At 73.7% G+C, this 57,671-nt stretch carries 48 protein-coding genes (1 of these 48 running past the window's edge); 31 read left to right on the plus strand and 17 right to left on the minus strand.

All coding sequences use genetic code 11. The annotated features are described in order from the left end of the window. The 4 genes from I003_RS0108990 to I003_RS0109010 all read right to left on the minus strand — a co-directional run. Positions 1-172: transposase (locus I003_RS0108990; protein WP_078563843.1), on the minus strand; the 172-nt coding region annotated here is incomplete at its 3' end. A 3,238-nt stretch (positions 173-3,410) separates the two neighbouring features. Beyond that, positions 3,411-4,154, minus strand: a complete 744-nt coding sequence (locus tag I003_RS0109000) for a succinate dehydrogenase/fumarate reductase iron-sulfur subunit (protein ID WP_027771227.1) — start codon at positions 4,152-4,154, stop codon at positions 3,411-3,413. Then, positions 4,151-6,100: a fumarate reductase/succinate dehydrogenase flavoprotein subunit gene (locus I003_RS0109005; RefSeq protein WP_027771228.1), complete on the minus strand. Its 1,950-nt coding sequence runs from the start codon at positions 6,098-6,100 to the stop codon at positions 4,151-4,153. Before I003_RS0109005 ends, I003_RS0109000 begins: the two co-directional genes overlap by 4 nt. Positions 6,101-6,102: 2 nt before the next feature. Beyond that, positions 6,103-6,858: a succinate dehydrogenase gene (locus I003_RS0109010; RefSeq protein WP_027771229.1), complete on the minus strand. Its 756-nt coding sequence runs from the start codon at positions 6,856-6,858 to the stop codon at positions 6,103-6,105. 93 nt (positions 6,859-6,951) lie between these two features. On the opposite strand from I003_RS0109010, the gene I003_RS0109015 reads away from it, so the two are divergent. Beyond that, positions 6,952-7,905 (plus strand): LysR substrate-binding domain-containing protein, encoded by a 954-nt coding sequence (locus tag I003_RS0109015; protein WP_027771230.1) that lies wholly within the window; start codon positions 6,952-6,954, stop codon positions 7,903-7,905. Positions 7,906-8,091: 186 nt separating this feature from the next. On the opposite strand, the gene I003_RS0109020 is transcribed toward I003_RS0109015, so the two are convergent. From I003_RS0109020 to I003_RS0109030, 3 genes are all read right to left on the minus strand, one after another. Continuing rightward, positions 8,092-9,942 carry a glycoside hydrolase family 3 protein gene (locus tag I003_RS0109020; RefSeq protein WP_027771231.1) on the minus strand — a complete coding sequence of 617 codons (1,851 nt, stop codon included), beginning with the start codon at positions 9,940-9,942 and terminating at the stop codon, positions 8,092-8,094. 253 nt (positions 9,943-10,195) lie between these two features. Further along, positions 10,196-11,149, minus strand: coding sequence for an endonuclease/exonuclease/phosphatase family protein (locus tag I003_RS0109025; protein WP_027771232.1), 954 nt, complete (start codon positions 11,147-11,149; stop codon positions 10,196-10,198). A gap of 113 nt (positions 11,150-11,262) precedes the next feature. Then, on the minus strand, positions 11,263-11,910 hold the full coding sequence (locus tag I003_RS0109030) for a M15 family metallopeptidase (RefSeq protein WP_027771233.1): 648 nt from the start codon (positions 11,908-11,910) through the stop codon (positions 11,263-11,265). 128 nt (positions 11,911-12,038) lie between these two features. Between I003_RS0109030 and I003_RS0109035 the strand changes: the two genes are divergently transcribed. The 3 genes from I003_RS0109035 to I003_RS0109045 all read left to right on the plus strand — a co-directional run bounded on the left by I003_RS0109035 (position 12,039) and on the right by I003_RS0109045 (position 14,946). After that, positions 12,039-12,743, plus strand: coding sequence for a response regulator transcription factor (locus I003_RS0109035; protein ID WP_027771234.1), 705 nt, complete (start codon positions 12,039-12,041; stop codon positions 12,741-12,743). A 233-nt stretch (positions 12,744-12,976) separates the two neighbouring features. Then, positions 12,977-13,579: a winged helix-turn-helix domain-containing protein gene (locus I003_RS0109040; RefSeq protein WP_027771235.1), complete on the plus strand. Its 603-nt coding sequence runs from the start codon at positions 12,977-12,979 to the stop codon at positions 13,577-13,579. Positions 13,580-13,596: 17 nt separating this feature from the next. Next, positions 13,597-14,946: an MFS transporter gene (locus tag I003_RS0109045; RefSeq protein WP_027771236.1), complete on the plus strand. Its 1,350-nt coding sequence runs from the start codon at positions 13,597-13,599 to the stop codon at positions 14,944-14,946. 127 nt (positions 14,947-15,073) lie between these two features. Here I003_RS0109045 and I003_RS0109050 read toward each other — a convergent pair whose 3' ends face one another. Together I003_RS0109050 and I003_RS0109055 are read right to left on the minus strand one after the other, a co-directional pair. Continuing rightward, the gene (locus I003_RS0109050) at positions 15,074-15,706 is read right to left on the minus strand and encodes a TIGR03085 family metal-binding protein (RefSeq protein WP_027771237.1); all 633 of its coding nucleotides are present in this window, start codon (positions 15,704-15,706) and stop codon (positions 15,074-15,076) included. Positions 15,707-15,779: 73 nt separating this feature from the next. Continuing rightward, the gene (locus I003_RS0109055) at positions 15,780-16,424 is read right to left on the minus strand and encodes a hypothetical protein (RefSeq protein ID WP_027771238.1); all 645 of its coding nucleotides are present in this window, start codon (positions 16,422-16,424) and stop codon (positions 15,780-15,782) included. 114 nt (positions 16,425-16,538) lie between these two features. Here I003_RS0109055 and hisI point away from each other — a divergent pair, with 114 nt between their 5' ends. The 19 genes from hisI (at position 16,539) to I003_RS0109145 (ending at position 38,318) form a co-directional block, all read left to right on the plus strand. Further along, positions 16,539-16,916, plus strand: a complete 378-nt coding sequence (hisI, locus tag I003_RS0109060) for a phosphoribosyl-AMP cyclohydrolase (protein WP_027771239.1) — start codon at positions 16,539-16,541, stop codon at positions 16,914-16,916. Then, positions 16,913-18,481, plus strand: coding sequence for an anthranilate synthase component I (locus tag I003_RS0109065; protein WP_027771240.1), 1,569 nt, complete (start codon positions 16,913-16,915; stop codon positions 18,479-18,481). The genes hisI and I003_RS0109065 overlap by 4 nt, the downstream gene beginning before the upstream one ends. A 132-nt stretch (positions 18,482-18,613) precedes the next feature. After that, complete coding sequence (locus I003_RS0109070) at positions 18,614-19,228, plus strand: TIGR02234 family membrane protein (RefSeq protein ID WP_027771241.1); 615 nt, start codon at positions 18,614-18,616, stop codon at positions 19,226-19,228. A gap of 86 nt (positions 19,229-19,314) precedes the next feature. Next, on the plus strand, positions 19,315-19,536 hold the full coding sequence (locus I003_RS0109075) for an HGxxPAAW family protein (protein WP_027771242.1): 222 nt from the start codon (positions 19,315-19,317) through the stop codon (positions 19,534-19,536). A 112-nt stretch (positions 19,537-19,648) separates the two neighbouring features. Continuing rightward, a complete protein-coding gene (locus I003_RS0109080; RefSeq protein WP_027771243.1) occupies positions 19,649-20,101 on the plus strand; it encodes a DUF2752 domain-containing protein in 453 nt (150 codons plus the stop codon). A gap of 151 nt (positions 20,102-20,252) precedes the next feature. After that, positions 20,253-21,062 carry an indole-3-glycerol phosphate synthase TrpC gene (trpC, locus tag I003_RS0109085; protein ID WP_027771244.1) on the plus strand — a complete coding sequence of 270 codons (810 nt, stop codon included), beginning with the start codon at positions 20,253-20,255 and terminating at the stop codon, positions 21,060-21,062. A 112-nt stretch (positions 21,063-21,174) separates the two neighbouring features. Beyond that, complete coding sequence (gene trpM / locus I003_RS36785) at positions 21,175-21,408, plus strand: tryptophan biosynthesis modulator TrpM (protein WP_078563849.1); 234 nt, start codon at positions 21,175-21,177, stop codon at positions 21,406-21,408. Then, entirely contained in the window at positions 21,383-22,624 is a 1,242-nt protein-coding gene (gene trpB / locus I003_RS0109090) for a tryptophan synthase subunit beta (RefSeq protein ID WP_027771245.1), read from the plus strand. Before trpM ends, trpB begins: the two co-directional genes overlap by 26 nt. Then, a complete protein-coding gene (gene trpA / locus I003_RS0109095; protein ID WP_027771246.1) occupies positions 22,621-23,454 on the plus strand; it encodes a tryptophan synthase subunit alpha in 834 nt (277 codons plus the stop codon). The genes trpB and trpA overlap by 4 nt, the downstream gene beginning before the upstream one ends. Before the next feature lie 93 nt (positions 23,455-23,547). Then, positions 23,548-23,871 (plus strand): hypothetical protein, encoded by a 324-nt coding sequence (locus I003_RS0109100; protein WP_027771247.1) that lies wholly within the window; start codon positions 23,548-23,550, stop codon positions 23,869-23,871. A 38-nt stretch (positions 23,872-23,909) separates the two neighbouring features. Then, a complete protein-coding gene (locus I003_RS0109105) occupies positions 23,910-24,686 on the plus strand; it encodes a thioredoxin domain-containing protein (protein ID WP_027771248.1) in 777 nt (258 codons plus the stop codon). A gap of 100 nt (positions 24,687-24,786) precedes the next feature. Next, positions 24,787-25,770 carry a prolipoprotein diacylglyceryl transferase gene (gene lgt, locus I003_RS0109110; protein ID WP_027771249.1) on the plus strand — a complete coding sequence of 328 codons (984 nt, stop codon included), beginning with the start codon at positions 24,787-24,789 and terminating at the stop codon, positions 25,768-25,770. A gap of 234 nt (positions 25,771-26,004) precedes the next feature. Then, on the plus strand, positions 26,005-26,733 hold the full coding sequence (locus I003_RS0109115) for a VIT1/CCC1 transporter family protein (protein ID WP_027771250.1): 729 nt from the start codon (positions 26,005-26,007) through the stop codon (positions 26,731-26,733). 321 nt (positions 26,734-27,054) lie between these two features. Further along, positions 27,055-31,641, plus strand: a complete 4,587-nt coding sequence (gltB, locus tag I003_RS0109120; protein WP_027771251.1) for a glutamate synthase large subunit — start codon at positions 27,055-27,057, stop codon at positions 31,639-31,641. Then, positions 31,634-33,094, plus strand: a complete 1,461-nt coding sequence (locus I003_RS0109125; RefSeq protein ID WP_027771252.1) for a glutamate synthase subunit beta — start codon at positions 31,634-31,636, stop codon at positions 33,092-33,094. The genes gltB and I003_RS0109125 overlap by 8 nt, the downstream gene beginning before the upstream one ends. Positions 33,095-33,351: 257 nt before the next feature. Then, positions 33,352-34,899: a PQQ-dependent sugar dehydrogenase gene (locus tag I003_RS0109130; protein ID WP_027771253.1), complete on the plus strand. Its 1,548-nt coding sequence runs from the start codon at positions 33,352-33,354 to the stop codon at positions 34,897-34,899. 263 nt (positions 34,900-35,162) lie between these two features. Continuing rightward, complete coding sequence (locus tag I003_RS0109135; protein ID WP_027771254.1) at positions 35,163-36,464, plus strand: sugar ABC transporter substrate-binding protein; 1,302 nt, start codon at positions 35,163-35,165, stop codon at positions 36,462-36,464. Positions 36,465-36,498: 34 nt separating this feature from the next. After that, the gene (locus tag I003_RS0109140) at positions 36,499-37,494 is read left to right on the plus strand and encodes a carbohydrate ABC transporter permease (RefSeq protein ID WP_027771255.1); all 996 of its coding nucleotides are present in this window, start codon (positions 36,499-36,501) and stop codon (positions 37,492-37,494) included. Then, complete coding sequence (locus I003_RS0109145) at positions 37,491-38,318, plus strand: carbohydrate ABC transporter permease (protein ID WP_027771256.1); 828 nt, start codon at positions 37,491-37,493, stop codon at positions 38,316-38,318. Before I003_RS0109140 ends, I003_RS0109145 begins: the two co-directional genes overlap by 4 nt. Before the next feature lie 30 nt (positions 38,319-38,348). Here the strand turns inward: I003_RS0109145 and I003_RS0109150 are convergent, their stop codons facing one another. Next, the gene (locus tag I003_RS0109150; RefSeq protein WP_027771257.1) at positions 38,349-39,266 is read right to left on the minus strand and encodes a hypothetical protein; all 918 of its coding nucleotides are present in this window, start codon (positions 39,264-39,266) and stop codon (positions 38,349-38,351) included. Between the two features lie 78 nt (positions 39,267-39,344). Between I003_RS0109150 and I003_RS0109155 the strand changes: the two genes are divergently transcribed. Together I003_RS0109155 and I003_RS0109160 are read left to right on the plus strand one after the other, a co-directional pair. Next, the gene (locus I003_RS0109155; protein ID WP_027771258.1) at positions 39,345-39,815 is read left to right on the plus strand and encodes a PPOX class F420-dependent oxidoreductase; all 471 of its coding nucleotides are present in this window, start codon (positions 39,345-39,347) and stop codon (positions 39,813-39,815) included. 286 nt (positions 39,816-40,101) lie between these two features. Next, positions 40,102-41,013: a helix-turn-helix domain-containing protein gene (locus I003_RS0109160; protein WP_027771259.1), complete on the plus strand. Its 912-nt coding sequence runs from the start codon at positions 40,102-40,104 to the stop codon at positions 41,011-41,013. A gap of 72 nt (positions 41,014-41,085) precedes the next feature. Here I003_RS0109160 and I003_RS0109165 read toward each other — a convergent pair whose 3' ends face one another. From I003_RS0109165 to I003_RS0109185, 5 genes are all read right to left on the minus strand, one after another. Then, positions 41,086-41,748 carry a response regulator transcription factor gene (locus tag I003_RS0109165; protein WP_027771260.1) on the minus strand — a complete coding sequence of 221 codons (663 nt, stop codon included), beginning with the start codon at positions 41,746-41,748 and terminating at the stop codon, positions 41,086-41,088. Beyond that, positions 41,745-43,322 carry a sensor histidine kinase gene (locus tag I003_RS31745; protein WP_486584144.1) on the minus strand — a complete coding sequence of 526 codons (1,578 nt, stop codon included), beginning with the start codon at positions 43,320-43,322 and terminating at the stop codon, positions 41,745-41,747. Before I003_RS31745 ends, I003_RS0109165 begins: the two co-directional genes overlap by 4 nt. 224 nt (positions 43,323-43,546) lie before the next feature. Beyond that, positions 43,547-44,377, minus strand: coding sequence for an ABC transporter permease (locus I003_RS0109175; RefSeq protein WP_027771261.1), 831 nt, complete (start codon positions 44,375-44,377; stop codon positions 43,547-43,549). Beyond that, positions 44,374-45,309 carry an ATP-binding cassette domain-containing protein gene (locus I003_RS0109180; protein ID WP_027771262.1) on the minus strand — a complete coding sequence of 312 codons (936 nt, stop codon included), beginning with the start codon at positions 45,307-45,309 and terminating at the stop codon, positions 44,374-44,376. Before I003_RS0109180 ends, I003_RS0109175 begins: the two co-directional genes overlap by 4 nt. A gap of 140 nt (positions 45,310-45,449) precedes the next feature. Then, positions 45,450-46,385 (minus strand): DMT family transporter, encoded by a 936-nt coding sequence (locus I003_RS0109185; protein ID WP_027771263.1) that lies wholly within the window; start codon positions 46,383-46,385, stop codon positions 45,450-45,452. Positions 46,386-46,478: 93 nt separating this feature from the next. Between I003_RS0109185 and I003_RS0109190 the strand changes: the two genes are divergently transcribed. Then, a complete protein-coding gene (locus tag I003_RS0109190) occupies positions 46,479-46,838 on the plus strand; it encodes a chorismate mutase (RefSeq protein WP_027771264.1) in 360 nt (119 codons plus the stop codon). A 61-nt stretch (positions 46,839-46,899) separates the two neighbouring features. Here the strand turns inward: I003_RS0109190 and I003_RS0109195 are convergent, their stop codons facing one another. Beyond that, positions 46,900-47,730, minus strand: a complete 831-nt coding sequence (locus tag I003_RS0109195; RefSeq protein WP_027771265.1) for a hypothetical protein — start codon at positions 47,728-47,730, stop codon at positions 46,900-46,902. 115 nt (positions 47,731-47,845) lie between these two features. Between I003_RS0109195 and pepN the strand changes: the two genes are divergently transcribed. The 5 genes from pepN to pyk all read left to right on the plus strand — a co-directional run bounded on the left by pepN (position 47,846) and on the right by pyk (position 55,774). Continuing rightward, entirely contained in the window at positions 47,846-50,407 is a 2,562-nt protein-coding gene (pepN, locus tag I003_RS0109200) for an aminopeptidase N (protein ID WP_027771266.1), read from the plus strand. Between the two features lie 235 nt (positions 50,408-50,642). Beyond that, complete coding sequence (locus I003_RS0109205; RefSeq protein WP_027771267.1) at positions 50,643-52,100, plus strand: aminotransferase class V-fold PLP-dependent enzyme; 1,458 nt, start codon at positions 50,643-50,645, stop codon at positions 52,098-52,100. Continuing rightward, complete coding sequence (locus I003_RS0109210; RefSeq protein ID WP_027771268.1) at positions 52,090-53,508, plus strand: SidA/IucD/PvdA family monooxygenase; 1,419 nt, start codon at positions 52,090-52,092, stop codon at positions 53,506-53,508. Before I003_RS0109205 ends, I003_RS0109210 begins: the two co-directional genes overlap by 11 nt. Beyond that, a complete protein-coding gene (locus I003_RS0109215) occupies positions 53,505-54,206 on the plus strand; it encodes an SIMPL domain-containing protein (RefSeq protein ID WP_027771269.1) in 702 nt (233 codons plus the stop codon). The genes I003_RS0109210 and I003_RS0109215 overlap by 4 nt, the downstream gene beginning before the upstream one ends. A 134-nt stretch (positions 54,207-54,340) precedes the next feature. After that, a complete protein-coding gene (gene pyk / locus I003_RS0109220) occupies positions 54,341-55,774 on the plus strand; it encodes a pyruvate kinase (RefSeq protein ID WP_027771270.1) in 1,434 nt (477 codons plus the stop codon). Between the two features lie 76 nt (positions 55,775-55,850). Here pyk and polA read toward each other — a convergent pair whose 3' ends face one another. Further along, positions 55,851-57,671, minus strand: partial view of a DNA polymerase I gene (polA, locus tag I003_RS0109225; RefSeq protein ID WP_027771271.1) — the 3' portion only. It continues 855 nt past the right edge of the window; 1,821 of the gene's 2,676 nt are visible here — the last part of the coding sequence; its start codon lies beyond the right edge, outside the window; its stop codon occupies positions 55,851-55,853.

Here is a 57,671-nt window from a genome sequence, read left to right on the forward strand (position 1 = left end):
TGACCCGCTCGTCGCTGACCTGCCCGTATTCGGCGTTGCAGAGGGCGTCGGCCTCCGCGGACATGAGCGCGTCGGCGAAGGTTTTCACCATCACGCGCAGCAGGTCGGGACTCGCCGCGGCGAGGTTGTCTTCGGTCAGGGCGTGCAGGGGCACACTGTCAGGTGCGGTCATCGTGCTGATCTCCTTCGAGCCTTCGACATCTCGAAGATCAGCCGGTGGCCGTTCGTCTATGCGGGACTCATCCCGACGCCGGAACAAACCCCCGGAACAGGTCGAACCCGTACACCACTACCGAGGACGCAACCACGGGGGCCGCGGGCCGGAGCCGGGCGTGCCCTGATCCCAGGCACCCTCGGCGGACGGGGGCGGAGACCGGAGTCGGGTCTGCCCTGGTAGCGGGGCTGCCCCGGCGGACGGGGGGTGGGGCACCGGTGCCGGGTCCGCTCGGGTCGGCGGTGTCCTGGGTGGGCGGGGGCCGGAGCCCTGAAGTTGGGTCTTCCCGGCCGCGGACGGACCGGTGGACGGGGGCCGGAGGCCGGTGCGGGGTCTGCTCTGGTCGCGGACGCACCGTGGACCGGGGGCCGGGCACCGGAGTTGGGTCCGTTCCGGGCTGAGGGCGGACCGGTGGACAGGGCCGGAGCATCGGAGCCGGGCCCGCTCCCATCGCGGAAGCTCCTGTGGACGGGGAATCGGAGGCCGGAGTCGGGTCTGCCCTGGTCGGGGGCGCGCCAGCGGTCGGGGGCGGAGCCCCCGGAGTTGGGGCTTCCCCGGGCACAGGCGGGCCGGTGGACCGGGGGTTCGGGTGCCGGTGCAGGGATTCCTCCGGTCGCGGCCGCGCCCGGCGGTCGGGAGAGCCCGGGGTTGGGCGTGTCCTGGTCGCGGGGGACTGGTGGGCGGGGGTCGGGGCGTCGGTGCAGGGATTCCTCCGGTCGCGGAGGCTCTGGCCGACGAGGGTCGGGGTCCCGGCGTTGAGTCTTTCCTGATCGCCGGTGCGCGCGCCGGACGGGGGTGGCAGCCCGGTGCTGGGCAGGGGTTTCGTGGTGGACGTCGGGTCTGCGGGTCGCGGGTGAACGTGGATGGGCGAAAGTCCGGCCGCGTGGGCGTTTTGAGTCGCTTTGGTGAGCTGGTTACCGCGAGTTCGTCTCGGTGGCGTGCGCTCAGGCTGCTTCCGGCTGCGGATCCGGGGTCGCGGGCGGGTTCGCGCGTGTGGCTGGGTGAAACTCCAGCCCGATGGGGGATTTAGCCCGGTTTGGCGAGCGTGGGGTGGCGAGTTTGCACCGGTAGCCCGCATTCCGGGCCGCCTGGGCGGTGATGCGCACCGTCCGGGCGAGTTGGTGCGTGTGATGGGGCAATACTCGGGCACTGAGGGGTATTTGTCCTGGTTTGGTGGGCTGGTTGGGGTGGCTTCGCACCGGAAGCGCTCCCTCTGGGCCGCCTGGGTGGCTGCAGGTAAGGGGTGAGGCCCCTTGGCGCGCCTGGTGGGGCGGAGTATGACCTTCCAGGCCGGAATCGGCCCGGATCCGGGGGTGCGGAGGGTTTTGTGCGTGTCGCGGGACGAAACTCCACCCCCACGGGTGATTTAGCCCAGTTTGGCGCGCCTAGGGCGGTGAGTTTGTGCCGGTAGCCCCCATTCCGGGCCGCCTGGGCGGTGACGCGCACCGTCCGGGCGGCCCGGCGCGTGCCACGGAGCAAAACTCGGACACCGAGGGGCGTTTGCCCTGGTTTAGCGGGCTGGTTGGGGTGACTTCGCACCGGAAGCGCTCCCTCCGGGCCGCCCAGGCGGCTGCGGGAAAGAGGTGAGCCCCTTGGCGCGCCTGGCGGGGCGGAATATGGCCTTCAAGGCCCGGATCGGCCCGGATCAGGCCGGATCCGGGGGGGTTACCGCGAGTTACGACCAGATTCCTCCGCCCAAGGGCTCCCACGCGGGCTCCCCCTGGCCGCCCGCGCCATCGCTCGCCACGAGTCGACCGCGTGCGAACCGACCCGATCAACGCCGCCCTTCCCTCCAGCCCACCGAAGCCACCCGCGACCGCGCGGCACCGGAACAGAGACAGCCCGCACCCCGCATCGCCCCGCTCCGTTCGCCGCCGGAACGGAGACCGCCCGCGCGCGGGGCGCGCCGGCTCCGGCGGGCCGGCCCCCGTCCGCCGGGCACCGACCCGTACGACAACTCAAGGGGTGCCGCTCCCCCTGGGCCACCCTTAGCTGCCGGTCGTTCACGGGCCGGAGTCGGTCAAGGGTGGGGCGAAGCCCCATCGCGCAGCGACGCCCCCGCAGCGAAGCGGAGGGGGCGCCCTTGACGCCGGACGCAGGCCCGCACACTCAGGAGATGGGTGGCCCGGGGGAGCCCCAACGACACCGCCCCACCCCGACACCGGCACCCCCGGGCCCGCGCATCCCTCAGGGACGACCGCCGACCCCGACACGGACCCCACCGGCGCCACCTCCGTCACGGACGGGCGCCCACCCCGACGCGGGACCCCCGCTCACCGGCCCGCCCCACGCACCGGCCCCCGCCCCGGCACGTACCGCCGCACACCGGCCCACTCGGCGAATCGCCGTCCACCCCGGCGCGTACCGTCGCACCCGCTCCATGCACATCGCCGGCCAGCCGCCGACGCCGCTGACCCGGGTTCACTGTCAGAGCGGGCGCATACCCTTGGGCGGGCGTGAGGGGTGCTGGGTCGTGCCGGGTCGTGCCGGGACATGCCGGGACGTGCCGGGTCGTGCCGGGACGTGCCGGGACGTGCCGGGACGTGCCGGGACGCGCCGAAACGTGCGGCGCATGCCCGGACATGCGACACATGCCGGGTCGTACGGGACGTGTGGTTCTGAGCGGACGCCGGCGCCCACGACACCCCCCGTACCCCGCCCCCGCACCCACCGACCGGCACGGCAACCTCCTCGCGGCCCTGCTGACGGCCGCTGACCGCACCACGGCCGCTGACCGCACCACGGCCGCTGACCGCACCACGGCCGCTGACCGCACCACGGCCGCCGACCGCACCACGACCGCCCACCGCACCCCAGTCCGCGACCACATCAACGCGACCCGGTGACTCCTTCTGGCCGGCGTTCGAATGAGTAGCCCAGGCGCAGTTCATCGTCGCCCGGCCGATTCCGTCCTGCGGCGAGCGCCGCCGGGATCCTGCTCCTGGATCCGGGCCGGTCGAAGCATGCGATGCGGCCGGCGAGCGAGTCGACGACCACGTCGAGTTCGCCGTCCGGGCCGTGCGATCCACCAGCCGTACCGCTCGGCCAGTTCGCCCGGGTAGTCATCGCTGCACAGGCCACCTCCTGCGCCCGGACCGGCGCCGTCGCGGGGCGGCTGCGGCCGAGCGGCGGGTGCCGCCGGTCCCGGGCTCGCCGCCGCGGTGTTCTCCACCCCGCCGGCCCGGAGGGAGCGGGGCTACGCCGACTTGCGGGCCGCGCGGAGGAATTCCCGGTTCAGGGACGAGATCGCCTGCAGGGGGATGCCCTTCGGGCAGGCCACCGCGCATTCGCCGGTGTTCGTGCAGCCGCCGAAGCCCTCGTCGTCCATGCGGCCGATCATGTCCAGCACCCGCGATTCGCGCTCCGGCGCGCCCTGGGGGAGGGCGTTCAGGTGGACGACCTTCGCGGCGGTGAACAGCATCGCCGAGCCGTTGGGGCAGGCGGCGACGCAGGCGCCGCAGCCGATGCACTCCGCGTGTTCGAAGGCCGTTTCCGCCGCCGCCTTGGGGACCGGGGTGGCGTGGGCGTCGGGGGCGCTGCCGGTGGGGGCGGTGATGTAGCCGCCGGCGCCGATGATGCGGTCGAAGGACGAGCGGTCGACGACCAGGTCCTTCACCACCGGGAACGCCGCCGCCCGCCACGGCTCGACGTCGATGACGTCGCCGTCCGCGAAGGACCGCATGTGGAGCTGGCAGGCCGTCGTCCGTTCGGGCCCGTGCGCCTGTCCGTTGATGACGACCCCGCACGCGCCGCAGATGCCCTCGCGGCAGTCGTGGTCGAAGGCGACGGGCTCGTCGCCGGCGAGGATCAGCCGCTCGTTGAGGGTGTCCAGCACCTCCAGGAACGACATCTCCGGCGTGACGTCCTCGACCTCGTACGAGACCATCTCGCCGGCCGCGTCGGGGCCGGGCTGCCGCCAGACCCGCAAAGTCACCTTCACTGATAGCTCCGTTGCGTGGGAATGACGTATTCGAACTCCAGGTCCTCGCGGTGCAGGACCGGGGCGGTGCCGGTGGCGGTGAACTCCCAGGCCGCGGCGTACGAGAAGTGCTCGTCGTCGCGGGCCGCCTCGCCGTCCGGGGTCTGGCTCTCCTCGCGGAAGTGACCGCCGCAGGACTCGGCGCGGTGCAGCGCGTCGAGGCACATCAGCTCGGCCAGCTCCAGGTAGTCCGCGATGCGGTTGGCCTTCTCCAGCGACTGATTGAGCTCCGTGCCGGTGCCCGGCACCTTGATCCTGCGCCAGAACTCCTCCCGCAGCGCCGGGATCCGCTCCAGCGCCTTGCGCAGTCCCGGCTCCGTACGGGCCATGCCGCACTCGTCCCACAGCAGTTCGCCCAGTTCGCGGTGGAAGGAGTCGGGGGTGCGGTCGCCGTCGACGGCGAGCAGCAGGTGCAGGCGGTCCTCGGTGTCCGCCACGGCCTCGGCGACCGCCGGGTGGTCGGGGGAGACCTGCTCGGGGCGGTGGCGGGCGAGGAAGTCGCCGATGGTGGCGGGGAGGATGAAGTAGCCGTCGGCCAGGCCCTGCATGAGCGCGGAGGCGCCGAGGCGGTTGGCCCCGTGGTCGGAGAAGTTCGCCTCGCCGATGGCGAAGAGGCCGGGGACGGTGGTCTGGAGGTCGTAGTCGACCCACAGGCCGCCCATCGTGTAATGGATCGCCGGGTAGATGCGCATGGGCACCTGGTAGGGATCCTCCGCCGTGATCCGCTCGTACATCTCGAAGAGGTTGCCGTACCGCTCCTCGACCGCCGCGCGCCCCAGCCGCCGGATGGCGTCGGCGAAGTCGAGATACACGCCCTGCCCGCCGGGGCCGACGCCGCGGCCCTCGTCGCAGACGTTCTTCGCCGCGCGCGAGGCGATGTCCCTGGGGACGAGGTTGCCGAAGGAGGGGTAGAGGCGCTCCAGGTAGTAGTCGCGCTCGTCCTCGGGGATGGCGTTCGGCGGGCGGGTGTCCCCGTGGGCCTTGGGTACCCAGATGCGGCCGTCGTTGCGCAGCGACTCGCTCATCAGCGTGAGCTTCGACTGGTGGTCGCCGGAGCGCGGGATGCAGGTGGGGTGGATCTGGGTGAAGCAGGGGTTGGCGAAGTACGCGCCGCGGCGGTGGGCCCGCCAGATGGCGGTGGCGTTGGAGTTCTTGGCGTTGGTGGAGAGGTAGAAGACGTTGCCGTAGCCGCCGGTGGCCAGCACGACGGCGTCGGCGAGGTGGGTTTCGATGCGGCCGGTGACCAGGTCGCGGGCGACGATGCCGCGGGCCCGGCCGTCGACGACGATCAGGTCGAGCATCTCGGTGCGCGGGTGCATCTCGACGTTGCCGGCCTCGATCTGCCGGGAGAGGGCCTGGTACGCGCCGAGGAGGAGCTGCTGTCCGGTCTGCCCGCGGGCGTAGAACGTGCGCGAGACCTGGACGCCGCCGAAGGAGCGGGTGTCGAGCAGGCCGCCGTACTCGCGGGCGAAGGGCACGCCCTGCGCGACGCACTGGTCGATGATCTCGACGGAGACCTGGGCGAGGCGGCGCACGTTGGACTCGCGGGCGCGGAAGTCGCCGCCCTTGACGGTGTCGTAGAAGAGGCGGTGTACGGAGTCGCCGTCGTTGCGGTAGTTCTTGGCCGCGTTGATGCCGCCCTGGGCGGCGATGGAGTGGGCGCGGCGCGGGGAGTCCTGGTAGCAGAACTGGACGACCTGGTAGCCCTGTTCGGCGAGCGTGGCGCCGGCCGCGCCGCCGGCGAGGCCCGTACCGACGACGATGATCTTGTAGCGGCGGCGGTTGGCGGGGTTCACCAGCCGGGCGGTGAAGCGGCGGCGGTCCCAGCGCTCGGCGATGTCGCCGGGCGGGGCGGCGGTGTCGGCGACGGGGGTGCCCTCGGTGTACTGCGCGTAGGTCGGTGACATCTTCAGTTCACGACTCCCGTCATGACGGCCACGGGGACGGCGATGAAGCCGCAGGTCAGCACCAGCGCAGTGGTGTTGGTGACGGCCTTGAGGGCCCGCTCGCGGGCCGGGCTCGCGGCGCCGAGGGTCTGCACGGCGCTCCAGAAGCCGTGCCGCAGGTGCAGACCGAGGGCGACCATCGCGGTGAGGTAGATGACGTTGCCGTACCAGGTGGAGAAGGTGGCGACGGTGTTCTCGTACGGGTGGCCGGTCTGGGCGTTCTCATTCACCGTCAGCGTCGTCAGGTCGAGGATGTGCCAGACGACGAAGAGGCCGAGGATCACCCCGCCCCAGCGCATGGTGCGGGTGGCGTAGCTCGTGCGCCGGCGCTTGTGGACGTACGCGACCGGGCGCGCGGCGATGTCACGGCGGCTGAGCTGGTAGGCGGCCACGCCGTGTAGCACGACCGAGACGACCAGGACGACGCGGAGGATCCACAGTCCCCACTCGTAGTGCAGGACCGGCTCGCCGAGGGTGCGCAGCCAGTGGCCGTAGTCGTTGAACTCCTCCGCACCGAAGAAGATCTTGAGGTTGCCGACCACGTGGGCCACGAGGTAGCTGAGCATGATCAGCCCGGTGACGGCCAGCACGGCCTTCTTGCCGACGGTGGAGCGCCACAGCAGTGCGGGCAGCGACGGCGGGTAGGCCCGGGGGCGGGGCGAGTCCGGGGCGGGCTTGCCGGCGGCGGGCTTCGACGCCGGCTTCGTGGTCAGGGCCATGCTTGTGACGGTAGGGAGGGCACGTGGCATCCGTCCAAGACATGAATTCGCTGCTTTCGATAGGTGATGCCTATGGTCGGCTAGGCTCGTTCCATGCACCTCCAGCAGCTTCGCTACTTCGCGGCCGTCGCCGAGACCCGCCACTTCACCCGGGCCGCCGAGCGGGAGCACGTGGCGCAGCCGTCGCTGTCGCAGTCCGTACGGGCGCTGGAGAGGGAGCTGGGCGCCGAGCTGTTCCACCGGGCCCGCGGGCACATCACGCTCACCGACGCCGGCGAGGCGCTGCTGCCGCTGGCGCGGCGGATCCTCGCCGACACCGAGACGGCGCGGCGGGAGGTCCAGGAGGTCGCGCAGTTGCGGCGGGGACGGGTGCGGCTGGGGGCGACGCCGAGTCTGTGCGCGAGCCTGGTGCCGGACGCGCTGCGCAGGTTCCACGCCCGCTATCCGGGCATCGAGCTGCACGTGCACGAGGACGGCTCCCAGGACCTGGTACGGACGCTGGCCGCCGGCGAGCTGGACCTCGCGCTGGTCATCACGCCGCTGGCGGGGCAGGCGCCGGCGCTGACGACGACGGAGCTGCTGCGTGAGGAGCTGGTCGTGGTCTCGTCCCCGGACGCGCCGCCGCTCGCCGGGAGCGGGGGCGGCGGCGCGGGTGACGCGGGTGACGCGGGTGCGGCGGGCGGCGGGATCCGGATCGGGGATCTGCGGGGCCGGCCGCTGGCGATGTTCCGGCACGGCTACGACCTGCGGGAGCTGACGGTGGCGGCCTGCCGGGACGCGGGTTTCGAGCCGGAGTTCGGGGTGGAGGGCGGGGAGATGGACGCGGTGCTGGGGTTTGTGCGCGCGGGGCTCGGGGTGGCGGTGGTGCCGAGCATGGTCGCCGAGCGCTCGGGGCTGGTGACGACGGCGTTCGCGCCGCCGGGGCTGCACCGGACGATCTCCGTGGCGCACCGGGGCGACGTGTCGCCGCCCCGGGCGGCGCGGGAGCTGCGCCGGCTGCTGATCGGCGCGGTGGGCGGCGGCGCGGCGGCGCCGCGGGGCGGCTGAGCGAGCGGAGGCGACGGCGGCCGTACGGGCCGGGGCGCCCGGTTCCGTACGCGCGGAGCCGTGACCGTGCCCCGGATACGGGCGGGCACCGGCCGGTATCCGTGCCGGTGCCGCCCCGGCCGCCCCGGGCGGATGCCGCGAGCCGTGACGGAAGCGACCGCGGCACCCCGGCCGGAGCCCGGCGGCTCAGTACTCCAGCCCGTGTCCCAGCGGGTACAGGTCGGTGCCCGGCGCACCCAGCTCCGGGATCGCCACCGGCAGCCGCCCCGTCGGGCGCAGATCGCCGTAGAGTGCGTCGACCGCCCGGGTCAGCACCCCCGTCCCCGTGCCGTACGTGCACAGGTACACCGGCGCATCCGGGAACCGCCGCACGTCGTACGGGTTGCGCACCGCCACCACCACGACCGGCGTCCCCGACGCCAGCAGCGCCCGCACCAGCGCCGCCTGCGCCGCGCCCCGCTCCGCCACCGGCTCCGCACCGGCCGCCGCGTGGGCGGCGACCACCACCAGATCGTGGGCCTGCGCCGCGGCCACCGCCGTGTCGATCACGGTCTGCGCCGGCGTCCCGCCCGTCGCCAGCACCGTCGTGCTCTGCCCGCTCCGCGCCCCGACCGCCGCCGCCAGCCGGTCCAGCGCCGGCGCCGACGACGTCTGCCACCCGGCGACCAGCACCCGCCGCGCCCCGGCGGCCAGCGGCAGCAGCCCGGCGTCGTTCTTCACCAGCGTCACCGCCCGCCCGGTGAGCGCCCGCGCGTCCGCGACGTGCGCGGCGTCGCCGACGATCCGCTCCGCCCGGCGCTCGTCGACGAACGGGCCGAAGTACAGCCCTTCGTCGATCTTGCGCGTCAGGATCCGCACCACCGACTCCTCCAGCCGCCGCGTGCCGATCTCCCCGTTGCGTACGGCCGCGAGCACCGAGGCGAACGCGACGTCCATCTCCGGCGGCAGCACCAGCATGTCCGCGCCCGCCGCGAACGCCGCCACCGAGGCCCTCTCCGGCGGGTACTGGGACGTGGCGCCGCCCATGTCCAGCGCGTCCGTGACGATCAGCCCGTCGAAGCCCAGCTCCTCGCGGAGCAGCCCGGTCAGGATGCGGTGGGACATGGTGGCGGGCACGCCGTCGTCGAGCGCGGGCACGAGGATGTGCGCGGTCATCACCGTGTCCAGGCCCGCGGCGATCGCGGCCCGGAACGGCGGCAGGTCCAGCTCGTGGATCTGCTCCAGGGTGTGCTCGATGCGCGGCAGCAACAGGTGGCTGTCCTGGGCCGTGTCGCCGTGGCCGGGGAAGTGCTTGGCGGCCGACGCGACGCCGCCGCGGCGCTGGCCGCGTACGGCCGCCGCGACCATCCGCGCGACCTGCTGCGGGTCGGCGCCGTAGGAACGCAGGCCGATGACGGGGTTGTCGGGGTTGACGTTGACGTCGGCGACGGGGGCGTAGTTCTGGTTGATGCCCAGCGCCGCCAGCTCCCGCCCGGTGATCTCGGCGGCGCGCCGGGCGTCGGCGGTCGAGAAGGTGGCGCCCAGCGCCATGCTGCCGGGCAGCTCGGTGGCCGGCGGGGTGGGCAGCCGCTGGACCAGGCCGCTCTCCTGGTCGGTGGAGATGATCAGCGGGACGCCGCGGCGGTGCGCGAGCGAGGCGCGCTGCAGGCCGTTGGAGAGACGGGCGATCTGGCGGGCGTCGCGGAGGTTGTCGTCGTTGCGGGCGCTGAAGTAGATGACGGCACCGGGGCGGTACTTGCGCACCACGTCGGCGGGGGTGCGGACGCCGTAGCGCCGCACGTTGACGGCGGCGGCCGCGTCGGTCACGTCGTCCGCGTCCTGCCCGGCGACCTCGACGACGAAGAGCTGGCCGACCTTCTCCTCCAGGGTCATCCGGCGGGCCAGCGCCCGGGCCAGCAGCCGGGCGTACGAACCGGAGGCCGCTGCGCCGCCGGAGCGGGCCGCGGCGGGGGCGGCGGCGGAGGCGGCGGCGCCGAGCACCGCCGCGGTGCCGAGGAGACCGGTGACTGCCTGTCTGCGCGTGCTGGTTGACCGCATGTGAGAACACTCCTCAGCGCGTCGGGTGTGCTGCGTGGGCATCGGTGGCCGCCCGACGGGGCTGCTCCCCCTGTGAAGGCCCCCGAGGAGAACTCGGCCGCGGAGTCTGGCAACGGCACGAGGGTGCGTCAATACTTCCGCCCGCGCACGGTCAGCTTCCTGTCACCTCCCGCGAAACCGGAATACCGGCCGCCCGGTGCCCGCCCGGCCCTCTCTTCCGGCGCCGCCGCGGTGCCGCCCGGTGCCTCACTGCTCACCAGGCGAGGCCGGCCGCGACCGGCAGGTGGTCGCTGCCCGTGGCGGGCAGTACCCAGGCGCTCCGCGGCTCCAGGCCGCGTACGAGGATCTGGTCGATCCGCGCCACCGGGAAGCCCGCCGGCCAAGTGAAGCCGAAGCCGTTCCCCGCCTCCTCCTGGACCGAGTGCAACCGGCCGGTGAGGCCGTCGAACGCGCGGTCGTCGACGGTGCCGTTGAGGTCGCCGAGGACCATCACGCGCGCGGCGGGCTCCGCGGCGACGGCCGCCGCGAGCGCCCGCGCGCCGGCGTCGCGCTGGCCCGTCGACAGGCCCGCGCGGGGGTTCACGCGGACGGACCCCAGGTGGGCCACGTACACCGCCAGCGGGCCCCGCTCGGTGGCCACCGCCGTGCGCAGCGCGCGGGACGGATACATCGCGATGTCGACGGGCCGGGTGCCCGACAGCGGCAGCTTGCTCCACAGCCCGACGGTGCCGTGCGTGGTGTGGTGCGGGTACGTCTTCGCCAGCTCCGCCTCGTACAGCGGCAGGGCCGCGTCGGTGATCTCCTGCAGCGCCAGCAGGTCCGCACCGGAGGCGGCCAGGTCGCGGGCGGTGCCGGCCGGGTCGGGGTTGGCGGCGCCGGCGTTGTGACTGGCCACCGTGAGGTCGCTGCCCGGCCGGGACTTGTCCGTGAGCAGCCCGCCGAACAGGCTCAGCCACACCGTGACCGGCAGCACCAGCGCGACCAGCGCGGACGCCGAGCGCCGCCACAGCGCCCCGGCCAGCAGCGGGAGGACGGGGAGGCCGAACCACGGCAGGAAGGTCTCCACCAGGCTGCCGGCGTTCATCGAGCCGTGGGGGATCTCCGCGTGCAGCGCCATGAGCAGGCCGAGCAGCAGCGCCAGCGCCGCGAACACCGGGCCGCGCCGCCAGGGCCCCGGCCGGCGCAGGGCGCACGCCGCCCGGCGCACCGCGAGGGCCGCATGCTCTGCGAGCCGGCTGCCGGTGCCCGCCCGCGGGCGGTCGTCACCGACCTGCGCGATCTCCACCGTGTCGTCCTGCGACGTCGTCGCCACCTGCTCGCTCACCTCTGCATCCTCGGGTCCTGGGTGGGGTCGTCGTACATGGGCGGGCAACGGCCGCCGACCGCCTCGGCGCGCAGCTCGACATGCCACGGCTCGTTCCGGTAGACCGGGCACAGGCCGTACGCGGCGCCGTGCTCGAAGAGCCACATCTGCGCCTCGGCGCCGCCGATGTCGACCGCGTCGCCGGACACGTGCGGGGACGTCTCGGGGGTGGCCACCCACCGGGCGGCTTCTTCTTCCGATCCGTATTCCGAGACCGCCTTGCGGAAAAGCTGCTCCTGGTACGCGGGAGAACGCCAGCCGCTGTTGACCTCGATATCGATTCCGTATGCCGCGGCGTCCGCCGCCGCGTCGCGCAGGGCACCGAGGAAAGCCGCGTCGAGTTCGGCAACGGCGGGAATGCCGTCGTCGAAAACCGTCGTGCCCTCGGGGACGGCACCGCCGGCCTCGCCGACCGGTCCGCCCCGCCCGCGCCGCGCGGAATCCTCCGGTGCCGGAGCGGAGTCGTGCGGTGACCGGGGGGTGGCCGAGGCGGGCCTGGTGGCCGAGGCGGAAGGGCCGGTCGGCGTCTGCATCGACCGGTAGCCCAGAGGCGCGGCGACTGCCACGATGAGGGCGATCAGTCCGACGCCGAGAAGCGTGCGCATCCACCGGGCCGTTCTCCGCGCCGATCGCCGTGTTCGAGTCATTCCGCCAGTGAAGGCGGCGGGGCGTTGCCGGTGCGTATCCGGTTTTCTATACGCGGACGATAGGCGACCGCCCGTAGCATCGGCGTATGCGCGTGCTGATAGTCGAGGACGAGCCCTTTATGGCGGAGGCCATCCGCGACGGTCTCCGCCTGGAGGCGATCGCGGGCGACATAGCGGGGGACGGGGACACCGCCCTGGAACTGCTGGGCGTGAATGCGTACGACATCGCCGTCCTGGACCGCGACGTCCCCGGACCTTCCGGGGACGAGATCGCCCGGCGCATCGTCGACTCCGGCAGCGGCATGCCGATCCTCATGCTCACCGCGGCCGACCGGCTCGACGACAAGGCCACCGGCTTCGGGCTCGGCGCCGACGACTATCTCACCAAGCCCTTCGACATCCGCGAGCTCGTCCTCCGGCTCCGCGCACTCGACCGCCGGCGCGCCCACGTCCGGCCGCCCGTGCGGGAGATCGCGGGGGTGCGGCTCGACCCGTTCCGCCGCGAGGTCTACCGGGACGGCCGGTACGTGGCGCTGACCCGCAAGCAGTTCGCCGTGCTCGAAGTCCTCGTCGCCGCCGAAGGCGGGGTGATCAGCGCGGAGGAACTGCTGGAACGCGCCTGGGACGCCAATGCGGACCCGTTCACCAACGCCGTACGCATCACCGTCTCCGCCCTCCGCAAGCGGCTCGGCGAGCCCTGGCTGATCGCCACGGTGCCCGGCGTCGGCTACCGCATCGACACCGGATCCGGCGGCGAGAAGGAGGAAAGCGGGACGGCGGACCACGCCTAGGCCGGGTTTCGACAGCAGTTTTCGAGTGTGCGACGACTTCGGCTTGTGTTGCGCGGGAACCTGACGGGCGAGCCTGACGTGCCGCAAACGGAATCGCGCCGCGGCTACCGGTACGACAAGCCGCCCCGGCAAGCGTCCCGAAAACCCGCTCGGTGAGCAGACGGGCACGACGAGTTGCCGGAAGTTGCGCAAGAAGTATTGCGCAACAGTTCTTTCGTATCTACGGTCCTGGCATGGGCCGAGAACCGGAGCGGATCACCGAGCTGGAGCAGCTGAAGGCGTTCACCCACCCGCTGCGCATCGAGCTGTACCGGCTGCTGACGGCGGCCCGGACCGCGACCGCGTCGCACCTCGCGGAGCAGGTCGACGAGGCGGTGTCGCTGGTCAGTTACCACCTGCGCAAGCTCGCCGCGCACGGCTTCATCGAGGAGGCGGCGGAGCAGGGCCAGGACGGGCGCGAGCGCTGGTGGCGGGTCTCGGCGGGGCGGTCGTTCAGCTTCCGGTCCGCGGACTTCGACGACACGCCGGAGGGCACGGCGGCGCTGACCGGCGTCAGCCGCGAGCTGCTGGCCACCCGGCCCCGTACGTACCTCACCTACCTCGACCAGCAGGCCGGGTGGGGGCGTGAGTGGACGCGGGCGGCGTTCAGCTCCGAGTACACCGTCCGGCTGACCGCCGGCGAACTGCAGGAACTGGCGGAGGAGATGGGCGCGTTCGTGCGCAAGTGGCGGGAGCGGGCGGAGGCCGCGGAGGCCGCGGAGGCGGCGGAGGCCGCGGGGTCCTCCGGGCGCGAGACCGTCGCCCTCCACCTGTACGGCTTCCCCTTCCGCCCCTGAGCCGGGGGCCCGCGCGCATGCCCGCGTACCGCGACGCCGTTGTCCTGCGATGGCTCGTCGCGTACGCCCTCTCCGTGCTCGGCGACGGCGTGTTCTTCCTCGCCCTCGGCTGGGCCGCTCAGCGGGTCGCGGGGCCCGCGGAGACCGGGGTGGTGATGGCGGTGGGCTCGGTGCCGCGCGCGGCGCTGCTGCTCGGCGGGGGAGTGGTCGCCGACCGCTTCGGGCCGTGCCGGGTCGTCATCGGCGCCGACGCGGCGCGCTGCGTCCTCGTCCTGGGCGCCGCCGCGGCCGTGGGGATCGCCGCCCCCGGGCTGTGGCCGCTGGTCGCGGTGGCGCTGGCGTTCGGCGTGGTCGACGCGCTGTTCCTGCCCGCGGTCGGCGCCCTCCCGGCGCGGATCGCGCCGCCGGAGGAGCTGGGCCGGATCGCCGGGCTGCGGGCGCTGGCCCTGCGTCTCGGCGGCGCCGCGGCTGCCCCGGTCGGCGGGTACGCGCTGGTGCTGGGCGGGCCCGCGGCGGCGTTCGCGGCGGCGGGGCTGCTGTTCGCCGGGTCGGTGCCGCTGCTGCTGACGCTGCGCGTACGCCCCCTGCCGGACGGACCCGACGCGCCGGACGGACCCGGCGCCGGGAACCAGCCCGACGCGCCCGACCGACCCGCAGCGGCAGCGGCGCGGGCGCATCCGGCCGGCCCCGGGCGGGAGTTGCGCGAGGGACTGCGCTACGTGCGCGGACACCGGCTCATCGGGCCGCTCGTACTCTCCGGCGCGATCAGCGAGTTCGGCCTCAACGGGCCGCTCAACGTCGGCCTCGTCCTCCTCGCCGCCGAGCGCGGCTGGGGCGCGGCCGGACTCGGCTGGCTCGTCGGCGCGTTCGGCCTCGGCGCCGGCGCCGGAGCGCTGCTCCTGGCCGTCGCGGGCCGGCTGCCGCGCCCGGGGCTCGTCCACATCGCCACGCTCGTCGCCTGCGGCGCCGCGCTCGGCTGCGTCGCGCTCGCGCCTTCCCCCGCGGTCGCGGTCGCCGCCTGCGGACTCGGCGGCCTCGCGGGCGGAGTCTGCGGGGGGCTGGCGTTCGCGCTGATCCAGACCTCCGCCGCCCCCGCCTACCTGGGCCGGGTCACCGCCGCCACCAGCCTGACCGGCCTCGGGCTCGCGCCGCTGTGCTACCCGCTCGTCGGCGCGGCCATCGGGGCCTGGGGCTGCGTGCCGGTCTTCCTGGCCTGCGGCGCGTTCAGTTGCCTGGCCGCCGTCGTCTGCCTCGCCGCGCCCGCCGTGCGCCGTGCCGAGCTGCCCCGCGCCCGCGGCCCGCGCCGCGGGCGCGGCGCCGGCTCCTCGGGCCCGCTGCCACAACCGCCGCCCGCCCCGGCCCCGTAGCCGGATCGCCCCGGCCCCGTCGCCGGACCGGACCGGCGCCCTGCCGCCCGGCGCGGCGCCCCGCTGCCCGGCGCAACGTCCCGCCGCGCGGCGTCGGAAGCCGGGGCGGGGCGGGCGTGAGGCGGGATCAGAAGCCGAGCGGCGCCGACCGGGCCTGCGCCACGGCCTCCTCGTCGCCCTCCAGCTCCACCTTGGCCGACTCCTGCCGCCCGGTGGCGAACAGCAGCAGCTCCGGCGGCTCCCCGGTCACCGTGACCACCGGCGCGCCCCGGTGGGCCACCGCCGTCTGCCCGTCGGGGCGGCGCAGTACCAGCCCCACGGGCGACTTGCGGCCCATCATCCGGGCGCCGCGCTCCAGGCGCTTCCACAGGGCGTCGGAGAAGACCGGGTCCAGTTCGCGCGGCGTGTAACCGGGCTGCGCGCGTCGGACGTCCTCGGCGTGGATGTAGAACTCCACGGTGTTCGCGGCCTCGTCGACCTGCTTGAGCGCGAACGGCGAGTACCGCGGGGGACCGCTGCGGATGAGCCGCACCAGTTCCTCGTACGGCTTCTGCCGGAACTCCGCCTGTACGCGCTCCAGCCGGTTCTGCAGCGGCTTGAACAACAGGCCGCCCGCCGCGTCCTGCCGGCGTTCGCGCACCACCACGTGCGCGGCCAGGTCGTGCGTCGTCCAGCCCTCGCACAGCGTCGGCGCCTCGGGCCCGGCGCCCTCCAGAAGATCGGCGAGGAGCAGCCGTTCCCGCTTCGCATGGGTCGTCATGCGGCCACCCTACGGCCGTCGGTGACCGCGGGGCACGCAACACAGCGCCGTGCCCCCGCACCCGCGGGCGGGGTTACGGCAGCGGCTGCGTCAGCTTCGGGCCGTCGGGCTCGGTGCTCAGCGTCAGCGCGCAGGAGATCTCGTCCTGGCCCTGGTCTTCGTACGTCGTCAGCGTCGGGTACAGCGCGTAGTAGAAGTAGTGCCGCCCGTCCGCCGGCATCGTCTTCAGCTTCTCCTCCGCGGCCCGCTGGCACAGCCCCAGCGCCTGGTCGTCGAGCGCGCCGCCGTCGGGGAAGTCGCCGCTGAGCAGCCGGTTGCCGATGACCTCGCCGTCGTGCGGGCCCGCGCACGGGCGGGTCTCCACCGAGTCCACGCCGGTGTCCAGCGACGGGTGGTCGAAGCACTCGCCGGTCCGCAGCACCACGTACGGGATGTGCGACTCGCCCGGCTCCCGATCCCCGCGCGCGTCCGCGGTGCCCGCCGCCGTCCCCGCGCTCTTCGTCTCCCTGCCGCCGCCGAGGCTGTCCTGCCCCGCGGGCCGGTCGGCGCTGCCCAGCGGTCGCGGGCCGCCCGCCTGCGTCCCGTCGCCGTCGTCGCCGCGCAGTGCGAGAAGAGCGGCGACCGCCAGGGCGACGAGCACGGCCGCGGCCACCGCGACGGTGACGGCGGTCTTCGGCCCGCGGTGTCCTGCGGGCGGATCCGGAGGAGGGTTGGTCATGGGCGAAGCATGCCCTATCGGCAGGATCCGGTGGACGGGAAGGGCCATCCCCGGCCCCGCGCGCCGCCTCGTCCGGCACGATGGGGTGTCCGTCCCTGTTGGCACAATGTCCCCATGACCGGCAACCGGCCCGTGCGGCCCTCCGACCTCGATCCCGCCGTCGCGGCGCGCCTGAAGCGGAACGCCGAGGGGATGCTGCCCGCCGTCGTGCAGCAGTACGACAGCGGCGAAGTGCTCATGCTCGCGTGGATGGACGACGAGGCCCTGCACCGCACGCTGACCACCGGCCGCGGCACGTACTACAGCCGCAGCCGAAAGGAGTACTGGGTCAAGGGCGAGACGTCGGGGCACGTGCAGCACGTGAAGTCGGTCGCGCTCGACTGCGACGCCGACACCGTGCTCGTCCGCGTCGACCAGGTCGGTCCCGCCTGCCACACCGGCAGCCGCACCTGCTTCGACGGCCGGGAGCTGACCGTGGGCGGCGCCGAGTGACCGCCCCCGACCGGGAGACGTTCCGCACGCTGGCCAAGGACCGCCGCGTCATCCCCGTGGTGCGCCGGCTGCTCGCCGACGGCGACACCCCGGTGGGGCTGTACCGCAAGCTCGCCGGCGAGCGTCCCGGCACGTTCCTGCTGGAGTCCGCGGAGAACGGCCGCACATGGTCGCGGTACTCGTTCGTCGGCGTGCGCAGCGCCGCGACCCTCACCGAGCGCGACGGCCGCGCCCACTGGCTCGGCACACCGCCGGTCGGCCTGCCCACGCAAGGCGACCCGCTCGCCGCTCTGCGCGCCACCGTCGAGGCCCTGCACACCCCGCGCGATCTGCACGAGGGCGCCGGCGGCCGGGACGCGCTGCCGCCGTTCACCGGCGGCATGGTCGGCTATCTCGGGTACGACGCCGTGCGACGGCTGGAGCGCATCGGCGACAGCGCTCGTGACGACCTGCGGCTGCCGGAGATGACGATGCTGCTCACCTCCGACCTCGCCGTCCTCGACCACTGGGAGGGCAGCGTGCTGCTGATCGCCAACGCGATCAACCACAACGACCTCGACACGGGCGTCGACGAGGCGTACGACGACGCGGTCGCCCGGCTCGACGCGATGACCGCCGACCTCGCCCGCCCCACGGCCGCGAGCGCGGCGCCGCTGCCGCCGTCCGCGCTGCCGGAGTACGGGGAGCTGTGGGGCGGCGCGGAGTTCCGGGCGGCGGTGGAGGACATCAAGGAGCGCATCAGGGCGGGGGAGGCGTTCCAGGTCGTGCCCTCGCAGCGGTTCGAGGCCCCGTGCGCCGCGAGCGCCCTGGACGTCTACCGCGTGCTGCGGGCCACCAACCCCAGCCCGTACATGTATCTGATCCGGCTGCCCGAGACCGGCGGCTCCGGTGCCGCGGGCGGAGGGGGCGCGTTCGACATCGTCGGCTCCAGCCCCGAGGCGCTGGTCAAGGTCGAGGACGGGCGTGCCCTGCTGCACCCCATCGCCGGGACGCGCCCGCGCGGCGCCACACCGCAGCAGGACGCCGCGCTGGCCGAGGAGTTGCTCGCCGACGAAAAGGAGCGCGCCGAGCACCTGATGCTCGTCGACCTCGGGCGCAACGACCTCGGCCGGGTCTGCGAGCCCGGCAGCGTCGAGGTCGTGGACTTCATGTCGGTCGAGCGCTACAGCCACGTCATGCACATCGTCTCCACGGTCACCGGCCGGCTCGCCCGGGGACGCACCGCGTTCGACGTGCTCACCGCCTGCTTCCCCGCCGGGACGCTGTCGGGGGCGCCGAAGCCGCGGGCGCTGCAGATCATCGAGGAACTGGAGCCCACGCGGCGCGGGCTGTACGGCGGCTGCGTCGGGTATCTGGACTTCGCCGGCGACGCGGACACCGCGATCGCGATCCGCACGGCGCTGCTGCGTGACGGCACGGCGTACGTGCAGGCGGGCGCCGGCATCGTGGCCGACTCCGACCCGGAGGCGGAGGACACCGAGTGCCGCAACAAGGCGGCGGCGGTGCTCCGCGCGGTCGCGGCGGCGGAGCACCTGTCGCGGGAGGGGCGGGAGCCGGCGGGGTAGCGGCGTGCACGGGGGCGGCGCGACGGTACGCGACGCGGCCCGCCGGGCGCGAAGGCGCGGCTCCGGCGTGCGAATCCGGCCACCCGCGCCCCCTGGCTGAACCGGGCCGGACCGGTGCGAGACACTTGCCGTGTGACAGCTACGTCCGGCTCCCGCACCCCCCTCGCGGCCGCCCTGCTCTCCGGCGCGCTCGGGGCGGCCGTGGTCCTCGTCGCCGCCGGCCGCACCTGGGCCGAGGGCGAGGCGCCCACCCCCGTCGCGGACGCCGTGCTGCCCGTGAGCGCCGGCGGCCGGGACGTCACCGGTGTGCCGTCCGCGCTGGCGATCGTCGGGCTCGCCGCGCTCGTCGCCGTCTTCGCCGTCCGCCGCACCGGGCGCACCGTGGTCGCCGCGCTGCTCACGCTCTGCGGGGCCGGCGTGATCGTCACCTCCGCCCTCGGTGCCTCCGACACCGCCGCGCTCGACGGCCAGGCCGCCGACGCCGCCGGTCTCACCGACGCCGCGGTCGACGCCGCGAGCCACACCGCCTGGCCCTGGGTGAGCCTGGCCGGCGGCGTGCTGCTGCTGTGCGCCGGGCTGCTCGCGCTGCGCTACGGCCCCGGCTGGCCGACGATGTCGGGGCGCTACGAGCGCCCCGGCGGCGCCGCCGGGGCCCGTCCGCGGCGGGCCGCCCCCGTGGACCCGGAGCGGCCCGAAGAGCTGTGGAAGGCCCTCGACCGCGGCGAGGACCCCACCCGCGAACGGTGACGGGCCCCCGTCGCCGGCCGCTTGGGCCGATCGGGGACAATGGCCGCGTCTGGTGATATGAGCGGTTGTCGTTTCAAGGAGCAGTGATGGCGCAGCACGACCACGGACACACGCCGGCCGCATGGACCGCGGTGGTCATCATCTTCATCGGGTTCTGCGTCTCGGGCGTGCTGATAGTGATGGACAAGCCCCTGCTGTTCTGGCTGAGCCTGATCATCATCCCCGTCGGCGGCGTGGTCGGCGCCGTGATGCGCGGCATGGGCCTGGGCAAGAAGCCCGTGCCTCCGGTGCGCATGGCCGGCGACTGACCCGCACTTCCCTCCGCCCCCTGCCGGAAAGTCCCGGCCGGGGGCGGCGTATCTGTACCGGAGCGGCGCGGCACCGGATGCGCCCCCGCACCGGCGCCGGGACAATCCGGGTGTGTCCGCCCGTACCGCCAGAACCGCCGCGACCGCCGTCACCGGCGCGCTCCGGCGCCTCGCGCCCCCGCTCGCCGCGCTGGCCTCTGCCGCCGCCTGCTGCGCCGTGGTCGGCGCCGTCGACCCGAACGAGCCCGGCCGCTACCCGCCCTGCCCCGTCCTCGCGTACACGGGCCTGGCCTGCCCCGGCTGCGGCGGCCTGCGCGCCACGCACGCGCTCGCCCACGGCGAGGTGACCGCGGCGCTGGGCGCCAACGCCCTCGTGGTCGCCGGCGCGGCCGTCTGCGCCATGGCGCTGCTGGGGTGGTCGCTCGCTGCCGTACGTCCCCGCACGCGCGCGCCGCGGCGCTCCCCGCCGGGAACGGGGCTGCGCGTGGGGGCGGCGCTGTTCGCGCTGGTCGCGGCGTTTACGCTGCTGCGGAACCTGCCGTTCGGGGCGGCCCTGGGGCCGTAGCGGCAGCGCGTCCGGTCCCTGGGACGGAGAAGGTCCGGATTCGGGGCTTCCGCCCCCTGCCCGATACCATCGCAGTACCCGAACAGCCGCCCGCCGGCCGCCGGTGCCCTCGCGGGCCGGCGCCGGCGCCAGCAGAAAGGGGTCCGCTCGCGTGAGTGTGCTCGACGAGATCATTGACGGCGTGCGCGAGGACCTCGCCGAGCGGCAGGCCCGGGTCGGGCTCGACGAGCTCAAGGAGCGGGCCGCCAGGGCACCCCGGGCGCGGGACGGCGTGGCCGCCCTGCGCGGTGACAGCGTCACCGTCGTCTGCGAGGTCAAGCGCTCCAGCCCGTCCAAGGGCGCGCTGGCCGCCATCGCCGACCCGGCCGCGCTCGCGGCGGACTACGAGGCGGGCGGCGCCGCCGTCATCAGCGTCCTGACCGAGCAGCGCCGCTTCGGCGGCTCGCTGGCGGATCTGGAGGCCGTCCGCGCCAAGGTGGACGTGCCGGTGCTGCGCAAGGACTTCGTCGTCACCGCCTACCAGCTCTGGGAGGCCCGGGCGTACGGTGCCGACCTGGTGCTGCTGATCGTCGCCGCGCTGGAGCAGGACGCGCTGGTCTCGCTGGTGGAGCGGGCCGAGTCGATCGGGCTCACGCCGCTGGTCGAGGTGCACGACGAGGAGGAGGCCGAGCGCGCGGTGGCCGCCGGGGCGAAGGTCATCGGGGTGAACGCGCGGAACCTCCGGACGCTTGAGGTGGACCGCGGCAACTTCGGCCGGGTGGCCCCCGAGATCCCCGGCCACATCGTCAAGATCGCCGAGTCCGGCGTGCGCGGACCCCACGACCTCATCGCGTACGCGAACGACGGCGCCGACGCCGTGCTCGTCGGCGAGTCCCTGGTCACCGGCAGGGACCCGCGTGCCGCCGTCGCCGATCTCGTCGCCGCGGGCGCCCACCCCGCGCTGCGCCACGGACGGGGCTGACCTTCCGGTGAGCCTGCGAGCGGACCGGCCGCCTCCGCCCGGCGCTCCCGCGCCGCGGCCCGCGCCGGCGGCCCTTTCCCGGCGCCCGGGCGGCGCCGTCGCGGGGGCCCGTCTGCGTGCCGCGCGCACCGGTGTCCCCGAGGCGGGCGGCGTCCTCGCCCGCGGGTGCAGGCCGCGGGGGTGCCGGGCGCCCGCGCGGCGCGTGCGCGGCCGGCGCGTGCGGTACCACATCGGGGCCGAGCCCGGGCAGATCAACGGCAGGCGATGGCAGGCGGCGTGTCCCCACGCCGTCCGTCATCCGTTCCGACCGAGGATCAGCCATGCCCACAGACTTCTTCATCCCTGACCCAGAACGCCAGGTGCCGACCGCCGAGGGTTACTTCGGCGCGTACGGCGGCAAGTTCATCCCCGAGGCGCTGCGCGCGGCCGTCGACGAGGTCGCCGTCGCGTACGAGAAGGCCAAGGGCGACGAGGCGTTCGTCGCCGAGCTGAACGACCTGCTGGCCAACTACACCGGGCGGCCGAGCCCTCTCACCGAGGTGCCGCGCTTCGCCGAACAGGCCGGCGGCGCCCGGGTCTTCCTCAAGCGCGAGGACCTCAACCACACCGGCTCGCACAAGATCAACAACGTGCTGGGCCAGGCCCTGCTCACCCGCCGCATGGGCAAGACCCGCGTCATCGCCGAGACCGGCGCCGGCCAGCACGGTGTGGCCACCGCCACCGCCTGCGCACTTCTCGGCCTGGAGTGCACCGTCTACATGGGCGAGATCGACACCGAGCGGCAGGCGCTCAACGTCGCCCGCATGCGGATCCTCGGCGCCGAGGTCATCCCGGTGAAGTCCGGCAGCCGGACGCTGAAGGACGCCATCAACGAGGCGTTCCGCGACTGGGTCGCCAACGTCGAGCACACCCACTACCTCTTCGGCACGGTCGCAGGCCCGCACCCGTTCCCCGCACTCGTCCGCGACTTCCAGCGGGTGATCGGCATCGAGGCCCGGCAGCAGTTGCTGGACCGTACGGGCCGGATGCCCGACGCGGCCGTCGCCTGCGTCGGCGGCGGCTCCAACGCCATCGGCCTCTTCCACGCCTTCCTGCCGCACCCCGCCGTGCGCCTGGTCGGCTGTGAGCCCGCCGGGCACGGCCTGACCAGCGGCGAACACGCCGCCACGCTCAGCGCCGGCGACCCCGGGATCCTGCACGGCTCCCGGTCGTACGTGCTCCAGGACGAGGACGGTCAGATCACCGAGCCGTACTCGATCTCCGCCGGCCTCGACTATCCCGGTGTCGGCCCCGAGCACGCCTATCTCAAGGACGCCGGCCGGGCTGAGTACCGGGCCGTCACCGACCACGAGGCCATGCGGGCGCTGCGGCTGCTGTCGCGCAGCGAGGGCATCATCCCGGCCATCGAGAGCGCCCACGCGCTCGCCGGTGCGCTGGAGATCGGCCGCGAGCTGGGTACCGACGGCCTGATCGTCGTGAACCTCTCCGGCCGGGGCGACAAGGACATGGACACCGCCGCCCGCCACTTCGGGCTCTACGACGCCGAGGAGGCGGACCGGTGACGGGCAACATCGCGCGGCTCGACGCCGTACTCGCCGCCGCGAAGGCGGAGGACCGGGCGGCCCTCATCGGCTACCTGCCCGCCGGCTTCCCCGACGTGGACACCGGGGTGCGGGCCATGACCGCCATGCTCGAAGGCGGCTGCGACGTCATCGAGGTCGGCCTGCCGCACAGCGACCCGGTGCTGGACGGCCCGGTGATCCAGACCGCCGACGACATCGCGCTGCGCGGCGGGCTGCGGATCAAGGACGTGATCCGTACGGTCGCCGAGGTGCAGTCCGCGACGGACGCGCCGGTGCTCTGCATGACGTACTGGAACCCCGTCGACCGCTACGGTCCCGAGCGCTTCGCCGAGGACCTGGCCGCGGCGGGGGGCGCGGGCTGCATCCTGCCCGATCTGCCCGTCGAGGAGTCGGGAGCGTGGCGGGAGGCGGCCGGCAAGCACGGCCTGGCCACGGTCTTCGTGGTCGCCCCCAGCAGCCGGGAGCAGCGGCTTTCCGAGATCACGGAGGCCGGCAGCGGCTTCGTCTACGCCGCCTCGCTGATGGGCGTCACGGGCACCCGCGAGTCCGTGGGCCGGGAGGCCCGGGACCTGGTCCGCCGCACCCGCGCCACTGAGGCGGTACGCCACGGGGGTCTGCCCGTCTGTGTGGGCCTGGGCGTCTCGACGGCCAGGCAGGCGGCCGAGGTCGCCGCGTTCGCCGACGGCGTGATCGTCGGCTCGGCGTTCGTCAAGCCGCTGCTGGACGCCGGGGACGATCGGGAGGCCGGCGTCGCGGCGGTGCGGGAGCTGGCGGGCGAGCTGGCCGAGGGGGTTCGCCGGCGGGCCTGACGGCCGCCCGCGGTCATCCACAGGGCCCTCCCCGGTGCGTACGGACATGCGATCCTTGAAGGGAGCAATCCGTGCTGCACAGGGGAGGGCCCGATGGCCGGCGAACAGCCCGGCGCCGACGACGAACCGCGGCTGCCCGAGGACATATGGGAGCGGTTCCAGAAGGACTCCCTGGGTCAGATAGAGAACACCGCGCCGAAGGAGCACTCCGCGCGGTGGTACGAGGTCACGGAGCGGCTCGCCGCCGACGACGCGCGGCGCGCGGCGGCTCCGCGCCCGCGCAGGGTGCCCCGTCCCCGGCCCCGGATGCCGCAGGCGCCCGTTCCGCGGGCCTTCACCGTGGGCTTCCTCGTCGTCTCGGTCGTCCTGGTGCTCTCCGCCGCCGCCGCGTACCTGCAGTACGGGCGGGTGTTCTGATCCGTCACCGGGCGGCGGATGCCTCGTTATAGCCGGGCGTGAGCGAGAACAACCCCCAGGGGAAGCGCAGTGCCCGGGAGCGGATGCAGGCCGAGCGCCGGCGGCAGCAGTCCAAGGACAAGCGGCGGCGCATGCTCGCCGTGCTCGCCGCCGTGGTCGGGGTGCTCGCCGTGGTCGCGGTGGTCGGCGTCCTCATCGGCCAGAACGGCGGCGACGGGGACGACACCGACGAGCCCGTCGTGTTCCCGAGGGGCGCCGTCGGCAAGGACCGGCTCGCGCTGCCCGCGGGCAAGGCCGACGCCCCGGCCACCCTCACCGTCTGGGAGGACTTCCGCTGCCCCGCGTGCGGCCAGTTCGAGGCCGGCTTCAGCAAGACGATCAACGAGCTGGAGGACGCCGGCAAGCTGCGCACCGAATACCGGCTGGTCGAGCTCATCGACGGCAACTTCGGCGGCTCCGGCTCGCTGGACGCGGCCAACGCCGCCGCCTGTGCCCAGGACGTCGGCAAGTTCGTCCCGTACCACGACGTGCTCTTCCGCAACCAGCCGCCGGAGACGGACGACGCCTTCGCCGACAAGGGACACCTGAAGGACCTGGCGGCCAAGGTCGACGGGCTGAGGGGCAAGCGCTTCGACTCCTGCGTCGACGACGGCAGGCACGACGGCTGGGTCGGCGCCTCGGACCAGGCGTTCGGCAAGTCGGGCCACAACTCCACGCCCACCGTCCTGCTGGAGGGCGAGAGCATCTTCGGCGAGGGCTCGGACCTCACCCCGGCGAGCTTCAGGCAGCTCGTCGAGGACGCCGCCAAGGACTGAACCGCCCGGGGCGCAGCGCCGTACTCGCGGAGAGTTACGGAGCCGTTGTTCCCGCGGGGCTCCCCGTGCCGCGCCGCGGCACGGTACCGTCGATGCTGCTATGGATCTCGCATACATCCCCAGCCCTTCCGAGGGCGTCTGGCACCTCGGACCGCTCCCGCTGCGCGGTTACGCCCTCGCCATCCTCCTCGGCATCTTCGCCGCCATCTGGCTCGGCGGACGCCGCTGGATCTCGCGCGGCGGCCGGCCGGGGACCGTCGCGGACATCGCCATCTGGGCCGTGCCCTTCGGCCTCGTCGGCGGTCGGCTCTACCACGTCGTCACGACGCCCGAGCCGTACTTCGGCGAGGGCGGCGACTGGGTCAAGTCGTTCGAGATCTGGGAGGGCGGCCTCGGCATCTGGGGCGCCATCGCGATGGGTGCGCTGGGAGTCTGGATCGGCTGCCGGCGGCGCGGCATCGCGATGCCGCCCTACGCCGACGCCGTCGCCCCCGGCATCGCGCTCGCGCAGGCCCTGGGCCGCTGGGGCAACTGGTTCAACCAGGAGCTGTACGGCAAGCAGACCGACGTCCCCTGGGCCGTCGAGATCGACGCGGACCACTCGGTCACCGGCGTCGCCGACACCTTCCACCCGACCTTCCTGTACGAGTCGCTGTGGTGCGTCGGCGTCGCGGTGCTGGTGATCTGGGCCGACCGGCGCTTCCGCCTCGGCCACGGCCGGGCCTTCGCGCTCTACGTCGCGGGGTACACCGCCGGCCGCGGCTGGATCGAGTACATGCGCGTCGACGAGGCGCACGAGGTCCTCGGGCTGCGGCTCAACGTCTGGACGTCGATCCTCGTCTTCGCCGCCGCGGTGGCCTACATCGTCGTGTCGGCGAAGAAGCGGCCCGGCCGCGAGGAGGTCGTGGAGCCGGGTGCGGCGGACGACGAGCCCGCGGACGGCGGCAAGGCGGAGGACGGCAGCCTGACGAAGCCGGACCGGGCCGGCGACGCCGCGGAGTCCGCGGACGCTCCGGAGCCCGTGGCAGCCGAGGCCAAGGCGGCCGGGGAGCCCCCGGCCGGAGAGCGCGGCCGGCACACGTAGCCCGCGGCGCAGCACACGCACGGCAGGGCCGTCACCGCACCCGCGGCGACGGCCCCGCCCGTGTCCGGCCCGGGTGTCCCGGCCGGATCGCCTTGGAGAGTCTGTCCGGCGGGCCGGGCGGGGAATCCGGCGACGGCGGCCCGCTTCCCGCAGGTCAGTACGGCCTGCCTTGCTGGCGGGCGTCCGGGACCGCGCGTATCGTCGAACAGAAGATCGACGAGGGGAGCGCGATCCATGTCCGCGGGGCTCCGTGCGGGCCGGCCGGCCGAGCGGCACGGCCATACCCATCGCGACGTCACCGGCGGCTGGCTGCGGCCCGCCGTCTTCGGCGCGATGGACGGTCTGGTGTCGAACCTGGCGCTGATCACCGGCGTGGCCGGCGGTTCGGTCTCGTCCGGGACCATCGCGCTGACCGGCCTCGCGGGGCTGGCGGCGGGCGCGTTCTCGATGGCCGCGGGGGAGTACACCTCGGTCGCCTCGCAGCGCGAGCTGGTCCTCGCCGAGCTGGACGTCGAGCGGCGCGAGCTGCGCCGGCACCCGGAGGACGAGGTGCGCGAGCTGAGCGATCTGTACGAGTCCCGCGGGGTGGACCCCGAGCTGGCCGCAGAGGTCTCGAAGCAGCTCATGCGGGACCCGGAGCAGGCGCTGGAGATCCACGCCCGCGAGGAGCTGGGCGTCGACCCGGGCGACCTGCCGTCGCCGACGGTGGCGGCGCTGTCGTCGTTCGGCTCGTTCGCCGTCGGCGCGCTTCTGCCGGTGCTGCCCTACCTGCTGGGTGCCACCGCCCTGTGGCCCGCGGTGCTGGTCGCGCTGGCCGGGCTCTTCGCCTGCGGCGCGGCGGTGGCGCGGATCACGGCACGGAGCTGGTGGTACAGCGGGCTGCGGCAGTTGCTGCTCGGCGGGGCCGCGGCGGCGGTGACGTACGGGCTGGGCGCGCTCTTCGGAGCCGCCGTCGGGGGCTGACGGCCGGGCTGCCGGCCCGGCTGAATCCCGTATCCTCGAAGGCGATCCCCCGGCACTTCTGATTCATTTCCGCCGCGTTTCGAACCGCACCGGCGCGGGCATGTGACGGGGACCGCGGGCAGTGCCGCCCGTGCTTCCTCCTGCACGAACCGTGCAGATCCCCCGCTCCGCGGGGCACACCCCCGACCGGGGTGTCCGGATGCTGATACGCGGTATCCGCTTCCTGAGCTGCAGGTCATCATGTAACCTGCACGAAATTTCGGCCAGGGCCAACGTCGTCCCTCGGCACGCATCACTGCCACGACGACGACGGGAGAGCCGATGCGGCACGCATCCCAGGCGGCCCGCCCTGCAGCGCAGGGGCTGTACGACCCCCGGTACGAGCACGACGCCTGCGGGGTCGGCTTCGTCGCCACGCTGAGCGGGGAGGCCAGCCACGCACTCGTCCGGCAGGCGCTGACGGTGCTGCGCAACCTGGAGCACCGCGGCGCCACCGGCTCCGACCCGGACACCGGCGACGGCGCCGGCATCCTGCTCCAGGTCCCGGACGCCTTCCTGCGTGCCGCCGTGGACTTCGCGCTGCCGGCCGCCGGTTCGTACGCCGTCGGCATGGCCTTCCTGCCCGTGGCCGAGGACGAGGCCGCCGCCGTACGGGAGCGGATCGAGGCCATCGCCGCCGAGGAGGGCCTGGCCGTACTCGGCTGGCGCGAGGTGCCCGTGGCGCCCGAGCTGCTCGGCGCCGGCGCCCGCGCCACCATGCCGTCGTTCGCCCAGCTCTTCGTCGAGAGCGCCGACCCGGCAGCCCGCAGGAGCGGCATCGAGCTGGACCGGTCCGCGTTCGTGCTGCGCAAGCGCGCCGAGCGCGAGACCGACGTGTACTTCCCCTCGCTGTCCTCGCGCACCCTGGTCTACAAGGGCATGCTGACCACCGGGCAGCTTGAACCGTTCTTCCCCGACCTGTCGGACCGCCGGCTGGCCACCGCCATCGGCGTCGTGCACTCCCGGTTCTCCACCAACACCTTCCCGAGCTGGCCGCTGGCCCACCCGTACCGCTACATCGCGCACAACGGCGAGATCAACACGGTCATGGGCAACCGCAACTGGATGCGCGCGCGCGAGTCCCAGCTCTCCTCGGAGCTGTTCGGCGCGCACGACCTGGAGCGGGTCTTCCCCATCTGCACGCCCGACGCCTCCGACACCGCCTCCTTCGACGAGGTGCTGGAGCTGCTGCACCTGGGCGGCCGGTCGCTGCCGCACGCGATGCTGATGATGATCCCGGAGGCGTGGGAGAACCACGAGTCCATGGACCCGGCCCGGCGCGCGTTCTACCAGTACCACTCGACGGTCATGGAGCCGTGGGACGGCCCGGCGGGCGTCAGCTTCACCGACGGCACCCTCGTCGGGGCCGTCCTGGACCGCAACGGCCTGCGCCCCGGCCGCTACTGGGTCACCGACGACGGCCTGGTCGTGCTCGCCTCGGAGGTCGGCGTGCTCGACATCGACCCCGGCCGCGTCGTGCGCAAGGGCCGGCTGCAGCCCGGCCGGATGTTCCTGGTCGACACCGCGAAGCACCGCATCGTCGAGGACGACGAGATCAAGGCGGAGCTGGCCGCCGAGCACCCCTACGGGGACTGGCTGGACGCCGGCATCGTCGCGCTGCACGACCTGCCCGAGCGCGAGCACATCGTGCACACCCACGCCTCGGTCACCCGCCGCCAGCAGACCTTCGGCTACACCGAGGAGGAGCTGCGCGTCCTGCTCGCGCCCATGGCGCGCACCGGCGCGGAGCCGATCGGCTCGATGGGCTCCGACACCCCGCTCGCCGGGCTCTCGGACCGGCCGCGGCTGATCTTCGACTACTTCACCCAGCTCTTCGCGCAGGTCACCAACCCGCCGCTGGACGCGATCCGCGAGGAGCTGGTCACCTCGCTGCACTCGGCGCTCGGCCCGCAGGCCAACCTGCTCGAACCCACGCCCGCGTCCTGTCGCACCGTGACGCTGCCCTTCCCCGTCCTGGACAACGACGAGCTGGCCAAGCTCATCCACGTCAACGCCGACGGCGACATGCCGGGCTTCAAGTCCGTGACGCTCTCCGGCCTGTACCGCGTGCACGGCGGCGGTCAGGCGCTGGCCGACCGGCTGGCGGAGATCTGCGCCGAGGTCGACGCGGCGATCGACTCCGGCGCCCGGCTGCTGGTCCTCTCCGACCGGCACTCCGACGCCGAGCACGCGCCGATCCCGTCGCTGCTGCTCACCTCGGCCGTCCACCACCACCTGATCCGCACCAAGCAGCGCACCCAGGTCGGCCTGCTGGTCGAGGCCGGCGACGTGCGCGAGGTGCACCACGTCGCCCTGCTCATCGGGTACGGGGCCGCCGCCGTCAACCCGTACCTGGCGATGGAGTCGGTCGAGGACCTGGTCCGCGCCGGGACGTATCTCCAGGCAGGCCCGGACGGCGACTCGCAGACCGCCATCCGCAACCTGATCAAGGCGCTGGGCAAGGGCGTGCTGAAGGTCATGTCCAAGATGGGCATCTCCACCGTCGCCTCGTACCGCGGCGCGCAGGTCTTCGAGGCCATCGGCCTGGACCAGGAGTTCGTGGACACGTACTTCCACGGCACCACCTCGAAGATCGGCGGCGCCGGCATCGACGTCATCGCCCGGGAGGTCGCCGCCCGGCACGCCCGGGCGTACCCCGCCACGGGCACCGCCTCGGCGCACCGCAACCTGGAGATCGGCGGCGAGTACCAGTGGCGCCGCGAGGGCGAGCCGCACCTGTTCGACCCGGACACGGTCTTCCGGCTGCAGCACTCCACCCGCACCCGCCGCTACGACATCTTCAAGCAGTACACGCGGCGCGTGGACGAGCAGTCCGAGCGGCTGATGACGCTGCGCGGACTGTTCCGGCTGGCATCCGACCGTCCGGCGGTGCCGCTGGAGGAGGTCGAGCCCGCCGCCGAGATCGTCAAGCGGTTCTCCACCGGCGCCATGTCGTACGGCTCCATCTCGCGGGAGGCGCACGAGACCCTGGCCATCGCGATGAACCGGCTCGGTGGGAAGTCCAACACCGGCGAGGGCGGCGAGGACGCCGACCGGCTGTACGACCCGCGGCGGCGCTCGGCGATCAAGCAGGTCGCCTCCGGCCGCTTCGGCGTCACCAGCGAGTACCTGGTCAACGCCGACGACATCCAGATCAAGATGGCGCAGGGTGCGAAGCCCGGCGAGGGCGGGCAACTGCCCGGCCACAAGGTGTACCCGTGGGTGGCCAGGACCCGGCACTCCACGCCCGGCGTCGGCCTCATCTCGCCGCCGCCGCACCACGACATCTACTCGATCGAGGACCTGGCCCAGCTCATCCACGACCTGAAGAACGCCAACCCGCAGGCCCGCATCCACGTGAAGCTGGTCAGCGAGGTCGGCGTCGGGACGGTCGCGGCCGGGGTGTCCAAGGCGCACTCCGACGTGGTGCTGATCTCCGGCCACGACGGCGGCACCGGCGCCTCCCCGCTGACGTCGCTGAAGCACGCCGGCGGCCCCTGGGAGCTGGGTCTCGCCGAGACCCAGCAGACGCTGCTGCTCAACGGGCTGCGCGACCGTATCGTCGTGCAGACCGACGGCCAGCTCAAGACCGGCCGCGACGTGGTCGTCGCGGCGCTGCTGGGCGCCGAGGAGTTCGGCTTCGCGACGGCGCCGCTGGTGGTCTCCGGCTGCGTGATGATGCGCGTGTGCCACCTGGACACCTGCCCGGTCGGCATCGCCACCCAGAACCCGGTGCTGCGCGAGCGCTACACCGGCCAGGCCGACCACGTCGTCAACTTCTTCGAGTTCATCGCCGAGGAGGTCCGCGAGCTCCTGGCCGAGCTGGGCTTCCGCAGCGTGGCGGAGGCCGTCGGCCACGCCGAGATGCTGGACATCACCCGCGCCGTCGACCACTGGAAGGCGCAGGGCCTGGACCTGGCGCCGCTGCTGTACGTCCCGGAGCTGCCGGACGGCGCCGCGCGCTACCAGATCACCGGCCAGGACCACGGCCTGGAGAAGGCGCTCGACAACGAGCTGATCAAGCTCGCCGCGGACGCGCTGGCCGCACCGTCCGCCGCCGAGGCCCATCCCGTACGGGCCCGGGTGGCGATCCGCAACATCAACCGCACGGTCGGCACCATGCTCGGCCACGAGGTGACGAAGCGTTTCGGCGGCGACGGCCTGCCCGACGACGCGATCGACATCACCTTCACCGGCTCCGCCGGCCAGTCGTTCGGCGCCTTCGTGCCGCGGGGCGTCACGCTGCGGCTGGAGGGCGACGCCAACGACTACGTCGGCAAGGGCCTGTCCGGCGGCCGGCTCGTGGTCCGCCCCGACCGCGGCGCGGAGCACCTCGCCGAGTACAGCGTCATCGCGGGCAACACCCTCGCGTACGGCGCCACGGGCGGCGAGATCTTCCTGCGCGGCAAGGTCGGCGAGCGGTTCTGCGTCCGCAACTCCGGCGCACTCGTCGTCGCCGAGGGCGTCGGTGACCACGGATGCGAGTACATGACCGGCGGGCAGGCCGTCGTGCTGGGCGAGACCGGGCGCAACTTCGCGGCCGGCATGTCCGGCGGCGTCGCGTACGTCGTCGACCTCGACCCCGACAACGTCAACAAGGACAACCTCACCGCCGTCGAGGAGCTCGACGACGCCGACCGGGAATGGCTGCACGACGTGGTGCGCCGCCACCACGAGGAGACCGGCTCGACGGTCGCGGGGAAGCTGCTCGCCGAGTGGGACGCCCCCGACGCCGGCGTCTCCCGGTTCAGCAAGGTCTACCCGTCCACGTACAAGGCAGTGCTCACCGCCAAGGACGCCGCTGAGCGGGCCGGCCTCACCGAGGCCCAGACGCACGAGAAGATGATGGAGGCTGCGCTCCATGGCTGACCCCAAGGGCTTCCTGACCACCGGCCGCGAGGTCGCCGAGACCCGGCCCGTCGCCGAACGGGTCAAGGACTGGAACGAGGTCTACGTCCCGGGCTCTCTGCTGCCCGTCATCAGCAAGCAGGCCGGGCGCTGCATGGACTGCGGCATCCCCTTCTGCCACAGCGGCTGCCCGCTGGGCAACCTCATCCCCGAGTGGAACGACTACGCCTACCGCGAGGACTGGACCGCCGCCATCGAGCGGCTGCACGCGACCAACAACTTCCCGGAGTTCACGGGGCGGCTGTGCCCGGCGCCGTGCGAGACGGCCTGTGTGCTGGGCATCAACCAGCCGGCGGTGACCATCAAGAACGTCGAGGTCACCATCATCGACAAGGCGTGGGAGGCGGGTGCCGTCACGCCGCAGCCGCCGGAGCGGCTGTCGGGCAAGACGGTCGCCGTCATCGGCTCGGGACCCGCGGGGCTGGCCGCCGCGCAGCAGTTGACCCGGGCCGGGCACACGGTCGCGGTCTACGAGCGGGCCGACCGGATCGGCGGGCTGCTGCGGTACGGCATCCCCGAGTTCAAGATGGAGAAGCGGCACATCAACCGGCGCGTCGAGCAGATGCGGGCGGAGGGCACCAAGTTCCGTACGGGCGTGGAGATCGGCCGCGACATCGACGCCGCCAAGCTGCGCAAGCGCTACGACGCCGTCGTCATCGCCGCCGGCGCCACCACCGCGCGCGACCTGCCGGTGCCGGGCCGCGAACTGGGCGGCATCCACCAGGCGATGGAGTACCTGCCGCTGGCCAACAAGGTGCAGGAGGGCGACTACGTCACGCCGCCGATCTCCGCCGAGGGCAAGCACGTCGTGGTCATCGGCGGCGGCGACACCGGCGCCGACTGCGTCGGCACCGCGCGCCGGCAGGGTGCGGCGTCCGTGACCCAGTTGGAGATCATGCCGCGGCCGTCGGAGGAGCGCCCCGAGGGCCAGCCGTGGCCGGTCTACCCGATGACGTACAAGGTCACCTCCGCCCACGAGGAGGGCTGCGAGCGCGTCTACGCCGTCTCGACCACCCGCTTCGAGGGTGACGAGCAGGGCAACGTGGCCTTCCTGCACCTGGTCGAGGTGCGGTTCGAGGACGGCGGCTTCAAGCCCGTGCCCCGCACCGAGCAGAAGATCCCGGCCGAGCTGGTCACCCTCGCGATGGGCTTCACCGGCGTGGACCGGGAGAACGGTCTGGTCGGCCAACTCGGCCTGGAGCTGGACGCCCGCGGCAACGTGGCCCGCGACGCGGACTACGCCACCAGCGTCCCCGGCGTCTTCGTCGCCGGGGACGCCGGGCGCGGCCAGTCGCTGATCGTCTGGGCGATCGCCGAGGGCCGTTCCGCGGCGCGCGGCGTGGACCGTATGCTGACGGGCGCCAGTGACCTGCCGGCGCCGATCAGGCCGACGGACCGGGCACTGGCGGTCTGACGCGCCGGCTTCACCGCACGACGACGTCACGTCCCTGGAATGTCCCGTACAACGAGGTACGGAACAGCAAGACCCGCGGCGCCCGCCTCTCCCCGACCGTTGAGGCGGGCGCTTCGGTGTGACCGGCGGGGCGCGGTGGGGCCGAGGGGCGGGCGGGGCCACCGGGGTTGATGCGGTCTGGTGCGACCGGGGAGTTACGGATACCTTCCGGGAAGGTGCGCCGTCATCCAACTCCCGTTTGTCTCCCAGGAGCCCACATGCTCAGACGTCGCTGGACGGCACCACTGCTGCTCACCGCAGCACTCGCCCTGTTCGCCCCCCTCACGGCCGCCGCCGCCCCCGAACCGACCGTCACCGGTGCGGGGCAGGCCGCCGAAGTCCCGCTGGAGGAGCTGGCGGTGACCACCACCCAGGTGGCCTCCGGCCTGCGCCGGCCCATCGACATCGCCGCGCCGGACGACGGCAGCGGCCGGCTGTTCATCGCCGAGAAGCGCGGCACCGTCCGCGCGTACCACCCGGACACGGGCCTCGCCCCGGATTTCGTCGCCGACCTCACCGACGTCATCGACGAGTCCGGCAACGAGCGCGGGCTGCTCTCCATCCTCCCCGACCCCGCCTTCCCCGAGGTGCAGGACCTGTACGTCGTCTACAGCGCGCTGCCCGACGGCGCGATCACCCTCGCCCGCTACGGGCTCGACGACGGCGGCCTGGAGGTGCTGCTCTCCCAGGAGCACGCCGAATACAACAACCACAACGGCGGCACCATCGCCTTCGGCCCTGACGGCTATCTGTACTGGACCATCGGCGACGGCGGCGGCTCCGGCGACCCGTTCGACACCGGCCAGCGCCTCGACACCCTTCTGGGCAAGATCCTGCGGATCGACGTCAGCAGGACCTGCGGCGACCTGCCGTACTGCGTGCCGGAGGACAACCCGTTCACCGACACGCCGGACGCCCGCCCGGAGATCTGGGCGTACGGGCTGCGCAACGCCTGGCGGTTCTCCTTCGACCCCGCGGACGGTTCGCTGTGGATCGGCGACGTCGGCCAGGGCCGCTGGGAGGAGATCAACCACGTCGCCCGTTCGGAGCAGGCCGGCGCGAACTTCGGCTGGTCCTGCCGCGAGGGCCTGCAGGTCTTCGACGAGGCCCAGTGCGCCGCGGGCGCGGAGTACACCGACCCCGTCTTCACCTACTCCCCGCACACCGGCGGCTGCGCCGTCATGGGCGGCCGGGTCTACCACGGGGAGCAGTACGCCGACCTGCTCGGTGGCACGTACATCGGCACCGACTACTGCTCCTCGGCCATCTGGGCGCTGCGCGAGGACGGCGAGGGCGGCTACCGGCAGGCGGAGATCGGCCAGTTCCCCACCCAGGTCACGGACGTCGGCGAGACGGTCGACGGCGAGTTCTACGTCGTCAACGACCTGCCGGGCGGGCTGCACAAGGTCGCCTTCGAGCGGCAGCAGCCGACCTGCCGTATCGACATCGCGCCGATGACCTGGGGCGAGGGCCTGAAGGTGGACCTGACGCTGACCAACACCGGCGACACGCCGGTCGACGGCTGGACGCTGACGTTCCCGCTCGCGATCGGGCAGACCGTCATCTCGGACTGGAACACCGACCTCGTCCAGAGAGGGGACATGATCACGGCGGCCAACTCCTCGCACAACGCGGTGATCGAGCCGGGGGAGAGTGTCGCGTTGGGCTATCTGGCGAGCCACACGGGTGACATTTCACCGCCGAAGCGCGCCATGCTCAACGGCGACGCCTGCACGCTGACCGCGGCCGGCGCCGCCGCAGACTGACGACGTCGCAGGTAGCAAGCGCTTCCATGCACGCCCCCGGTCACGCGCCGGGGGCGTGCGCCATGAAAATGGCGATGATAGTTTCGGCTGCACAGCGCGCAACGCCAATGGTCGGACATGTGTCGGGTGGACGCTTCCGCGACGGCTCAGACAACGGTTCGGCATCACCTCGAAGCCACCCTTGACCCTGGTTAAACCACTCCATACCGTCCTGCTGGTCTAGACAAGTTCAGGTTCGGCTCACTGAGGAGCGGGAGCGGTTCATGCGGAAGTTCGTCATCGGCGCCGTGAGCGCCGCAATGGTGCTGGGGCTCGCTGCCTGTGGCAGCGACTCCGACGATGGGGACGGCGGCGGCGACGCACTGGACGGCAAGGGCAAGACCCTCGACGTCTGGATCATGAAGGGGACCAACCCCGACGCCAAGCCGTTCTTCGACAAGCTGAATGCGGAATTCGAGAAGAAGACCGGCGCCAAGGTCAACATCGAGGAACAGCAGTGGGAGAGCGCCCAGCGTAAGTTCACCACTGCGATCGAAGGCGGCCCGGACCAGGTGCCGGACGTCGCCGAGGTCGGTACGACCTGGGTGCCGCAGTTCGCCGAGACCGGCGGCCTGGTGGACGTCACCGACGAGGTGAAGGAGGCCGGGCTCGACCAGGACCTGGTCGAGGGTCTGAAGGACGCGGGCACCCTGGACGGCAAGCAGTACGGCATGCCCTGGTACGCGGGCGTCCGCGGCCTCGTCTACCGCAAGGACATCTTCGACAAGCACGGCCTGAAGCCCCCGACGACCTGGGAAGAGCTTCGCGATGTCGCGCTCACCCTGAAGAAGGAGGAGCCGGACATGATCCCGTTCCCCGTCGCCGGCGGGGCCGAGATGTTCGCGATGCCCTTCGTCTGGGGCGCGGGCGGCGAGCCGGCCGTGCAGGAGGGCGACGCCTGGAAGTCCGCCATCAACTCGCCGGAGTCCGTCGAGGGCCTGCAGTTCTACACCGACCTGGCGACGAAGGACGGCCTGTCCCCGGCGAAGGTCACCACCTGGCGGGAGGACGAGGTGGCCCAGGAGTTCACCAAGGGGAACGTCGCCATGACGATCTCCGGCAACTGGACCCCCAAGGCCTTCCTCGACGAGGCCCCCGAGCTGAAGGGCAAGCTCGCCGCCGCGCCGATCCCCGGCAAGGACGGCGGCATGAGCCCGTCGTTCCTCGGCGGTTCCTACCTGTCGACCTTCGACAGCGACAAGAAGGAGCTGGCCTGGGAGTACGTCAAGATGGCCACCACCGGCAAGTTCGCCGCCGAGTGGGCCAAGCAGACGAACTACTTCCCCGGCACCAACACCGAGCTGAAGAAGATCGCCGCGGAGGGCGACCCGCTGGTCGAGCCGTTCGCCAAGCAGATGCTGGAGGCCGGCGCGACCGTTCCGAAGACCTCCGCCTACGGCGAGATCCAGGCCAGCCAGGTGGTGCTGAAGCTGGTGCAGTCCGTCCTCAAGGGCGACCGGAGCGTCCAGGAGGCCGCCGACAAGGCCGCCGGCGAGATGGACGACATCTTCGCCAAGTCCGAGTAGACCCGGGTTTCGTACAAGGACACGGAAAGACACCGTGAAGGAATCGCTCACCGCCGGCGCCGCGCTGGTTCCTCCCGCACAGGAACCGTCGCGGCCCGGCCGCGCCTCCGCCGACGCCGCGCGCCGCCGCAAGCGGCTGGTGACCGTGACCCGGCCGTGGCTGCTGCTGGCACCCTCCCTCCTGGTGCTCGCCGGTCTGCTGCTGTGGCCGCTGGTCGAGGTCGGCAAGCTGTCCCTGCAGGAGTACGAGGTCAAGTTCGGCGGCGGCGTCGGCACCTGGACCGGCTTCGACAACTACACCGCCCTGCTCTCCAACGAGCTGCTGTGGCGCACGGTCCTGCCGAACACGGCGTTCTTCGCGTTCGCCTGCGTCATCCTCACCGTGGGGTTCGGCACCCTCGTCGCGCTGCTGCTGAACCGGCTGGGCACCGTATGGCGGGTGATCTGCTCCACCGCGATCATGGCCGCCTGGGCGATGCCGGCGGTCACCGGCACCTACGTCTGGGTGTGGCTCTTCGCGCCGGAGGACGGGCTGATGAGCCGGGTCGCCGGCGGGCTCGGGCTCATCGACCCCGAGACCACCAACTGGTTCACCGAGCGGCTCGGCTTCTACGCCATCGCCACCCTGAACGTCATCCACCACGGCTTCCCCTTCGTCGCCATCACCGTGCTCGCGGGCCTGATGACCGTGCCGAAGGAGCTGTACGAGGCGGGGATGATCGACGGTGCGAGCGGCTGGCAGCGGTTCTGGCGCATCACCGTGCCGGCGCTGCGGCCGATCTTCCTGGTCGTGACCATCCTCTCGACCATCTGGGACTTCAAGGTCTTCACCCAGATCTTCCTCATGCCCGGCGGCAGCGGAAGCAACGAGGACGTCATGAACCTCGGCGTGTACTCCTACATCGAGGCTTTCGCCAAGAACGACTACGGGGCCGGCGCCGCCGCGGCCGTGATGCTCACGCTGCTGCTCATCGCCATCACCCTCGTCTACATCCGCACGCTCTTCCGGCAGGGGGAGGAGGACCTGTGAAGCGCACCTCGATCGCCTCGCGCGTCGGCCTGCCGGCCGCCGTCGCGGGACTGCTGATCTTCACCCTCTTCCCCGTGTACTGGATGATGAGCACGGCGCTGGACCCGCGGGCCTCCTCGCGCGGTTCGGACCTCCTGCCGAGCGGCGTGTCGTTCGAGCACTTCAGCCGGGTGTGGAACGAGGGCGACTTCGACCGTTACCTGCTGAACTCGGCGATCGTCGGCCTCGGCACCATCCTGGCCGCCGCCGCGCTGTCGCTCTTCGCGGCCGTGGCCGTGGCGCGCTTCCGGTTCCGGTTCCGCACCTCCGTGCTGATCATGATCCTGATCGTGCAGATGGTGCCGCTGGAGGCGCTGGTCATCCCGCTCTTCCTGCAGATGCGCGACTACGAGATGCTCAACAGCCTCCTCGGGCTGACGATCGTCTACATCGCGCTGTCGCTGCCGTTCGCGATCTGGACGCTGCGCGGGTTCGTCGCCACCGTCCCGAAGGAGGTCGAGGAGGCGGCGTACATCGACGGCTGCACCTGGCCGCGGATGTTCTGGTCGGTGCTGCTGCCGCTGGTGGCGCCCGGGCTGGTGGCCACGAGCGTGTTCGCGTTCATCACGGCCTGGAACGAGTTCGTCTTCGCGTACACGTTCATGAAGGACAGTGACAAGTACACGGCGGCCGTCGGGATCTACCAGTTCTTCGGCGAGAACGACACCGCGTGGGGCCCCGTGATGGCCAGTTCCACGCTGATCACCCTGCCGGTGCTGATCTTCTTCGTGATCGTGCAGCGGCGGCTGGCCTCCGGGCTGGCGGCCGGGGCGATCAAGGGCTGAGACCGCGGCACGTGCGGGCCTGCGGGCCGGTCACGTGTCGCACTCCAGCACCTCCTTGCACAGCCCGCAGCGCGCATGTACGTGGCCGCGCACCGGTACCCGGATGCGCTGGTGGCAGACGGGGCACGGGAACGACACCCGCAGCGGGGGGCCGTCCTCGAAGGCGTACTCGTCGCCGGGGACGGCCGTCGTCGTCAGCCCGCCGCCGCCCGCCCGCGCGAACATCTCCCGTGCCCGCCTGCGGTCCCGCGCGTAGCGGTGCCGCCCCAGCCGCCCGCTCGCCGTCAGCGGCGGGCGCCGGGCGTCCCGGCGGGCCAGGTCCATGCCGGCGGTGTACGCCTCGTACGCCTGCGGGCTGGTGAACCAGACCTCGGGGCTCTCGCCGAAGGCGAGGGCACGCTTGGCGACGACGTAGCCGAACTCCTCGGGCGTCAGATAGCCGAACCGCTGCAAGGCGCCGCCGCCCTCCCGGAACGCGTCCAGGAGCAGCCAGCCGGCCCCGAGATAGGCGGTCGCGGTGTCGGTGAGGATCTCGTTCTCCCCGGTGTCGGGGAAGGACAGCCCGAGGCGGTCCAGGCAGACGTGCATCACCTCGTGCGCCAGCGCCCCGCCGATGTCCCGGCGGTGCTCGCGGAAGCGCGGGTTCAGCTCGATGAAGTACTCCGGGCCCTCGGCCAGTTCCACGACCGCGGCCTCCGGCACGTCCCGGAAGCTCACGATCATGCGCGCGTCCGGCAGCCGGAGGTGCTGGACCAGCGCGTGCGCCACGCGCTGGACGCCGAGGTGCAGATCCTCGCCGGCGTCCAGGGCCACGTCCGCCGGGGAGACGCTGACGGCGAAGTCGGCGTGCAGGACCTCTGGGGTGAACCGCCGGTACAGCGCCGTCAGGGCCGACCGCACCGTCCGCAGATGCGGAAAACCGTGCACGACCTTGCTCACGCTCTCCACCGGCGCCCCCAGGGTTCCGACTCCCGCCCACTGTACGGGCCCGCGCCCCTCCGCCCCGGGCGACGTATCGTGACGCGCATGAGTCCGAACATCGCCACCAACACCCGGGTCGACCTCGCCGGGCTGCTCGATTTCGTACGGCCCCGGCACCGGGCCCTGCTGCTCACCCGGCGGGCCGACGGCTCGCCGCAGGCGTCGCCGCTGACCTGCGGAGTGGACGACGCGGGGCGCATCGTGGTGTCGACCTACCCCGAGCGGGCCAAGACGCGCAACGCGCGGCGCGATCCGCGGGTCGGGATCGTGGTGCTCTCCGACGAGTGGAACGGGCCGTGGGTGCAGGTCGACGGCACGGCGGAGGTGATCGACGCGACGGCGGACGTGGAGCCGTTCGTGGAGTACTTCCGCAACATCGCGGGGGAGCACCCCGACTGGGACGAATACCGCGAGGCCATGGTCCAGCAGGGGAAGTCGCTGATCCGGATCACACCGGAGCGGTGGGGCCCGGTGGCCACCGGGGGCTTTCCCGCCCGGCTGGCGGAGGGGTCGTAGGCGCGGTCCACGCCGGGACGGCGGTCCCGGGCGCGGGCGGAGCACCGGTGCTCCGCCCGCTGCGACCGACTCCGGCGGCAGCACGTCGCCGGTGCGTCGAGCAGGAAGCCGTCGCCGTCCACCGTGCACTCGGGCGCCCGATTTCCGTCTTTCGCCGCCGATTGCCGGGCACCTGCTCTCACCCCCTGGCCACCCGCCCGTCCATGGACAAAGATCGACGGTGCCGGGACTCGGCGCCGGGACCCCGGGTCCGGACCCGGCGGCGGCGACGTGAGGAGGGCGGGCGATGAATCACCACACGTGGATGCGCTACTTCACCCCCGGCCCGGTGCACCGCAGGCTCGGCCTGGTCTGCCTGGGCGTCGGCCTGCAGTACGGGGACCTTCCGGTCGTCGGGCCGCGCACGCTCGACCACCACGTCGCCGTCGTCGTCAGCAGCGGACGCGGCTGGTTCCGGGGCGGCGACGGGCCGGTGCTGGACGTCGCGGCGCCCGCGCTGCTGTGGCTCGTGCCGGGCGCCGTCCACCACTACGGACCCGACCCGGCGACCGGCTGGGACGAGGCGTTCGTCGACTTCACCGGGTCCGCCGTGGCCGCGTACACCGAACTGGGCTACATCCAGCCCGAGCGGCCCGTGGTCCCCCTCAGCGACGTCACCGGGCCGCGCACCGTCGTCACCCGCATCGCGCGCGCCGCCCGCCGCGGCAACCCGATGCTGGAGGTCGAGACGTCCGCCGCGGTGCACGACCTGCTCGTGGCGCTGCGGCGGGCGCGCGCGGACATGGCCCCGGACGGCGACCCGGTGCTGCCGGCGCTGGCCCGCGACGCCTTCCTGCCGCTGTCCGTCGCCGAGCACGCGGCCCGGCACGGGATGACGACGGCGGAGCTGCGCTCGGCGGTGCGGCGGGCGGCGGGGTGCAGCCCGAAGGACTACCTGCTGGGGATACGGCTCGGACGGGCCAAGGAGCTGCTGGCCGCCACCGAGCTGCCGATCGCGGCGGTCGCCCGGCGGGTGGGGTACGACGACCCGGCGTACTTCTCGCGGCTCTTCACGCGCCGGGTCGGGGTGGCGCCGGTGCGCTTCCGCGACCAGCAGGGGCGTACGGTGCCGGGCGGCTGGAGCGACCGCATCCCGGAGCCGGGGGACCCGCCGATGGCGGAGGGGGCGCCGCGGGGGACGGGCGCGGGGCAGTCGTAGGCGGTCGCGCCCACGGAGCCGTTGCCGGAGTCGCGGCCGGCGGGCCGGCGGGGGCGGTCGGTTCGGGACGCGTCAGCCGGGGTGCACCAGGCGGGTGTCGTACGCGAAGATCACCGCCTGGACGCGGTCGCGGGCGCCGGTCTTGCCGAGGATCCGCCCGATGTGCGTTTTGACGGTCGACTCGGCGAGGTGCATCCGCTCGGCGATCTCGCCGTTCGTCCAGCCCAGCGCGACGGCGTGCAGCACCTCGCGTTCCCGGTCGGTGAGCACGGCGAGCCGCGGGTCGGGGCCCGCGGGCTCGTCGCGGGCGGGCAGCAGGTGCGCGTAGCGCTCGATGAGCCGGCGGGTCAGCGCCGGGGCGACCACGGCGTCACCGGAGGCCACCGCCCGGATGCCGGCGAGCAGTTCGTCCGGCAGCGCGTCCTTGACCAGGAAGCCGCTGGCGCCTGCGCGCAGCCCGGCGAAGGCGTACTCGTCGAGGTCGAACGTCGTCAGGATCAGCACCCGGGTACGGCCGCCGGAGGCCGCGATGCGGCGGGTGGCCTCGATGCCGTCGAGACCGGGCATGCGGACGTCCATGAGAACGACGTCGGGCCGGAGTTCGGCGGCGAGCCGCACCGCCTCGGCGCCACCGCCGGCCTCGCCCGCGACGGTCATGTCGCCCTGGCTCTCCAGCAGCATCCGGAAGCCGAACCGCTGGAGGGCGTGATCGTCGACGATCAGCACGCTGGTCATGGAGCCGTCTCCGACGACGGTGACCCGGGCGCGGCCGGGCGGTCGGCGGTGGGGCGTGGTCCCGGCGCGGCACCGGCGGCGGGCGGAGCCGCGGCTGCGGGTTGCCCGCGGTCCGCGTCCGCCGCCGCGGGATCCGCGCGAAGTCCCGGACCGGCCGTGGGCCCGGCACCGCCCGTGTGGTGCCTGCGGCGGCGCCCGCCGTCCGCGGGGGGCGCCTTCTCCGCCGGCACGGGCGGCAGCGTGGCGTACACCCGCCAGCCGCCGCCGGGGGCGGGGCCCGCGTCGAGGGTGCCGCCGTAGACCGCGGCGCGCTCGCGCATGCCCGCGATGCCCCGGCCGCCGTGAACCCCCGCCTGGTCACCGCCGGAGGGGGAGGTTGCCCCGCTCACGGATCCCCCGCCGGTGCCGGATCCGACGGCGGATCCGGCACCCGCCCCGGCCCCGCCCGCCGCCTCGGGTACGTGCCCGCGTCCGTCCCCGTCCCGGCCCCCGCTCCCGCCGCCCCCTTTCGCGGGCGCCCTCCGGCCCGTGTCCGTCACCTCGATCTCCACCCCTCCCGCCGCGCAGTCGAGCCGTACCTCCGCCGTCGTGCCCGTGCCCCCGCGGCCGTGCTTCAGCGTGTTCGTCAGGGCTTCCTGCACGATCCGGTAGACCGTCAACTGCCGTCCCTCGGACAGCGTTCCCGAGTCGCCGCGCACCGTACAGCGCACCGGCAGCCCCGCCTCCCGTACCCGCTCCAGCAGCGGCTCCAGTTCGGCCAGTCCCGGCTGCGGCGTGAGGTGCGCGGGGCCGGGGCCCGCCTCGTGCAGGACGCCCAGCAGCCGGCGCAGCTCGTCCAGCGCCTCCCGGCCGGTGGCGGAGATCGCCTCCAGCGCCTGCGCCGGCCGCTCGGCGGACCGGTGGCCGGTGCCGCCCCCCGCCGGGCCGCCGCCGCGGGCCGCGTACGCCCCGCCGTCCGCGAGGCCGACGATCACGGAGAGGTTGTGCGCCACGATGTCGTGCATCTCACGGGCGATCCGCGCCCGTTCGGCCGCGGCGGCGAGCCGCGCCCGCTGGTCGCGCTCGACCTCCAGCCGCTCGGCCCGGTCCAGCAGCGAGGCGATGTAGTCGCGCCTGGTGCGTACGGTGATGCCGCTCATGACGATCGTCGCGACGATGGCGACCACCGGGACATACGTGCGGAGGAAGTCCTCCGGCGGCTCGCGCAGCGCGTCCGCGCCGATGTCCACCGCCAGGATCGCGCCGACCCACAGCAGCCGCGACAGCGGCTGCCGCAGCGCGACGTTGTGCAGGGCGACGCCGAGGGCGATGACCGAGGCGAGCGCCAGGTGGTACGCGTCGTGGACGAAAGTCAGCGCCACGACCACGCAGAACACCGCGAACGGGTACCGCCGGCGCCACGGCATCGTCGACACCATGCCCGCCCAGAGCAGCCACGGCACGGCCGACGGCATCGACGCCAGCTCCGCGGGGTCCGCGCCGGGCTCGTCACGGGAGTCCTCGCGCCAGTCGCCGACGGTGAGCTGGACGAGACCCGGGAAGGCGACGAGGCAGGTCAGCACCGCGTCCCACACGGCCGGACGGCGGGCGTCGAAGGCCCGTACGCGCTGCGCGGCGGCGTGGATCCGGTGCGTGGGGGGGGGGCAGGGGCGCCGGATCCGTGCCCGTGCCCGGCGCCGTCGCCGGGCCCCCGCCCGCGGCGGACCCCTCCGCATGCCGTGCCGTCGTTTCCCGTGTCATCCCGCCGCCCCTGCCGTCCCCGCCCGCCCGTCCCCGGCCCATGGTGGCCCAGCGAGGCTCAGACGTCACTGCGCCGGAGCCGCAGCGCCGCCGCGGCCAGCCCGGCGGCCGCCCAGAGGACCATGCTGACCAGTGCGGTGCCGACCGCCGGCAGCTCCGGCGCCGGGTGGGCGGCCATCAGCGGTTCCATGGCGGCCAGCGGCGTGTACGCCACCGCGTCCTCGACCCACGCGTACGGCAGCAGCGGCACCACGCTCGGCACCACCATCAGCACCGCCACGAACGCCCCGATCGACGCCGGGATGCTGCGCAGCAGCGCCCCGGCGGCCACCCCGAGCACGGCGACCAGAGCCGCCCCCGCGGCCGTGGTGACCAGCGCCCGTGCCACCCCGGGGTCGCCGAGGCCGGCGGCGATGGGGGTGTCGGCGAGGAACGCGTGCGCCAGCGGGAACGTCACCAGCGCCGTCGCCAGCGTCACGACGAAGCTCACGGCGCCGAAGACGGCCGCCTTGGCCCACAACACCGGCAACCGGCGCGGCACCGCCGCCATCGTGGCCCGCACCATCCCCGTCGACCACTCGCCGGCGGCGGTGAGGATGCCCAGCACGGGCAGAATCAGCAAGCCGAAGTTCAGGCCCAGCAGACTGACCTCGACGGGGTCCCGGGGACCGTCGCCGCCGCCGTCGGTGTACGTGGCGCCGATCGCGAGGCCGATGCCGGCGGCCAGCACGACCACGGCGGCCAGCGCGTACCAGGTCGAGCGCAGCGACCACAGCTTCGACCACTCCGCGCGCAGCACGCGCGGGTACGTCACCCGGTATCCGGCGCTGCGGCGGGCACCGGCGGCCGTGCCGCCCGGGCCGGGCGCGGTGAGGGACGGGGTGCTCATGCGGCGATCTCCTCCTTACGCCCCGCGGCGGGGGCGTGGTACTCGACGGCATCCCGGGTCAGCTCCATGAACGCCTCCTCCAGCGACACCCGGTGCGGCGTCAGCTCGAACAGCGGCACGCTGTGCGCGGCGGCCGTCAGACCGATGTCCTCGGCGCCGACACCGCGCACCCGCAGCTCGCCCGGCGCGTCCGAGACGATCTCCACGCCCGGCCCGGCCAGCAGCTCCCGCAACAGGCCCGCCTGCGGCGATTTCAGCGCCACCTCGTCGCGCCCGGCGGACCGCACGAACTCCGCCATCGTGGTGTCCGCGAGCAGCCGCCCGCGGCCGACGACGACCAGGTGCTCGGCGGTCAGCGCCATCTCGCTCATCAGGTGCGACGAGACGAACACCGTGCGGCCCTCCGCCGCCAGCTCCTTGAGCAGGTTGCGGATCCACAGCACGCCCTCGGGGTCGAGGCCGTTGACCGGTTCGTCGAGCACGACGACCGCCGGGTCGGCCAGCAGCGCGGCGGCGATGCCGAGCCGCTGCCCCATGCCCAGCGAGAACCCGCCGGCACGCCTGCGCGCCACACCGGCCAGCCCCACGGCCTCGATCACCTCCTCCACCCGGGCCCGCGGGATGCCGTGGGTGAGGGCGAGCGCGAGCAGATGCTTGTAGGCGCTGCGCCCGGTGTGGACGGAGCGTGCCTCCAGCAGCGCTCCGACTTCCGCGAGGGGCGCCGGATGCCGGGCGTACGGGCGCCCGTTGACCGTGACGGACCCGCGGGTCGGCGCGTCCAGGCCCACGATGAGGCGCATCGTGGTGGACTTGCCGGCGCCGTTGGGCCCGAGGAAGCCGGTCACGGTTCCCGGGCGAACGGTGAACGTCAGTTCGTCGACGGCGGTCTTCTCGCCGTACCGCTTGGTGAGTCCGCGTGCTTCGATGGTCATACCGTCGACGCTAGGCCGCGCACCCGCGCCGATCGTCCGACCACGGCTCGTATCCGCGCGACGCCGTAGTACCACGGGAGGACCCCCGCTACGGCCCGGGGACATCCCCTCCGCTCAGCGGGGCCACGCCTGCCCGACGCTCAGCAGGGCTTCTCCTCGCGCGCCGGCTCCCCGACCGCCGCCCCGGTCTCCGGCGCCGCGCCGCCCGAGGTGACCAGGCGCGTCTTCCCGCGGATGCCCTGCCGCCGCGACACGGCCACACCCGCCAGGCACAGCGCGCCGCCCAGCAGCGTTGCCGCCTCCGGCACCTCGCCGAGCGCCGCCCAGGACATCAGCACCACCAGAGCCGGCACGGCGTACGTCGTGGCGCCCATCTTCCCGGCCGTGGTCCGCGCCAGCGCGTAGGCCCACGTCGTGAACGCCAGTGCCGTCGGGAAGATGCCGAGATACACCACGTTGGCGGTGGCCGACAGCGGCGCGTCGCCCGCCTGCCCCGCCAACTGCCCCGCGAACGGCAGGCACAGCACCGCTCCCGTCATACAGCCGAAGGTCGTGACCTGCAGCGGTGAGGCGTGCGCCAGGGCCGGCTTCTGGCTGACCACCCCGCTCGCGTACGTCGCCGCGGCCAGCAGGCACAGCAGCAATCCGCCGAGCGAGGAACCGCCCCCGTCGGACGTCGATATGCCGACCACCACGGCGCCCGCGAAGGACACGCCCAGGCCGGCCAGCAGCGCCGGGGGGAACCCCTCCTTCAGCAGCCAGCCGCTGAGCACGGCTATGAGCATGGGCCCGACGTTGACGACCATGGCGGCCGTGCCCGCGTCGACCAACTGCTCACCCCAGTTGAGCGCCACCATGTACACCCCGAACCAGAGCGTGCCGGAGACGGCGATGCCCGGCCACGCCGCCCGCGGCGGCAGCCCCTCGCGGCGCACGGCGAGGATCAGCGCCAGGGCGGCCGAGCCGGCCAGCAGCCGCCCGAGCGCCAGCGCACCGGGGCTGAAGTGCTCGCCCGCGTCCCGGATGGAGACGAACGCCGAGGCCCACAGCACCACCGTCACCGCCGCGGCGGCCATCGCCCGCCGGTCCGTCCCCGCCTGCACGTTTGCCATGACCAGGAACCTAACAGCCGGCACTGACAACGCACCCGCCCCTGTTACCGTGGCCCGATGACCGACCACTCCACGTCCCCGTCGGCCATGGACGGCCTCTCCGAAGCCGCCGTACGAGCCGAGCTGGCCCGTCTCCGCGACAGCATCGACAACATCGACGCGGCCGTCGTGCACATGCTCGCCGAACGCTTCAAATGCACCCAGCAGGTGGGCCGCCTCAAGGCCGCCCACCACCTGCCCCCCGCCGACCCCGCCCGCGAGGCCCGCCAGATCATCCGTCTCCGGGAGCTGGCGGAGAGCGCCAAGCTGGATCCGGCATTTGCGGAGAAACTTCTCAACTTCATCATCGCCGAGGTCATCCGGCACCACGAGACGATCGCCAACTCCGCCCCCCCGGAGCCGCCCGCGGGCGAGTGACAGCCGCGCGGCGCCTCGGGAGCGTGCTCCGGCCCGTCCCGCGGCAGGCCGGACGCCGCCCCTAATCCCCGCCCGCGTGCACGTCGTACGCCGCGAAGGCCCTTTCCGGCAGCAGCCAGCCCTCCTCGGCGAAGATCCGCCCCGCCGCCTTCCGCGCCTCCGCGTCGGCCCCCGCGCGGGCGACCCAGTCGCCCGGCGTCGGCCCCAGGAGGCCGTGCAGCCGGGGGGAGGCGGTGAGGAGGCGGTCCAGCAGGGCGGACTGGTCCGGGGTGTGGGGGAGCGGGCGGCGGTGGGCACCGGAGAGGACGCCGCGGGAGTTGTAGTAGATGTACGTGCCCGGCAGTACCTCGCCGGTCGGCAGCCGCGCCGGGAACTGCGCGGCCGGCAGCAGCGCGCGCCCGTAGTTCGGCACCTCCGTGGCGTCCACGGCGCGCAGTTGCTCCTCGTCCAGCCACGTGACCCACAGCCGCGACCCGGCGGCCCGGTCGGCGTACGGGGCCGCCGCGACGTACCCCGCGCGGCTGATGTGCGCCGAGACGCCGACGCCGAGGCCGCCGACGACGGCCGGTGTGACCGGCACCACGGCGGGGAGCCCCAGGCGCGTCAGCTTGTGGCGCAACTGCCCCGGCGCCGCGTTGGACCCCAGCGCCAGCACCGGGACCCGCGCCGCGGCCGGCGCCTGTCCCAGCGCGGTCAGCACCTCGTCCAGCCCCGTGGCCGTACCGCCGTCCGCCACCCGCCACCGCCCCACGCCGCCCGGCCCGGTCCGCAGCGGCAGCAGCCGGTCGCCGGTGAGCAGCGACGGACCGGGCACCGGCGGCCCCGGGTACGTCAGCGGTTCCAGCAGGGGCACGGTCGCGAGGCCCAGCGCCTCCAGGGTTCTGTCCGGCACGCCGGTCAGCGTAGCCGGGCGCGTCCCCGCGGAGGGCCGGCCGCGGACGCGAGCGGGAGGCCCGGAGCCGCCCGGGTGTCGTCATACCCGCAGGTCGTGAGGCAGCATATGGCCCATGCCCGCACTCACCCGCGCCGAGGCGCAGCTCCGCGCCGACCTGCTGGACGTCCGCCACTACGCCGTCGACCTCGACCTGACGCGCGGTGAGGAGGTCTTCGGCTCCAGCGCCGTCATCACCTTCACCGCCCGCGCCGCGGCGGAGACGTTCGTCGAGATCAAGCCCGCCGAGCTGGTCCGTGTCACCCTCGACGGCCGGGACCTGGACAACGGCGCGCTCGACGACAACCGCCTCGCGCTGCAACTCGGCGAGGGCGAGCACGAACTGCGCGTCGAGGCCGTCATGCGCTACTCGCGCACCGGCGAGGGTATGCACCGCTTCACGGACCCCGCCGACGGCGAGACCTACGTCTACAGCCAGCTCTTCCTGGACGACGTGCAGCGTGTCTTCGCCGCGTTCGACCAGCCCGATCTCAAGGCCGTCTTCGACGTCTCCGTCACCGCGCCCGCCGGCTGGACCGTGCTCGGCAACGGCATCGCCCATCAGGAGAACGCCCCCGGGGAGGGGGAAGCCGATCGCGCGGGCGGCGTCCGCTGGCGGCTGACCACCACCCCGCCGCTGGCCACGTACCTCGTCGCCGTCGCCGCCGGGCCCTGGCACTCCGTCCACGCCGAGCACGCCGGGCTGCCCTTCGGCCTGCACTGCCGCCGCTCGCTCGCCGCCCACCTCGACGCCGACGCCGACGAGTTGTTCGACATCACCCGGCGCTGCTTCGACCGCTACCACGAGCGCTTCGCCGAGCCGTACCCCTTCGACTCCTACGACCAGGCGTTCGTCCCGGAGTTCAACGCCAACGCCATGGAGAACCCGGGCCTGGTCACCTTCCGCGACGAGTTCGTCTACCGTTCCGCCGTCACCGACACCGAGCGCCAGACCCGCGCCATGGTCATCGCGCACGAGATGGCGCACATGTGGTTCGGCGACCTGGTCACCCTGCGCTGGTGGGACGACATCTGGCTGAACGAGTCCTTCGCCGAGTACATGGGCTACCAGATCGTCACCGAGGCCACCCGCTTCACCGGCACCTGGACCGACTTCGCCATCGCCCGCAAGAGCTGGGGCTACGACGCCGACCAGCGGCCCTCCACCCACCCCGTCGCCCCGCCGCGCGTCGCCGACAGCGCCTCCGCGCTGCAGAACTTCGACGGCATCTCGTACGCGAAGGGCGCGAGCGTGCTGCGGCAACTCGTCGCCTGGATGGGGGAGAAGGACTTCTTCGCCGGGCTCGACGACTACTTCTCCCGGCACCGCTTCGGCAACGCCACCCTCGCCGACTTCATCGAGGCCATGGCCCGCGCCTCCGGCCGCGACGTGCCCGGGTGGGCCGACGCCTGGCTGCGCACCACCGGTGTCGACACCTTCCGGCCCGAGACCTGGGAGGGCGAGGGCGACGTGTGGGTGCTGGAGGTCGAGCACACCGGGCGCCGCCCGCACCGGCTGGACGTCGGCCTCTACGACGAGGTGCCCGGCGAGCCCGGCCGGATGGTGCTGCGCGCGAAGGAGGCGCAGGAGTTCGCCGCCGACCTCGGGCTGAAGTCGGCGTCCGCCCAGGGCCGGGCGCCCGACCTCGTCCTCGTCAACGACGGCGACCTCACGTACGCCAAGATCCGGCTCGACGAGCGCTCCTGGGAGACCGCCCTTCGCTGCCTGTCCGGCATCCCCGGCCCGCTCAGCCGCGCCGTGCTGTGGAACGCCGCCCGCGACATGGCCCGCGACGCCGAACTCCCGCCCGCCGACTACCTGCGGGCCGCCGCCGTGCACCTGCCAGCGGAGGACGACCTGGCCGTGGTCCAGGGCGTGCTGGGCTTCGCCCGCGGGCCGGTCGCGACCGACTACGTCCCCGACGCGGACCGCCCGGCCGCCCGCGCGACCCTCGCGGCGACCTGCCGCGAACTGCTGCGCCGCGCCGACGGGAAGGCCGATCCCGGGCTGCGTCTCGCGGCCGTACGCACCCTCATCGACTGCGCCGACGAGCCCGACGAGGTACGCGACTGGCTTGCCGCCGGCACCGTCCCCGGCGGCCCCGTGCTCGACCCCGATCTGCGCTGGCGCTGCCTGGCCCGGCTCGCCGTCCTCGGCGCCGCCACCCCCGAGCGCATCGAGGCGGAGGTGGCCCGCGACCCCGGTGCCTCCGCGCAGGAGGGGGCGGCGCGGTGCCTGGCAGCGCTGCCGGATGCCGAGGCGAAGGCGACGGCCTGGGAGGCGATGTACGGGGACGGGACCGCGGCCGGCGGCGCGGAACCCTCCAACTACCTGTTCACCGCGACCGCCCTCGGCTTCTGGCAGCCGGAGCACCGCGAGGTGCTGGAGCCGTACGTGGCCCGCTGGTTCGCGGAGACGCCGGCCCTCGCCCACCGCCGCGGCCCCGCCATAGCCCAGGCGGCCGGGCGCTGGGGGTTCCCGCGGGGGTTCGTGGACAGCGAGACGCTGCGGCTCGGCGAGGAGTGCCTCAAGCGCGACGACCTGGTGCCGGCGCTGCGCCGGCGGCTGGCCGACCAGCTCGACGACCTGGGCCGGGCGCTGCGCGTACGGGAGGCGGCGGTCTCCGGGGACAAGTAGCGGGCCCGCGGCCGGGTGCGGCACGGGAACCGCGCCCGGCGGCCGGGTACGCCACCGTCACCGTGGTGCGCCCGGTCCCGTAGCAGATCGGGGAAGGCGCCCCTCCGCGTCCCCGCGTGTTCCCACGTACGGGCGAACTCCCGGGCAGATCGGTACGTTTCGGCGACATCGCGAAGTAGCTTAGGGCCGCTTTACCTCACCCGGTCCTCCGGGACCGGCGCCCCCAGGAGCCTGCATGCCCGCTGCCGCCGAAGCCGCCCTCGCGGGCGGCCCCGCCGGCCCCCGCGCCCTCCGCCCGTACCTCGACACCGTTCTCGCCGCCCTCGGCGACGGCGCCGCCCGCCGCCGGGGGCCGCTGCCCGCCGGCGGCCCGGCGGCCGTCGCCCACCGGGTCCGCGAGGCCGTCCGCCCCGTGCTGCCCGACACCGGCGTCGGTGCACAGGCGGCCCTTGCCGACTTCGTCGGCCTCCTCGCCGAGGGCGCCGCCGACCCGGCGGACCCCCACTGCGCCGCCCATCTGCACGCCCCGCCGCTCGCCGTCGCCGCCGCGGCGGACCTCGCGGCCGGGGCGCTCAACCCGTCGCTGGACTCCTGGGACCAGGCCCCGGCCGCCGCCGAGCTGGAGGCCGAGGTGGCCGCCGCGGTCGCCGCCGAGGTCCACCCCGGCGCCGCGCGCCCCGACGCGCTGGTCACCACCGGCGGCACGGAGTCCAACCAGCTCGCGCTGCTGCTCGCCCGCGAACTCCTCGGCCCCGGCGTGCAGGTGATCGCCGGTGCCCACGCCCACCACAGCGTCGGCCGCGCCGCGTGGCTGCTGGGCATGCGGGCCCCGCACGTCGTGCCGACGCCCCGCGGCGTGCTCGACCCCGGCGCCGTACGGGACGTACTCGCGCAGGTCCGCGGCCCGGGCGGTGCGCCGGGACCGGCGCTGGTCGTGGCCACCGCCGGCACCACCGACACCGGTGCCGTCGACCCGCTGCCGGAACTCGCCGACGCCGCCGCGGCCCACGGTGCCCGGCTGCACGTCGACGCCGCGTACGGAGGGCTGCTGCTGCTCGCCCCGAGCCGCGCGCACCTCGTCGCCGGGCTCGACCGGGCCCACACCGTCGCGCTCGACCTGCACAAGCTGGGCTGGCAGCCGATCGCCGCCGGCTTCCTGGCCGTACGCGACGACGCCGACCTGGCCCCGCTCGCGTACACCGCCGACTACCTCAGCGCCGACGACGACACCGACGCCGGGCTGCCCGCCCTGCTGCACCGCTCGCTGCGCACCACGCGCCGCGCCGACGTGTTCAAGGTCGCCGTCACCCTGCGCGCCCTCGGCCGCGCGGGGGTCGCGGAGCTGGTGGAGAGGACCTTCGCCGCGGCGGCGCGGCTCGCGGAGCTGGTCACGGACGACCCCGAGCTGGAGCTGTACGCGCCGCCGGAGCTGACCACGGTCCTCTTCCGGCCCGCGGGCGCGGACGACGCCGCGGTCGCGGCGCTGCGGCGGCGGCTGCTCGCCGACGGGCACGCGGTCCTCGGGCGGGCGCAGGCGGGCGGCCGGCGCTGGCTGAAGGCGACCCTGCTCAACCCCCATGTCCACCCCGGCGACCTGCGCAACCTGCTCAAGCTCGTCACCGAGGCCCACCGGGCACCGGACCCTCCGCCCCGGCAGGACCGCGAGAACGGAACCGCCCCCGATGCCCGCTGAGCACCCCGGCCGCCGGCGCCCGCTGGACCTCGCCGGGATCGGCATCGGCCCGTTCAACCTCTCCCTCGCCGCCCTCGCCGCCCGCGTCGGGGGCCTGACCACCGCGTTCTACGAGCGCCACACCGAGTTCCGCTGGCACCCCGGGCTCCTCATCGAGGGCACCACCCTGCAGGTGCCCTTCCTCGCCGACCTCGTCACGCTCGCCGACCCCACCAGCCCTTTCAGCTTCCTCAACTATCTGCGGGTGCGCGAGCGGCTGTACCCCTTCTACTTCGCCGAGCGCTTCCACGCCCACCGCGCCGAGTACGACGCCTACTGCCGCTGGGTCAGCGGACAGCTTCCCGGCCTGCACTTCGGCCACCAGGTCGAGGACGTCCGCTGGAACGCGGAGGACGGCCTGTTCGAGGCGGACTTCACCCAGCTCGACGCCGACGGCGAGGCGTGGGCGCTGGGCCGCGCCCACGCCCGGCACCTCGTCGTCGGCGTGGGCACCGAGCCGTACGTGCCGGAGGCGCTGCGCCCGCTCGCCGCCTCGTCCGCGGCCGACGTCGTGCACTCCGCGGACTATCTGACCCACCGCGCACGGCTCGTCGCCGCCGGGCACGTCACCGTCATCGGCGCCGGACAGTCCGGGGCGGAGGTCTTCCTCGACCTGCTGCGGGCCCGGCCCGCGGGTGCGGAGGGGCTGCACTGGCTGGCCCGGACCCCGGCGTTCGCGCCGATGGAGTACAGCAAGCTGGGGCTGGAGCAGTTCACCCCCGACTACGCCCGCTACTTCCACGGGCTGCCCGACGCCGTGCGCGACGACCTGCTGCCCCGGCAGTGGCAGTTGTACAAGGGCATCGACGCCGGGACCATCGCCGCCGTGCACGACGAGCTGTACCGCCGCACGCTCGGCGGCGGCTGGCCCGACGCCGTCCTCACCCCCGGCGTCACCGTACGCACCGCGGGCCGCCTCGGCCCCGACCGCGTCGAACTGCACCTGGAGCACGCCGCACAGGGCACCCGCGAGACGCTGCGCACCGACGCCGTCGTGCTCGCCACCGGCTACCGTGAGCGCCCGCTCGACGGTCTCCTCGCCCCGCTGGAGCCGCTGCTGCGCCGCGACGACGCCGGCCGCCCGCGGGTCGACGAGCGGCACCGCCTCGTTCTCGACCCGGCGGTCACGGGCCGGATCTACGTCCAGAACGCCCTGCGGCACACGCACGGGATCGGCACCCCCGACCTGGGGCTGGCCGCCCACCGCAGCGCAGTCATCCTCGACGACGTCACCGGCGCGGAGCCGTACCCGCTGCCGCGCCGTACCGCGTTCACCACCTTCGGGCTCCGGCAGTCCCGGCGCGAACGCCCCGACGCGCCGGCGCCCGGGATCCCGCGCACGCCGGACCCTGGCACAGTGAAGGCATGACGAACCCGCCTCCCGTCCCGGCCCCCTACGGCACCCCCGACGAACCGCGTCTCGCGGTCCGCGGCGAGTCCCGGCTCGAAGTCGACCCCGAGATCGCCCGGATCGCCGTCACCGTCTTCGTGCGCGGCACCGACCGGCGCGCCGCGCTGGCGGACCTGACCCGCCGCAACGCCGAGGCGCGCGAGCTGATCAAGTCGTACGGCGACGCGGTCGAGAGGCTGGAGAGCGGCTCGCTGCTCGTGACCCCCGAACTCGGCCGGCACGGCCGCGGGGAGCGCGTGCGCCGTTACCACGGCCGGGTCCGGCTGACGGCGACTTTCAGCGACTTCACCGCGCTCGGCGAGCTGAGCACCCGGGCCGCCGACCTCGACCTGACGAGCGTCGACGGCCCCTGGTGGGAGCTTCGTCCGGACTCGCCCGTGCACCGCGAGGCGCGGCAGCAGGCGGTGCGGGAGGCGGTGACGCGCGCCCGCGAGTATGCCGAGGCGCTGGGCGCGGAGCTGACGGCGGTCGTGGAGATCGCCGACGACGGCGCGGAGCGCCCCGAGATGTGGATGGCCGCGGAGGCCCCCCGCGGCTTCGGCGCCGCGCCCGGATCCGGCGCCGAAGCGCCCCCCGCACTGGATCTCGAACCTCAGCGGCAGACTGTCTGCGCACGAGTGAACGCACGGTTCGTCATGACCCGTCCGCGCCTCTGATACCGCTCATCAGAGCAGCGGCCCGCACGTTTTATGAGTTGTCACCTCGATCTCAATAGACCTTCGCTCAAATGTCGTTCGGGAATGGCCGAGAGCCGGTTCCCTACCTGTCGGTAAGTCATAGAGTCGAAAGCATGCGCCGAGCGAAGATTGTCTGCACCCTGGGTCCAGCGACCGACACATACGACCAGATCAAGAGCCTGGTCGAAGCGGGAATGGATGTCGCCAGGTTCAATCTCAGCCACGGCACCTACGCTGAGCACGAGGAGCGTTACGCACGGGTGCGCAAGGCCGCGGACGAAACCGGGCGCAGCGTCGGCGTGCTCGCCGACCTTCAGGGCCCGAAGATCCGTCTGGGCACCTTCCGTGAAGGTCCTGTATTTCTCGAACGGGGCGATGAATTCACCATCAGCGTCGATCCGGTCGAAGGCGACCGCCAGTGCTGCGGCACGACGTACGCCGGACTGGCCGCCGACGTCGCGAAAGGCGAGCGGATCCTCGTCGACGACGGGCGCGTCACCCTGGAGGTGACCGCCGTGGACGGGCCGCGGGTGCGCACGATCGTCATCGAGGGCGGCATGGTCTCCGACCACAAGGGCCTCAACCTGCCCGGCGTCGCCGTCTCCGTCCCCGCGCTCTCCGGCAAGGACCGCGACGACCTGCGCTGGGCGCTGCGCACGGGCGCGGACGTCATCGCGCTGTCCTTCGTGCGCTCCGGGCAGGACGTCCGCGACGTCCACCGGATCATGGGCGAGGAGGGCCGGCGGGTCCCGGTGATCGCCAAGGTGGAGAAGCCGCAGGCGGTCGAGAACCTGGAGGGCATCGTCGACGCCTTCGACGGGCTCATGGTGGCCCGCGGCGATCTCGGCGTGGAGATGCCGCTGGAGCAGGTGCCGATGGTGCAGAAGCGGGCGGTCAAGCTCGCCAAGCGGAACGCCAAGCCGGTCATCGTCGCCACGCAGATGCTCGACTCGATGATCGACGCGTCCCGGCCGACGCGCGCGGAGGCGTCCGACGTCGCCAACGCGGTGATGGACGGCACGGACGCGGTGATGCTCTCCGGTGAGACGAGCGTCGGCAAGTACCCGATCCAGACGGTGCGGACGATGGGCAGGATCGTCGCGGCGGCGGAGGAGGAGGTGCTCGCCAAGGGCCTGCCGCCGCTGACCGAGCGCAGCAAGCCGCGCACCCAGGGCGGTGCGGTGGCGCGCGCGGCGGCGGAGGTCGGCGACTTCCTCGGGGCGCGCTATCTGGTGGCGTTCACGCAGTCCGGCGACACGGTGCGGCGGCTCTCGCGCTACCGCTCGCCGATCCCGGTGCTGGCCTTCACCCCGGACCCGGCGACGCGCAGCCAGCTCAACCTGACGTGGGGCGTGGAGACGTTCCTCGGCCCGATGGTGCAGACGACCGACGAAATGGTGGCGCAGGTCGACGAGCAGTTGCTCAAGATCGGCCGCTGCCGCAGGGGCGACGTGGTCGTGATCACCGCCGGCAGCCCGCCCGGCATCTCCGGCTCGACCAACCTCGTCCGCGTCCACCACATCGGCGAGGACGACCCCGCAAGCTGACGGACCCGGAGGCGAGGGGCCGCCGGACATCCGGCGGCCCGGCGTGGCACGCGCGGTACGCGGCTCGGCGCCCGGCTCAGTGCGCGGCCGACTCCCAGTCCGCACCGACGCCCACCGCGACGTCCAGCGGCGCCCGCAGGGCCACCGCACCGGCCATCTCGCGCCGGACCAGCTCCTCCACCCGCTCCCGCTCGCCCGGGGCGACCTCCAGCACGACTTCGTCGTGCACCTGCAGCAGCAGCCGGGAGTGCAGCGACGCGGCCGTCAGCGCCCGGTCCACCCGCAGCATCGCGAGCTTCACGATGTCCGCCGCGGTGCCCTGGATCGGGGCGTTGAGCGCCATCCGCTCGGCCATCTCGCGCCGCTGGCGGTTGTCGCTGTTCAGGTCGGGCAGATACCGGCGGCGGCCGAACATCGTCTCCGTGTAGCCCGTCGCGCGGGCCTCGTCGACGACGCGGCGCAGATAGTCCCGCACGCCGCCGAAGCGCTCGAAGTAGTTCTCCATCAGCTTGCGGGCTTCGGCGGCCTCGATGCCGAGCTGCTGCGAGAGCCCGAACGCGGACAGCCCGTAGGCCAGTCCGTACGACATCGCCTTGATCTTCCGCCGCATCTCGGGGTCGACCTCGGTGCGCGGCACCGCGAACACCTGCGAGGCGACGGTGTCGTGCAGGTCCTCGCCGGAGGCGAACGCCTCGATCAGCCCCTCGTCCTCCGACAGGTGCGCCATCACCCGCAGCTCGATCTGGCTGTAGTCGGCGGTCAGCAGCGACTCGTACCCCTCGCCGACGACGAATCCGCGGCGGATCGCCCGGCCCTCGTCCGTACGGATGGGCACGTTCTGCAGGTTCGGATCGGTGGAGGACAGCCGGCCGGTGGCGGCGACCGTCTGGCTGAACGTGGTGTGGATCCGGCCGTCCGCCGCGATGGTCTTGATCAGTCCCTCGACCGTGGAGCGCAGCCGGGCCTGCTCGCGGTGGCGCAGCATGATGACCGGCAGCTCATGGTCGGTCCGGGTGGCGAGCCAGGCCAGCGCGTCGGCGTCCGTGGTGTAGCCCGTCTTGGTCTTCTTGGTCTTCGGCAGGCCGAGCTCGCCGAAGAAGACCTCCTGCAACTGCTTGGGCGAGCCGAGGTTGAACTCGTGGCCCACCGCGTCGTGCGCCTCCCGGACGGCCTGCTGCACCGCGCCGGCGAACTGCTGCTCCATGGCCTCCAGGTGGGCCCGGTCGACGGCGACGCCGGCCCGCTCCATCCCGGCCAGCACCGCCGAGACCGGCAGCTCCATGTCGCGCAGCAGCTCCGCCGCGCCGACCTGCGCCAGCTTGTCGGAGAGCGCCTCGCCGAGGTCCAGGACCGTACGGGCCGTACGCATCAGGGCGTCCCGCTCGGCCGCCTGCTGGTCGCCCTCCTCGCCGTCCAGGCCCAGCTCAAGCTGACCGTCGGCCGCCGGGGGCTCCAACTCGCGGCCCAGATAGGCGATCGAGAGCGCGTCGAGCGCGAACGTCCGCCGCCCGGGAGTGACCAGATAGGCGGCCAGGGCCGTGTCCATCGCCACGCCCTCGACGCTCCAGCCGTGCTCCGCGAAGACGCGGATGGCGCTCTTCGCGTCGTGCACCGTCTTGGGGCTGCCGGCGTCCGCGAGCCAGCCCGCGAACGCCTGCTCGTCCGCGGCGTCCAGCCGGGCCGGGTCGAACCACGCGGCCGGCCCCTCCGCGGTGGCCAGCGCGATCTCGGAGACACTGCCGGCGCCGAGCTTCCAGGTGCCGACGGTGGCCACGCCGAGCGGCACGGAGCCGTGCTCGGCCAGCCACGGCGCCAGCTCGCCCGTCTGCAGCACCCGGCCGTCGACCTGCACCCCCGGCTCGGGCTCGGTCTCCGCCTCGGCGGCGCCCGGGTCGGC

It is taken from the genome of Streptomyces sp. CNQ329 (genome assembly GCF_000482585.1).

Bases quoted from the DNA above. Each gene is read 5' to 3' on its own strand.
- I003_RS0109005 (WP_027771228.1), bottom strand. From the start codon at position 6,100: ATGTCACCGACCTACGCGCAGTACACCGAGGGCACCCCCGTCGCCGAC.
- I003_RS0109010 (WP_027771229.1), bottom strand. From the start codon at position 6,858: ATGGCCCTGACCACGAAGCCGGCGTCGAAGCCCGCCGCCGGCAAGCCC.
- I003_RS0109015 (WP_027771230.1), top strand. From the start codon at position 6,952: ATGCACCTCCAGCAGCTTCGCTACTTCGCGGCCGTCGCCGAGACCCGC.
- I003_RS0109020 (WP_027771231.1), bottom strand. From the start codon at position 9,942: ATGCGGTCAACCAGCACGCGCAGACAGGCAGTCACCGGTCTCCTCGGC.
- I003_RS0109030 (WP_027771233.1), bottom strand. From the start codon at position 11,910: ATGCGCACGCTTCTCGGCGTCGGACTGATCGCCCTCATCGTGGCAGTC.
- I003_RS0109035 (WP_027771234.1), top strand. From the start codon at position 12,039: ATGCGCGTGCTGATAGTCGAGGACGAGCCCTTTATGGCGGAGGCCATC.
- I003_RS0109040 (WP_027771235.1), top strand. From the start codon at position 12,977: ATGGGCCGAGAACCGGAGCGGATCACCGAGCTGGAGCAGCTGAAGGCG.
- I003_RS0109045 (WP_027771236.1), top strand. From the start codon at position 13,597: ATGCCCGCGTACCGCGACGCCGTTGTCCTGCGATGGCTCGTCGCGTAC.
- I003_RS0109050 (WP_027771237.1), bottom strand. From the start codon at position 15,706: ATGACGACCCATGCGAAGCGGGAACGGCTGCTCCTCGCCGATCTTCTG.
- I003_RS0109055 (WP_027771238.1), bottom strand. From the start codon at position 16,424: ATGACCAACCCTCCTCCGGATCCGCCCGCAGGACACCGCGGGCCGAAG.
- hisI (WP_027771239.1), top strand. From the start codon at position 16,539: ATGACCGGCAACCGGCCCGTGCGGCCCTCCGACCTCGATCCCGCCGTC.
- I003_RS0109075 (WP_027771242.1), top strand. From the start codon at position 19,315: ATGGCGCAGCACGACCACGGACACACGCCGGCCGCATGGACCGCGGTG.
- trpB (WP_027771245.1), top strand. From the start codon at position 21,383: ATGCCCACAGACTTCTTCATCCCTGACCCAGAACGCCAGGTGCCGACC.
- I003_RS0109100 (WP_027771247.1), top strand. From the start codon at position 23,548: ATGGCCGGCGAACAGCCCGGCGCCGACGACGAACCGCGGCTGCCCGAG.
- lgt (WP_027771249.1), top strand. From the start codon at position 24,787: ATGGATCTCGCATACATCCCCAGCCCTTCCGAGGGCGTCTGGCACCTC.
- I003_RS0109115 (WP_027771250.1), top strand. From the start codon at position 26,005: ATGTCCGCGGGGCTCCGTGCGGGCCGGCCGGCCGAGCGGCACGGCCAT.
- gltB (WP_027771251.1), top strand. From the start codon at position 27,055: ATGCGGCACGCATCCCAGGCGGCCCGCCCTGCAGCGCAGGGGCTGTAC.
- I003_RS0109125 (WP_027771252.1), top strand. From the start codon at position 31,634: ATGGCTGACCCCAAGGGCTTCCTGACCACCGGCCGCGAGGTCGCCGAG.
- I003_RS0109130 (WP_027771253.1), top strand. From the start codon at position 33,352: ATGCTCAGACGTCGCTGGACGGCACCACTGCTGCTCACCGCAGCACTC.
- I003_RS0109135 (WP_027771254.1), top strand. From the start codon at position 35,163: ATGCGGAAGTTCGTCATCGGCGCCGTGAGCGCCGCAATGGTGCTGGGG.
- I003_RS0109155 (WP_027771258.1), top strand. From the start codon at position 39,345: ATGAGTCCGAACATCGCCACCAACACCCGGGTCGACCTCGCCGGGCTG.
- I003_RS0109160 (WP_027771259.1), top strand. From the start codon at position 40,102: ATGAATCACCACACGTGGATGCGCTACTTCACCCCCGGCCCGGTGCAC.
- I003_RS0109165 (WP_027771260.1), bottom strand. From the start codon at position 41,748: ATGACCAGCGTGCTGATCGTCGACGATCACGCCCTCCAGCGGTTCGGC.
- I003_RS0109175 (WP_027771261.1), bottom strand. From the start codon at position 44,377: ATGAGCACCCCGTCCCTCACCGCGCCCGGCCCGGGCGGCACGGCCGCC.
- I003_RS0109180 (WP_027771262.1), bottom strand. From the start codon at position 45,309: ATGACCATCGAAGCACGCGGACTCACCAAGCGGTACGGCGAGAAGACC.
- I003_RS0109185 (WP_027771263.1), bottom strand. From the start codon at position 46,385: ATGGCCGCCGCGGCGGTGACGGTGGTGCTGTGGGCCTCGGCGTTCGTC.
- I003_RS0109190 (WP_027771264.1), top strand. From the start codon at position 46,479: ATGACCGACCACTCCACGTCCCCGTCGGCCATGGACGGCCTCTCCGAA.
- pepN (WP_027771266.1), top strand. From the start codon at position 47,846: ATGCCCGCACTCACCCGCGCCGAGGCGCAGCTCCGCGCCGACCTGCTG.
- I003_RS0109205 (WP_027771267.1), top strand. From the start codon at position 50,643: ATGCCCGCTGCCGCCGAAGCCGCCCTCGCGGGCGGCCCCGCCGGCCCC.
- I003_RS0109210 (WP_027771268.1), top strand. From the start codon at position 52,090: ATGCCCGCTGAGCACCCCGGCCGCCGGCGCCCGCTGGACCTCGCCGGG.
- I003_RS0109215 (WP_027771269.1), top strand. From the start codon at position 53,505: ATGACGAACCCGCCTCCCGTCCCGGCCCCCTACGGCACCCCCGACGAA.
- pyk (WP_027771270.1), top strand. From the start codon at position 54,341: ATGCGCCGAGCGAAGATTGTCTGCACCCTGGGTCCAGCGACCGACACA.